This is a genomic window from Frankia umida (assembly GCF_023242945.1).
GTDB lineage: Bacteria > Actinomycetota > Actinomycetes > Frankiales > Frankiaceae > Frankia > Frankia umida.
Map to the genome: position 1 here is coordinate 114834 of NZ_JALKFT010000009.1, position 57224 is coordinate 172057.

52 protein-coding genes (1 of these 52 only partly in view) are annotated in these 57224 nt (G+C 71.7%); 29 read left to right on the plus strand and 23 right to left on the minus strand.

Annotation, left to right across the window (positions count from 1 at the left end; translation table 11 throughout):
* The 3 genes from MXD59_RS11505 to MXD59_RS11515 all read right to left on the minus strand — a co-directional run.
* Positions 1-2522, minus strand: a 2522-nt coding sequence (locus MXD59_RS11505; RefSeq protein ID WP_248824664.1) for a tetratricopeptide repeat protein, incomplete at its 3' end; no start/stop codon positions are given.
* A 25-nt stretch (positions 2523-2547) separates the two neighbouring features.
* Positions 2548-2844: a trypco2 family protein gene (locus tag MXD59_RS11510; protein WP_248824665.1), complete on the minus strand. Its 297-nt coding sequence runs from the start codon at positions 2842-2844 to the stop codon at positions 2548-2550.
* 376 nt (positions 2845-3220) lie between these two features.
* Complete coding sequence (locus MXD59_RS11515) at positions 3221-3757, minus strand: nuclear transport factor 2 family protein (protein ID WP_248824666.1); 537 nt, start codon at positions 3755-3757, stop codon at positions 3221-3223.
* Positions 3758-3816: 59 nt separating this feature from the next.
* Here MXD59_RS11515 and MXD59_RS11520 point away from each other — a divergent pair, with 59 nt between their 5' ends.
* Entirely contained in the window at positions 3817-4413 is a 597-nt protein-coding gene (locus MXD59_RS11520; protein WP_248824667.1) for a TetR/AcrR family transcriptional regulator, read from the plus strand.
* Between the two features lie 45 nt (positions 4414-4458).
* Here the strand turns inward: MXD59_RS11520 and MXD59_RS11525 are convergent, their stop codons facing one another.
* The gene (locus MXD59_RS11525; protein ID WP_248824668.1) at positions 4459-6582 is read right to left on the minus strand and encodes an MDR family MFS transporter; all 2124 of its coding nucleotides are present in this window, start codon (positions 6580-6582) and stop codon (positions 4459-4461) included.
* A gap of 211 nt (positions 6583-6793) precedes the next feature.
* On the opposite strand from MXD59_RS11525, the gene MXD59_RS11530 reads away from it, so the two are divergent.
* Complete coding sequence (locus MXD59_RS11530; RefSeq protein ID WP_248824669.1) at positions 6794-7234, plus strand: hypothetical protein; 441 nt, start codon at positions 6794-6796, stop codon at positions 7232-7234.
* Between the two features lie 132 nt (positions 7235-7366).
* Entirely contained in the window at positions 7367-7681 is a 315-nt protein-coding gene (locus MXD59_RS11535; protein ID WP_248824670.1) for a hypothetical protein, read from the plus strand.
* A gap of 284 nt (positions 7682-7965) precedes the next feature.
* Here MXD59_RS11535 and MXD59_RS11540 read toward each other — a convergent pair whose 3' ends face one another.
* From MXD59_RS11540 to MXD59_RS26945, 3 genes are all read right to left on the minus strand, one after another.
* On the minus strand, positions 7966-9465 hold the full coding sequence (locus MXD59_RS11540; protein ID WP_248810660.1) for a class I adenylate-forming enzyme family protein: 1500 nt from the start codon (positions 9463-9465) through the stop codon (positions 7966-7968).
* Between the two features lie 95 nt (positions 9466-9560).
* Entirely contained in the window at positions 9561-9875 is a 315-nt protein-coding gene (locus MXD59_RS11545) for a hypothetical protein (RefSeq protein WP_163548611.1), read from the minus strand.
* A 218-nt stretch (positions 9876-10093) separates the two neighbouring features.
* Positions 10094-12586, minus strand: a complete 2493-nt coding sequence (locus MXD59_RS26945) for a sensor domain-containing protein (RefSeq protein ID WP_308301694.1) — start codon at positions 12584-12586, stop codon at positions 10094-10096.
* A gap of 231 nt (positions 12587-12817) precedes the next feature.
* Here MXD59_RS26945 and MXD59_RS11555 point away from each other — a divergent pair, with 231 nt between their 5' ends.
* Entirely contained in the window at positions 12818-13597 is a 780-nt protein-coding gene (locus MXD59_RS11555) for an SDR family oxidoreductase (protein ID WP_248824672.1), read from the plus strand.
* On the opposite strand, the gene MXD59_RS11560 is transcribed toward MXD59_RS11555, so the two are convergent.
* Together MXD59_RS11560 and MXD59_RS11565 are read right to left on the minus strand one after the other, a co-directional pair.
* Entirely contained in the window at positions 13581-15107 is a 1527-nt protein-coding gene (locus tag MXD59_RS11560; protein WP_248824673.1) for an ATP-binding protein, read from the minus strand. The genes MXD59_RS11555 and MXD59_RS11560 overlap by 17 nt on opposite strands.
* Positions 15108-15168: 61 nt before the next feature.
* Positions 15169-16881, minus strand: a complete 1713-nt coding sequence (locus tag MXD59_RS11565; RefSeq protein ID WP_248824674.1) for an NAD(P)/FAD-dependent oxidoreductase — start codon at positions 16879-16881, stop codon at positions 15169-15171.
* 286 nt (positions 16882-17167) lie between these two features.
* On the opposite strand from MXD59_RS11565, the gene MXD59_RS11570 reads away from it, so the two are divergent.
* The 4 genes from MXD59_RS11570 to MXD59_RS11585 are packed head-to-tail and all read left to right on the plus strand — an operon-like array spanning position 17168 to position 20125.
* Complete coding sequence (locus MXD59_RS11570) at positions 17168-18181, plus strand: CE1 family esterase (protein ID WP_248824675.1); 1014 nt, start codon at positions 17168-17170, stop codon at positions 18179-18181.
* A gap of 9 nt (positions 18182-18190) precedes the next feature.
* Positions 18191-18904 (plus strand): MBL fold metallo-hydrolase, encoded by a 714-nt coding sequence (locus tag MXD59_RS11575; RefSeq protein ID WP_248810650.1) that lies wholly within the window; start codon positions 18191-18193, stop codon positions 18902-18904.
* Entirely contained in the window at positions 18894-19709 is an 816-nt protein-coding gene (locus MXD59_RS11580; RefSeq protein WP_248824676.1) for a carbon-nitrogen family hydrolase, read from the plus strand. The genes MXD59_RS11575 and MXD59_RS11580 overlap by 11 nt, the downstream gene beginning before the upstream one ends.
* The gene (locus tag MXD59_RS11585) at positions 19706-20125 is read left to right on the plus strand and encodes a pyridoxamine 5'-phosphate oxidase family protein (RefSeq protein ID WP_163548622.1); all 420 of its coding nucleotides are present in this window, start codon (positions 19706-19708) and stop codon (positions 20123-20125) included. Before MXD59_RS11580 ends, MXD59_RS11585 begins: the two co-directional genes overlap by 4 nt.
* Positions 20126-20197: 72 nt before the next feature.
* Here MXD59_RS11585 and MXD59_RS11590 read toward each other — a convergent pair whose 3' ends face one another.
* Entirely contained in the window at positions 20198-20926 is a 729-nt protein-coding gene (locus tag MXD59_RS11590) for a TetR/AcrR family transcriptional regulator (protein ID WP_248810648.1), read from the minus strand.
* A gap of 169 nt (positions 20927-21095) precedes the next feature.
* Here MXD59_RS11590 and MXD59_RS11595 point away from each other — a divergent pair, with 169 nt between their 5' ends.
* Positions 21096-22637, plus strand: coding sequence for an MDR family MFS transporter (locus MXD59_RS11595; RefSeq protein WP_248824677.1), 1542 nt, complete (start codon positions 21096-21098; stop codon positions 22635-22637).
* A gap of 13 nt (positions 22638-22650) precedes the next feature.
* On the opposite strand, the gene MXD59_RS11600 is transcribed toward MXD59_RS11595, so the two are convergent.
* The gene (locus MXD59_RS11600) at positions 22651-23823 is read right to left on the minus strand and encodes a sensor histidine kinase (protein WP_248824678.1); all 1173 of its coding nucleotides are present in this window, start codon (positions 23821-23823) and stop codon (positions 22651-22653) included.
* 204 nt (positions 23824-24027) lie between these two features.
* Between MXD59_RS11600 and MXD59_RS11605 the strand changes: the two genes are divergently transcribed.
* A complete protein-coding gene (locus tag MXD59_RS11605) occupies positions 24028-24441 on the plus strand; it encodes a DUF7715 family protein (protein ID WP_248824679.1) in 414 nt (137 codons plus the stop codon).
* A 101-nt stretch (positions 24442-24542) separates the two neighbouring features.
* Here MXD59_RS11605 and MXD59_RS11610 read toward each other — a convergent pair whose 3' ends face one another.
* Both MXD59_RS11610 and MXD59_RS11615 read right to left on the minus strand, forming a co-directional pair.
* On the minus strand, positions 24543-25355 hold the full coding sequence (locus MXD59_RS11610; RefSeq protein ID WP_248824680.1) for a hypothetical protein: 813 nt from the start codon (positions 25353-25355) through the stop codon (positions 24543-24545).
* A 500-nt stretch (positions 25356-25855) separates the two neighbouring features.
* The gene (locus MXD59_RS11615; protein WP_248824681.1) at positions 25856-26797 is read right to left on the minus strand and encodes a PAC2 family protein; all 942 of its coding nucleotides are present in this window, start codon (positions 26795-26797) and stop codon (positions 25856-25858) included.
* A 420-nt stretch (positions 26798-27217) separates the two neighbouring features.
* Between MXD59_RS11615 and MXD59_RS11620 the strand changes: the two genes are divergently transcribed.
* The 4 genes from MXD59_RS11620 (at position 27218) to MXD59_RS11635 (ending at position 32103) form a co-directional block, all read left to right on the plus strand.
* On the plus strand, positions 27218-28189 hold the full coding sequence (locus MXD59_RS11620; protein WP_248824682.1) for an NAD-dependent epimerase/dehydratase family protein: 972 nt from the start codon (positions 27218-27220) through the stop codon (positions 28187-28189).
* A 60-nt stretch (positions 28190-28249) separates the two neighbouring features.
* On the plus strand, positions 28250-29356 hold the full coding sequence (locus MXD59_RS11625) for a helix-turn-helix domain-containing protein (RefSeq protein WP_248824683.1): 1107 nt from the start codon (positions 28250-28252) through the stop codon (positions 29354-29356).
* 3 nt (positions 29357-29359) lie between these two features.
* Entirely contained in the window at positions 29360-29905 is a 546-nt protein-coding gene (locus tag MXD59_RS11630) for a hypothetical protein (RefSeq protein WP_248810639.1), read from the plus strand.
* Between the two features lie 449 nt (positions 29906-30354).
* The gene (locus MXD59_RS11635) at positions 30355-32103 is read left to right on the plus strand and encodes an LCP family protein (RefSeq protein WP_248824684.1); all 1749 of its coding nucleotides are present in this window, start codon (positions 30355-30357) and stop codon (positions 32101-32103) included.
* A gap of 55 nt (positions 32104-32158) precedes the next feature.
* Here MXD59_RS11635 and MXD59_RS11640 read toward each other — a convergent pair whose 3' ends face one another.
* The 4 genes from MXD59_RS11640 to MXD59_RS11655 all read right to left on the minus strand — a co-directional run bounded on the left by MXD59_RS11640 (position 32159) and on the right by MXD59_RS11655 (position 35707).
* Positions 32159-33322: an acyl-CoA dehydrogenase family protein gene (locus MXD59_RS11640; protein WP_248824685.1), complete on the minus strand. Its 1164-nt coding sequence runs from the start codon at positions 33320-33322 to the stop codon at positions 32159-32161.
* Between the two features lie 84 nt (positions 33323-33406).
* Positions 33407-34303: a 3-hydroxybutyryl-CoA dehydrogenase gene (locus tag MXD59_RS11645; protein WP_283096763.1), complete on the minus strand. Its 897-nt coding sequence runs from the start codon at positions 34301-34303 to the stop codon at positions 33407-33409.
* A 214-nt stretch (positions 34304-34517) separates the two neighbouring features.
* Entirely contained in the window at positions 34518-35420 is a 903-nt protein-coding gene (locus MXD59_RS11650; protein ID WP_163549845.1) for an AEC family transporter, read from the minus strand.
* Between the two features lie 68 nt (positions 35421-35488).
* The gene (locus MXD59_RS11655; RefSeq protein ID WP_248824686.1) at positions 35489-35707 is read right to left on the minus strand and encodes a hypothetical protein; all 219 of its coding nucleotides are present in this window, start codon (positions 35705-35707) and stop codon (positions 35489-35491) included.
* 204 nt (positions 35708-35911) lie between these two features.
* Between MXD59_RS11655 and MXD59_RS11660 the strand changes: the two genes are divergently transcribed.
* On the plus strand, positions 35912-37075 hold the full coding sequence (locus MXD59_RS11660) for an alkane 1-monooxygenase (RefSeq protein WP_248824687.1): 1164 nt from the start codon (positions 35912-35914) through the stop codon (positions 37073-37075).
* On the opposite strand, the gene MXD59_RS11665 is transcribed toward MXD59_RS11660, so the two are convergent.
* A complete protein-coding gene (locus tag MXD59_RS11665; protein WP_248824688.1) occupies positions 37063-37677 on the minus strand; it encodes a hypothetical protein in 615 nt (204 codons plus the stop codon). The genes MXD59_RS11660 and MXD59_RS11665 overlap by 13 nt on opposite strands.
* Before the next feature lie 113 nt (positions 37678-37790).
* Complete coding sequence (locus MXD59_RS11670; protein ID WP_248824689.1) at positions 37791-38519, minus strand: lysophospholipid acyltransferase family protein; 729 nt, start codon at positions 38517-38519, stop codon at positions 37791-37793.
* 227 nt (positions 38520-38746) lie between these two features.
* Between MXD59_RS11670 and MXD59_RS11675 the strand changes: the two genes are divergently transcribed.
* On the plus strand, positions 38747-39448 hold the full coding sequence (locus tag MXD59_RS11675; RefSeq protein ID WP_163549849.1) for a M50 family metallopeptidase: 702 nt from the start codon (positions 38747-38749) through the stop codon (positions 39446-39448).
* Between the two features lie 60 nt (positions 39449-39508).
* The gene (locus MXD59_RS11680) at positions 39509-40378 is read left to right on the plus strand and encodes an SOS response-associated peptidase (RefSeq protein WP_248824690.1); all 870 of its coding nucleotides are present in this window, start codon (positions 39509-39511) and stop codon (positions 40376-40378) included.
* 169 nt (positions 40379-40547) lie between these two features.
* Here MXD59_RS11680 and MXD59_RS11685 read toward each other — a convergent pair whose 3' ends face one another.
* Entirely contained in the window at positions 40548-40742 is a 195-nt protein-coding gene (locus tag MXD59_RS11685; RefSeq protein ID WP_248810624.1) for a ferredoxin, read from the minus strand.
* A gap of 125 nt (positions 40743-40867) precedes the next feature.
* Entirely contained in the window at positions 40868-41431 is a 564-nt protein-coding gene (locus MXD59_RS11690; protein WP_248824691.1) for a YceI family protein, read from the minus strand.
* Between the two features lie 538 nt (positions 41432-41969).
* Here MXD59_RS11690 and MXD59_RS11695 point away from each other — a divergent pair.
* From MXD59_RS11695 to MXD59_RS11710, 4 genes are read left to right on the plus strand one after another with little or no spacing between them, the layout of a single operon-like run.
* On the plus strand, positions 41970-43055 hold the full coding sequence (locus MXD59_RS11695) for a helix-hairpin-helix domain-containing protein (RefSeq protein ID WP_248824692.1): 1086 nt from the start codon (positions 41970-41972) through the stop codon (positions 43053-43055).
* Between the two features lie 4 nt (positions 43056-43059).
* On the plus strand, positions 43060-45513 hold the full coding sequence (locus MXD59_RS11700) for a ComEC/Rec2 family competence protein (RefSeq protein WP_248824693.1): 2454 nt from the start codon (positions 43060-43062) through the stop codon (positions 45511-45513).
* A 12-nt stretch (positions 45514-45525) separates the two neighbouring features.
* Positions 45526-46539 carry a DNA polymerase III subunit delta gene (holA, locus tag MXD59_RS11705; RefSeq protein WP_248824694.1) on the plus strand — a complete coding sequence of 338 codons (1014 nt, stop codon included), beginning with the start codon at positions 45526-45528 and terminating at the stop codon, positions 46537-46539.
* 2 nt (positions 46540-46541) lie between these two features.
* Positions 46542-46811: a hypothetical protein gene (locus MXD59_RS11710; RefSeq protein ID WP_248824695.1), complete on the plus strand. Its 270-nt coding sequence runs from the start codon at positions 46542-46544 to the stop codon at positions 46809-46811.
* 10 nt (positions 46812-46821) lie between these two features.
* On the opposite strand, the gene rpsT is transcribed toward MXD59_RS11710, so the two are convergent.
* Positions 46822-47091 carry a 30S ribosomal protein S20 gene (rpsT, locus tag MXD59_RS11715; RefSeq protein ID WP_163547862.1) on the minus strand — a complete coding sequence of 90 codons (270 nt, stop codon included), beginning with the start codon at positions 47089-47091 and terminating at the stop codon, positions 46822-46824.
* 257 nt (positions 47092-47348) lie between these two features.
* Between rpsT and lepA the strand changes: the two genes are divergently transcribed.
* Complete coding sequence (lepA, locus tag MXD59_RS11720; RefSeq protein WP_308222647.1) at positions 47349-49199, plus strand: translation elongation factor 4; 1851 nt, start codon at positions 47349-47351, stop codon at positions 49197-49199.
* Positions 49200-49263: 64 nt separating this feature from the next.
* Here lepA and MXD59_RS11725 read toward each other — a convergent pair whose 3' ends face one another.
* Complete coding sequence (locus MXD59_RS11725; RefSeq protein WP_248810617.1) at positions 49264-49461, minus strand: hypothetical protein; 198 nt, start codon at positions 49459-49461, stop codon at positions 49264-49266.
* 222 nt (positions 49462-49683) lie between these two features.
* Between MXD59_RS11725 and hemW the strand changes: the two genes are divergently transcribed.
* The 7 genes from hemW to MXD59_RS11760 all read left to right on the plus strand — a co-directional run.
* Positions 49684-50919, plus strand: a complete 1236-nt coding sequence (gene hemW / locus MXD59_RS11730) for a radical SAM family heme chaperone HemW (protein ID WP_248810616.1) — start codon at positions 49684-49686, stop codon at positions 50917-50919.
* 195 nt (positions 50920-51114) lie between these two features.
* On the plus strand, positions 51115-52134 hold the full coding sequence (gene hrcA / locus MXD59_RS11735; protein ID WP_248824696.1) for a heat-inducible transcriptional repressor HrcA: 1020 nt from the start codon (positions 51115-51117) through the stop codon (positions 52132-52134).
* The gene (gene dnaJ, locus MXD59_RS11740; protein WP_248810614.1) at positions 52134-53273 is read left to right on the plus strand and encodes a molecular chaperone DnaJ; all 1140 of its coding nucleotides are present in this window, start codon (positions 52134-52136) and stop codon (positions 53271-53273) included. Before hrcA ends, dnaJ begins: the two co-directional genes overlap by 1 nt.
* 28 nt (positions 53274-53301) lie before the next feature.
* Positions 53302-54084, plus strand: coding sequence for a 16S rRNA (uracil(1498)-N(3))-methyltransferase (locus MXD59_RS11745; protein ID WP_248824730.1), 783 nt, complete (start codon positions 53302-53304; stop codon positions 54082-54084).
* 78 nt (positions 54085-54162) lie between these two features.
* Positions 54163-55245, plus strand: coding sequence for a PhoH family protein (locus MXD59_RS11750; RefSeq protein ID WP_248824697.1), 1083 nt, complete (start codon positions 54163-54165; stop codon positions 55243-55245).
* A gap of 28 nt (positions 55246-55273) precedes the next feature.
* Positions 55274-55918 (plus strand): rRNA maturation RNase YbeY, encoded by a 645-nt coding sequence (ybeY, locus tag MXD59_RS11755; protein ID WP_372512041.1) that lies wholly within the window; start codon positions 55274-55276, stop codon positions 55916-55918.
* A gap of 16 nt (positions 55919-55934) precedes the next feature.
* A protein-coding gene (locus tag MXD59_RS11760; protein ID WP_248824698.1) for a hemolysin family protein crosses the window boundary here: on the plus strand, positions 55935-57224 show its 5' portion. The gene runs 108 nt beyond the window's last position; only the first 1290 of its 1398 coding nucleotides appear in the window; it begins with the start codon at positions 55935-55937; its stop codon lies off the right edge, out of view.

A 57224-nucleotide genomic window follows, 5' to 3' on the forward strand; every position in this document is an offset into this window, starting at 1 on the left:
TTCAGCGACGTGGCGAGGTCGGGGAGGTAGGTGTCGGGTCGGTCGGCGGCCAGCCGGCGGCGGATCGTGACGGCTTCCTCGATCGTGGCCAGGGCCTGTTCCGGACGCCCCACAGCCCCCAACTGCACCGACTGGTTGTTCAGCGACGTGGCGAGGTCGGGGAGGTAGGTGTCGGGTCGGTCGGCGGCCAGCCGGCGGCGGATCGTGACGGCTTCCTCGATCGTGGCCAGGGCCTGTTCCGGACGCCCCACAGCCCCCAACCGCACCGACAGGTTGTTCAGCGACGTGGCGAGGTCGGGGAGGTAGGTGTCGGGGGGGATGGTGCGTCGTCGGGGTAAGACCCAGCGGCGGGCTGGGGGCAGACCCGGGGTGTGGTCGCGTAGACGGGCGGTGTGGGCCTGCTGCACGACAGCCGCCAGGTCCAGCAGCCGGTGACTGTACTGGGGGAGACCGTCGGTCATGGTGGTGAGGGTGGGTAGATCCAGTCGCGGCGCCAGGGCGGTCAGGGCGTCGGCGGTGGGGGTGTGGTCGGCCGCTTCGACCGTGACCTGGAGTGCGACCGGGGCGCGGGCGGCAGGATCGGCGGCGAGGAGCGCGGGCAGCAGACCAGTCAGGCGGGGATGTGCGGGTGCGGCCCGGTTGAGCACGGTCAACGCCTGGTAGATCTGTGCCCGGGAAGCACCGGTGAGAACCCGGAAGGCAACACCGGGGGTGTCGGTCGGGTCGGTGAGGTGGCGGGCGAGGAAGTGTTCCGCGAGCCGGTCCGGGCTGATCCCACCCCACACCTGCCCGGCCTGCTCGGGTGGCGGCGGGTAGAGCCCGGCCAGCCACCGCACCACCCGTCCCCGTAGATCGTGGGCTTCGCCGTCGTCACCCGCGAAACCTGGAAGACGAGCGAGGGTCGCGGTGGCCTCGCCCACGTCCTGGGCGCCGCACAGGGTCGCGGTAGCGATGGCCTGTTCCAGACTGTCCGCGGACCGGGTGATGCCCCCGGTGCGGGCGGTGTCGGTCCAGTAGGTCTTCTCGTGGCGCAGAAGCCGGTCCGCGACCTCGACCGGTGATCCACCCGGGTGGGTGTCGGGCTGGTCGAGGAGCGCGGTCAACGCGGCCATGTGCACCGCCAGGACCAGCCCGAACCCGGAATCGGACAGGTCCGGTATCCCGCGGTGGACGTGTTCTGCCCGTGCGGTCCAGTCCACCGTGGGATCAAGATCTGTGAGCCGATGGGCGAACGTGCCGGCCGCGTCGGTGAACAGGCGTGTCCGGTTTGGTCCGCTGCTCTCCACCGCCGCCAGGGGGAGGGTCTGTCCGTCGGCGGCGAGGGGATGGCGGCCGGTGAGATCGTCCCACCAGTCCCCGCCCCCACGGGCGACCAGCAGCAGCCGCACCCGGATGCGGCTGGATCGTTCTTCCAGGATGCCCAGGAGGGTGCTGGTGAGATCGGTGTGGGTTTCGGCGTAGTCCACCACCAGCAGCACTGGCCGGGTCTGCCCGGCGAGTCGCCCCACCAGCCCCACACCCTCGGGGCGGACGAGTCCGGCCAGCCAGCCCGCCTCGCGCAGGCGTGCGCTCAGGGCGCGGGCGAAACGGGTCTTGCCCTGCCCACCCGGACCGACCAGCAGCCGCACCGCACTGTCCGCCGCCCCAGCACACCAGTCGGTGAACTCGCTCAGGAGCGCTTCCCGGCCGTGGAGGTCGACGATTTCCGCGTCGGCCCGCAGGAACTGCGCCGGCGTGCGGGGCACGGTGACCGTCGGCGGGCTGATCAGTCCGGCGAGTTCGACCGATTCCCAGTCGACCGGCCCACCCTCGGCCCGGATCAGGTCCCGCAACCCCGGATCGTCCAACAGCCGGCGGACCGGCACCGCACTTAACCGACCCTCACCGAACCCGGGGGTGTCCACCACGATCACGGCGGTAGCGAGCCACACCGGCGCGGGACCGGTCGGGTCAGCGCACGCGTAGAGCACTGCCCCGGACATACCCGACCAGGGCAGCGGTTCGTCGTCCGCGGTAGGTGCCAGCGGCGGATGGTCCTTGACGTTGATGTCGTAGCGGCCGGTGACCAGCCCACCCAGCGGGTTCACCTGCCCGGTCAGATGGTTCGTCTCCCGCGCCCCGCCCGCGCCACGCAGCACCCGGGGGAAACCGGCCGCCTCACCGGCGATCCCACCGGCACGGCCGGTCAGCGCACCCCAGCGCAACCGGTCCACCCGCGGCGGTATCCACCCCGGATCATCAATGCGGATCAGCGCCGCGTCGGGCGCGGTGCCGCCAGGACCGTCCCAACGCTCAGGCCACACCACCCGACCCGATGTGCCCGCCCGGCCAGTCTCACCCACCCCGACCGTCAACCCCACCCGCGACGACGCCACCGGCCCCTCGGGGAACACGACATGCGCGGCGGTCAGGACCAGCCGGCCGGTGATCAGCAGACCCGATCCCACCCGCGTGCGCCCATCGGCCCGCACCGCGCGGATCTCCACGACCTGCCCCGGCGGCACCGGACCCGCCACACCCACCCCCGACCCCACCACGCTGATCGGACTACTCGTCGTCGCCGATCAACGGCGAACGGCCCGTCACCGGATCGACAGGCTGCAGACGGACGGTCAACCGATGGGTGGAAGTCGAGGAACGTTCACCCGACGCGCCGATCGACACCACCCCGATCCGCACCCCACCCTCCGCCTTACCACCGGTATGAACCTCCACATTCAGTTCCAGCTCCACCGGCTCCACCGTGAACCGGACCGGAGCACCCACCCCCGCGGCCATCGCCGCGGTCAACTCCGCCCGCACCGCACCGATCGCGTCCGCCAACCCCACCCACGGCTCATCCACCACCACGACCCCCCGATCAGCACCACCCGGATAGTGCCCACAGTAACCGGAACATGCCACAAACCAACCAGGAGCCCTCGCCCAGACCGCCACCCGACCCTCCACCCCTCAACCGCTCAACCCCCCAGGTATGGGCCGATTACACGAAAGACCAGGTCAACGACCTACACGAACGCGGGGCTGTCAGCCCCCGAGCCCCGCGACCGCACTTCGGGCCTTGGCCGCAAGTCGGTCCCTGGAACCACGAAGAAGGCGCCCAGGGACGGGCCCGTGTGGTGGATCTTCTTCGGGGCGGTTTCGGGGATGGTGGCGCAATCGTGATGGCGCGGGTGTTGGTGAATGGCATCCGGGCGGGTCGAAACTCGTGGAGGCGAGGTTAGGACCGAGTTTCGGCGGTGGGTGGGGCATTCTCTGCGGTGAGAGCGTCGGCGAGGGCGGGGAGTTGACCCAGGGCGCGGGCGAAGGTGAGGGGGTCGGCGTAGTCGCGGGATTCGACAATGCGACCGTCGTGAACGCGGACCACGAAGATGCACGGGACCGTGAACGCCCCACGGTCAGTGCCGACGGCGTAGGCGAACTCGGCGATGACGATCTCCGGGTCGGCCGTGCGGTGCACGACCATGTCCGTGGACGCGAACGAGCGAATACCGGCCTCCTGGCTCGGCGCTGCCGCGAAGTGCGCCCGCAGTTCGGCCCGAGAACGCATCGGTTGATCACCGAGTGGGGCGAGTGGATGCCGAACGTGGGTCTGCTCCGCGTACAGGTCGGCGAGTGCGTCGAGCGTGCGCTCCCGTTCCTGGGGCGTCAGGTTCCCGGTGACCAGCCGAACCACGCCGGCGGTCACCGCCTGGACAACGCCGGCTGGATCGGCTGAATCGGCTGGACCGCGGGGATCGGCGGACTTCAGTACCATCGGACCTCCTGGCGAAGTGGCGACTCCGTTACCGTAGCGAAGTCTCGACTCCGTTTGCAATGGCGGCCGCGGAGCTGGTCGACGGCCCGGGAGAGCCGGAGATGCGGGAGGGCATGGTGCGTAGGAACGCCGCCGCGAACCGGGAGCGCATCCTGGCCGCGGCCCAGGCGGTGTTCGGTGAGCAGGGCGCGACCGGCTCGACCGAGGAGGTCGCCCGGCGGGCCGACGTGGGTATCGCCACCGTCTTTCGGCATTTTCCGACGAAGGACGCGCTGATCGAGGCGGCCCTGGTCTGTCACTTCGAGCGTCTCGCGGAGCAGGCGGCGGCTCTCGCGACCGCGATGGAACCGGGCGAGGCATTGCGGGAGCTGCTTCGGACGATGATCGAGTCGGGGGCGACCAAGCTGACCCTCGCGTCGAGGCTGCCCGCCGGCGAGATCGGCCCGGAGGTCGACGCGGCGGCGGGCCGACTGCGCGCGACGGTCGCCGACCTGCTGGACCGGGCGATATCGGCGGGTGTGGTCCGCTCGGAGGTGAGCGTCGACGAGGTGTACCTGCTGATCCGCGGGCTTTCCCAGGCCTGCGCGACGGCGCCACCCGCACCGGAGACCCTGCGGCGCGCCACGGCTGTCGTGCTGGCCGGGCTGACGGCCTGACCGGCGCGTTTCGCGACCAGCGATCGGATGCTTCCGCTGGCCCCCTCAGCTCGGGTCGGAGCCGCCGTCGCCGCTGCCAGCGGGGGTCAGGCTGGCGGGGGCGGCGGTGGTCGGGGTGAGGTCGGACTGCTGTTCGAGCAGGAGTCGGCGGGAGATCCGGGCGAGGACGGGGCGGATGCGGGGGTCGAGCTGGGCGCGGTCGGCCTCGTCGTCGGCCAGCTGCTCGAGCAGCCACTCGGTCCAGGCGTCGCCCAGGGCGGTGACGACGGTGTGCCCGCGGTCGGTCAGGTACAGACGTTCGCCGTCGCGGGCGAGATGGCCGCCGGCGATCACCTCGTCGTAGAAGGAGCGCAGCACGCCGTGCGGGAGCCGGTGGTTGTCCTCGATGGTGGCGGGGCTGGTCGGCTGGTCGAGCAGGCGGTCACGCAGGTGCACGCCCAGCAGCGCCCACAGGGTCGGGAGATCGACAGTCACGCCGGAACGGGCGATGACCTCGCGGCTGGCGGCCCGGTCCCGCTGGCGGAGCAGGGTGGCGACCCGCGTTTCCAGTTCGGCGTCGGACGTTCGGTTCGCCGGCATGGCGAAGCCCTCGCCGGTGCCGCGCACGGTGGCGCGGGCCGTCCCGCGCAGGGCCACCTGGGGGAGGGCGAGGGCGACCAGCAGACCGACGACGGCGACCGGTACCGCCCACAGGAACACCGTGTGCACCGACTGCGCGTAGGCGTCGATCACCGGTGCGCGGGCCGCGGCCGGCAGGCTGTGCACGCCGGTCGGGTTCGTCACCGCAGACGGTGACACCTTCGCCCGCGCCAGCGCCCCGGGCAGGACGTCCGCCAGTGTGTTGGTGTAGACCGCGCCCATGATGGACGCGCCGAACGAGCCACCCAGCGACCGGAAGAACGTCACACCGGACGTCGCCGCACCCAGATCGTGATAGTCCACCGTGCTCTGCACGACGATCGTCAGGATCTGCATGACCAGGCCGATACCGGCGCCGAGCAGCAGCATCGACAGGGACTGCACGAGGATCGAGGTGTGCTCGTCCATCCGGGACAGCAACCACAGCGCGACCGCCGTCACCGCCATCCCGACGATCGGGAACGGCCGGTAACGGCCGGTGGTTCCCACCACCTGGCCGGAGCCGACGGCGGTGGCCAGCAGACCGAGCACCATCGGCAGGGTCCGCACCCCGGACATCGTCGCCGACGCGCCGGTCACGTACTGCAGGTAGGACGGCAGGAAGGTCAGCGACCCGAACATCGCGAACCCGACGATGAAACTGAGCACCGACGCGGTCGAGAAGACCCGGCTGCGGAACAGGCGCAACGGCAGGATCGGCTCCGCGGCCCGGCTCTCCACCACGACGAAGGCGGCCAGCGCCACGACGGACCCGGCGAACAGTCCGATGATCGTCACGGAGCCCCAGGGGTACTGGGTCCCACCCCAGGAGGTGGCCAGCGTCAGCCCGCTGGCGCCGAGCGCGACGAACAGCACGCCCAGGTAGTCCACCCGCGCCCGGCGGCCCAGGGCCGCCGCGGCCCGACCGGGGATCGTGCGGGCGGCCAGCGCCACCACGACGATCGCCAGCGGCACGTTCACGTAGAACGCCCAACGCCACGACAGATGATCGGTGAACAGACCGCCGAGCAGCGGCCCGATCACCGTGGTGACACCGAAGACCGCGCCGAGGGCGCCCTGGTACCTGCCGCGTTCCCGCAGCGGGATCACGTCGCCGATCAGCGCGGTGGCGGTCACGGTGATGCCGCCGGCGCCCAGCCCCTGCACCGAGCGGGCCACGATCAGGACGGTCATGTTGTGCGCCAGGCCGCAGAAGAACGATCCGACGATGAAGACCACGACGCTGAGCTGGAACACCCGTTTGCGGCCGAACTGGTCCCCGAACTTGCCGGACAGGACGGTCGCGATCGTCTCGGCCAACAGGTAGGAGGTGACCACCCAGCTCATGTGGCCGGCGCCGCCGAGATCGCCCACGATCGTCGGCAGCGCCGTGGAGACGATCGTCTGGTCGAGCGCCGCCAGCAGCATCCCCAGCATGATCGTGCCGAAGATCAGGTTGATCTGGGCGCGGGGCAGGACCGGCCGCGACTCGTCCTCGCCGGCCACCGGTCCGGCCGGGTCGGCCGTTGACGCCCGCGCTCCTGCTGCCATGGCGCTGGCCTCCGTCCTGTCCACGGGGGTGTCCACAGGGATCGCGGTTCCGCGGAACCCACCGCCGGAGCATGGCGATGAACCTGTCCCGTCGCAAGCGGTGCGGTTCGGCCCGCTGGGCGCCGACCGTCGGGCGCCGACCGTCGCCGTGGGCCCCGGCCGATCCCGTGGTGACCGAATGGCCGCCGAGGGTCCTGGGTAGCCTGCAGGTATGCCCATCCGCACCGATCGGCGCCCTGGTGCGATCTGGATGGCCTTCGTTCTGCTCCTGATCGGCCTGCTGGGCGGTCCGCCTGGCACCGGCGCGCGGCAGCAGGCTCCTGGCTTCGGCGAGCGCGTCACGGCGGCGCCCGGCACGCAGCGGGGCGGTGCCGATGTGGGCGCGGTGGCCGGGGCCGTGCGGTCGGTGGAGGCGACCGCGGTGCGCCTGGACGCGCGGGGTTGCGCCGCGACCCCGTGGCCGGCGGGGCAGCCGGTCGGATACGCGCTGGCCGCCGCGGTGGCGGGGTTGGCGCTCGCGTTGTCGCGCCGGTCGCGGCGGCGGTCGTGGGTGGCGGGTCGCCGGCGTGTCGTGGTGGGCGGCTGGGCGGCCCGTGGTCCGCCGGCTGGGTACCGCGCGCGCCGGTCGGTGCTGTCGCCTTCGTTCGGCTGAGCTGACGCCGGCCGGCGCCGGCAGGTTCGATCCGCTCCGCGCGCGCCGGAGTTCCCAGGGCGCTGTGTGCGTCCCGGGCCAGTTCAGCTCCCCGTCCGCCGGACGAACCCACCCGGACCAAAGGACCAGCCCATGAACACGGAATTTGCCTGGGGCAGAATTCTTTATGCCATCCTGATTCTGGTGACGATGTTTCTGGTACCCGTCATTGTCGTCTGGCGGGATCAGCGGCGCGACCTACGCAGATTCGGACCGGACGCCACGTCCCGTCCCGTCCGTTACGCTCCGGATGGTCAGGCCTACCGAGAGGGCCTGGCCATGCCGTTCTCTGTTACCCAACCGGAGCCGCGCAAGGCGGAAAGCGCCACGGGAAAGACCGTGGAAGACGCCCCGGAGGCGCGGACGGCGCCCATCGCGCGGGTGGGGGGCGGCAGCCGGGGAAGGTAGTTCTGACAGCGGGCGCTGGCCGATGGGGGGCGTCCGCACGGGATCCGGGAGCCACTCTGGCCACGCCGCACCGCCGCGTCCGTCACCTTCCTCACCCGTGCCTGCCGTGGCCGTGCCTCACGGGTGCCAGGGGAGCGGCGGTGCACCTGCACCTGCGCCTGACGCTCGCGGTCACCGACGCTCGCCTTCGGCGCCGGCTTCGAGCCGACCAGCGCCACACGGGTCGCCGTGGGGGAGAAGAACCCGGACATCCCACGGTGACCCGTGTGGCAGCTGGCCGCGGGTCAGGCGAAGGCGTCCGACAGTTCGGTGCGCAGGACCCGGCGCAGGAGCTTGCCGCTCTCGTTGAACGGGAGTTCCTCGCGGAACTGGATGCGGTCGGGGGTCCGGCTGGAGCGCAAGCGGGCACGCACATGCGCCTTGAGTTCGTCCTCGGTGACGTCGCCGGAGACGATGACGGCGGCGGCGACCCCCTCACCCCACTCCTTGCTGGGGATGCCGACCACGGCCGCCTCCCGCACGGCGGGATGCTCGAGCAGGACGGCCTCGATCTCACCGGGGGACAGGTTCTCCCCGCCGCGCACGATCACGTCGTCGAGTCGGCCGTGGACGAACAGGTAACCGCCCTCGTCGAGGTGACCCTCGTCCCGGGTGGGGAACCAGCCCTCGGCGTCGAGGCTGGTGCCGCGGCCGAGGTACTCGCCGGAGACCTGCCCACCGCGCACGTAGATCTCACCGCGCTCACCGGGGGCCACCGCCTCGCCGACCGCGTCGCGGATCGAGACCTCCAGCGACGGCAACGGCCGGCCGACGGAGGCGAGCCGCGCCCGCACCGCCGGATCGTCGCTGGCGAAGGCGGCGGAGTGGTCGTCCGGGCCGAGCACCGCGATCGTGCTGGACGTCTCGGTCAGGCCGTAGGCGTTGACGAAACCGACGTTGGGCAGCAGGCCCACGGCCCGCTCGATCACCGGCAGCGGCATCGGCCCACCGCCGTAGGACAGGGCGCGCATCGAGGGCAGGCCCTGACCGTCCGCCTCGATGATGTCGAGGATGCGGCCGAGCATCGTCGGGACGACCATCGCGTGGGTGATCGACTCGGCGCGGACCACCTCGACCCAGGCCCGCGGCTCGAAGGCCTCGAGCTGGTAGACCCGACGCCCCGAGTAGGTCGACGACAGCACCGCGGAGATACCGGCGATGTGGTACGGCGGCACGCTGACGATCGCGGCCTCGTCCTCACCGGAACCGGAGTACTCGACCGTGGTGATGATGTACTCGGTCAGGTTGCTGTGGCGCAGGACGGCGGCCTTGGGCTCGCCGGTCGTGCCGCTGGTGAACAGCAGAACGGCGATGTCGTCGGCGTCGCCGCCCCAACCGTCGGACTCCTTGCCCTGCGGGTTCTCGGCCAGGGCCAGCGCGTCCGCCCGGTTCAGGTACTCGATGCCCTCGACCGGCCCGATCCGTTCGGCGACACCGTCACCGACGATGATCGTGGCCGGGGCGGTGCGGGCGACGATGGCCCGCAGCTGGGGGTCCGCCAGGCGGTAGTTGATCGGCACGAACGGCTTTCCCGCGATCGCCGCGCCGAACAGGGTCAGGGGAACGGCCGGGGAGTTCAGGTCGATCAGGCCGACCCGCTCGCCCGGCGCGGCCTCGAGCACGGCACCCAGGCGGCGTGCCCGGTGGGCCAGCTCGGCGAAGGTGACACCAGAGGCCTTCGGGCCGAGGGCGACCCGGTCGGCCATCCCGTCGGCGGCCATTTCGAGCAGCATCCCGAGGTGCATGCGACGACTCCGTCGGTCAGAGGTCAGGGTCGGTCAGAGGTCAGGGTCGGTCAGAGGGCAGGGCGATCCGCGTGCGGGTCGAGCGGGGATCGGGGTCAGTCCGAGGACGGAAGAGGCTTGGCGTCCTTGAGGGGCAGCGGGGTCGTCCCGATGGACAGCGAGCCCTCGCCGGCCTTGGTGCACAGCAGCTCCAGGCCCGAATCCGGGTCGGCGAACCGCTTGCCCAGCGGGGTGCCGGTCGCGAACGACGAGTCCAGGGTGAGGTCGCCGGGTACCTCGTCGCCGACCGCGACGACCGGGTGGCCACCACAGCGCAGATCGATCGGGCTCTTGGCGGCCTTCACCACGATGATCTCGGTCGCGTCGACGACCGAGCGATACCGGCCCCCCGGCTTGGTGACAAGACTCACGTTTCTCCAACCTCCTTGTTGCGCGTTCCCCGGCAGGTGCGGAGCTACGCTCCCCTGTTTCTACTGCCAGGGGCAGAGCACGTGCCACCGGCTGCGGTGGCCGCAACACGACGGCTCCCGGGCCGTGCAGGGCGGGGCGCGCTGGGTGCGCGGTGATGACCCCATCGTAGTAGATGGGCCCACTTCGGTGAAAAATGTAACCTAATGTGCCATTATTGCTACCCGGATGGGCCTGGTGGGGTGGGTGCCGGCAGCCGCGGTAATCGGACGGCGGGTGGGCCCACCGCGGGGCCGGCCATCAGATCGCAGCTCAGCGTCCGCAGCGCGGCGAGCTGCCCCGGTGTCATCACATCGGCCACCATCGCGCCGACGTCAAGCTCGTGGGCGAAATGGATGATCGCGGCGAGCGCCGCACGGCCCACCGGGCTGGTCTCGATCCCGTCCACGAAGGCCCGGCTGATCCGCAGGTAGTCGGCGGGGAACCGGGCCGCGGACAGGACGACCGCCTGGGTCATCCCACCCTCGGCGATGCTGAGCGCCACCCCGAGGCGCGCCAGCCCCTCGTGGATCGCCATCACCGCCACCCCGTCGTTGACGAGCTGTCGCTCGCACACCTCCAGACACAGGCGGTAGCGGCCCGGTGCGCCCGTGGTGGCGAGCAGCTCGGCCAGCTCCACCAGGAACTCCGGCTCCAGCAGCACCCGGGTCGACACCGCGGTGAGCAGCACGGGTGGGCCGGCGGCGCGGGACGTGGCGTCCCAGCGGGCGGCGGCCCGGCAGGCCCGGCCGATGGTCCAGCGGTCCAGCGGGACGCGCAGGCCGTGCCGCTCGGGATCAGGGCGAAAGTCCGTCGGCGCGAGCAGGCCGCGCCGGGGATGACGCCAGAACGGCAGGGCCACGGCACCCGCCACCCGTTCGTCGCGACCCTGGATCGGCTCGTAACGCAGGGTCAGCTCGTTGGCGCTCAGGGCGCGGCGCAGCTCGTCCTCCTCGTCGATCCTGGTCGTGCGCCGGGCCCGCATCGACTCGTCGAAAGTCAGCCGGCGTCCCGGACCCAGCCGCTTCGCCGTGTACATCGCGAGGTCGGCCGCGCCGAGCAGATCGTCGCCGTCCACCGTGCCCGGTCCGGACAGCGCGATCCCCACACTCGCCGACACCGTGACCATCCGGTCGTGCAGCGCGCAGGGCCGACCGAGCGCGGTCAGCAGCCGATCCCCGATCGCCTCGAGCTCCGCGGTCGATCCGACCCGTTCACACAGCACGGCGAACTCGTCGCCGGAGAGGCGACCGACGACATCGGCGGGCCGCACCGCCTGGACGAGTCGGGCGGCGGTCAGCGTCAGCAGCTCGTCACCCGCCTGATGACCCAGTGTGTCGTTGACGGCCTTGAAACCGTCCAGGTCGATGAACAGCACCCCGATGCTGGTCCCGTCGGTCTGGGCGCGGTGCAACGCGCGGCCGAGCCGGTCGAGAAGCGCGGCGCGGTTGGGCAGCCCGGTGAGCGGATCGTGCAGCGAACGCCGCCGGATCTCCGCCTCCATCCGCAGCCGCATCGCCGCGGCGCCGAGGACCGAGCCGGACGAGCGGACGAACTCCCGGTCATGGGCGGAGAACGGTGGCGCGTCCGGCCGGCGATCGATCTCGATGACCGCCAGCGGCCGATCCCCCCGCCCGACCACGACGGTCAGACTGTGCCGATGCCCGGGCAGGGGATCATCGCCGATCATGGTCGAGGGCTCGAGGCCGGCATCCGGCGCGGCCGTGGCGGTGGTCGTGGTGGTGGTCGTGGTCGTGGTCGCGGTGGCGGTGGCGGTGGCGGTGGCGGTGGCGGTGGCCAGGGGGCTCAGGCGGCGTCCGTGCTCGTCGAGTTCGTAGATGCCCACGGAGTCGGCCCGTAGATGGTCGGCGAGCATGCGCGCGGTGTGCGGCCAGATCGACGTCGCGTCCAGCGACTCCAGGGCCTGCTGGCCGAGGTCGGCGATCAGTGACTGTTCCGCCGACCGGACCCGCAACGCGGAGAGAGCCTGCTGGTGCCTGGTGACGTCGGTGGCCACACAGGTCACATAGCCGACGGCGCCGTCCGGTTCGAACACCGGCATGGCGTGCAGATCGACGACGCCCCCCGGAGCCCGCACCAGGCCGTGCGCCGGCTGACCGGCGAGGGCGGTCCGCAGCAGATCGACGGCGTCCGGCAGCTCGGCGAACAGGGCGAACGCCGACACCCCGGGGCCGTGCCGCGGATTCGGCGGCATCGCGTCGATCAGGCCCTCGCTGGCATGCACGATCCCGTCGCGGTCGACGAGCAGCAGCGACACCGGACTGTGGTCGAGGATCAGCCGTAGCCGACTGTTCGCGGCGATCTCCTGGGAGATGTCCTGGAGCTGGCTGATCAGCTCGGTCTCGCCATCCTCACCCCGGACCAGGGCGTAGGTGGCCAGCACGTGCACCACCCCGCGATCCGGGCGCACCAGCCGGCCCACCCATCGCAGGCTCAGCTCCGGCATCGGAGGCAGACGATCGCCGACGCGCCAGATCTCGTCCTGGCCGGACGCGGTCACCTCCTGCCAGTGCAGGCCGACAAGATTCGACTCGGACCGGCCGAGCAGGGCGCAGGCGGCTCGGTTGGCACGTCGGATGTGACCGGTCCGTGGATCGGTCGCCACCACTGCGATGTTCAGGCGTTCGAAGAGATCTACCCGATCCTCAGTCACATCCCGTCACCAACCCCGATCGCGGGACCGTCACATCTGCATACCCGGGCAGGCTCGGGCACATGCGGGCCGCCGCCGGTGACCAGCCGCCGAGCTGGGCATCAGCCGTTGGACTGGGCACAGGTGTGATGGGGTGGTGTCCTGGCGCGACAGCCTGCCGGTGCGGACGGCACGACGATGGTGACGGCACGACGATGGTGACGGCACGACGATGAGGGACGGCGAACAGCGATGGACCTGCAGCTGACGGGGCGCGTGGTGTTGGTGACCGGCGGTTCGGACGGACTGGGAGCGGCGCTCGTGCGCACCCTGGTCGCCGAGGGCGCCCGGGTGGCCTTCTGCGGACGTGACGAGGCGCGCCTGCACGCCGTCGCGGAGCAGGTCATCGGGGGCCCCGGGGAGGCGTTCGGGCGGGTCGCCGACGTGCGCGACCCGCAGGCACTGGCCGGGTTCGTCACCGCGGCCACCGACCGCTTCGGGGCGGTGCACGCGCTGGTCAACAACGCCGGCGCCAGCAGCACCGGACCGTTCGAGAAGCATGCGGACGAGGTGTGGCAGGCCGACCTGGACCTCAAGCTGTACGCGGCGATCCGGGCCTGCCGGCTGGTGCTGCCGCTGCTGCGCGAAGCCGGCGGCGGTGCGATCGTGAACTCACTGGCGATCGGCGCCCGGGCCCCTGGCGCCGGGTCCACACCCACGTCGGTGACCCGGGCCGCCGGCCTCGCGCTGACCAAGGCGCTGTCGAAGGAGTTCGGCCCGGACGGCGTGCGGGTCAACGCGGTGCTCGTCGGCCTGGTGCGCAGTGGCCAGTGGGAGCGGGCCGCAGCCCGGGAGAAGATCGCAGTGGAGGACCTCTACCATCGGATGGGGCACAACTCCGACATCCCGCTGGGCCGGGTGGGGCGCGCGGAGGAGTTCGCCGACCTGGTGGCCTTCCTCGTCTCCGCCCGCGCCGCCTACCTCACCGGCACGGCGATCAACTTCGACGGCGGGCTCAGCCCGGTGGCATGACCGACTCTGCCGGCGGGACGGGCCCGGTCGGCGCGATGGAGTCGGTCGGCGCGATGGAGTCGGTCGGCGGGACGGGCCCGGGGTCGGGCCGTGCGACGGTGAGCGGCAGGCCGACCTGGAACCGGGTGTCACCCGGAACCGACTCGACGGTGATGTCGCCGTGGTGCTTGTTCACCACGATCCGCCACGAGATGTCCAGGCCCAGCCCGGTGCCCTCGCCCACGGGCTTGGTGGTGAAGAACGGCTCGAAGATCCGCCCCCGGATCGCCGGGTCGATGCCGGGACCCGAGTCGCCGATCTCGACGACGAGGCGGTCGCGGTCCCGGTCGGCGAAGGTGCGCACGGTCAGGACACCCCGGTGGTCCATCGCCGACGCCGCGTTGTCGATCAGGTTCGTCCAGACCTGGTTGAGTTCGGCGGCGTAGGCGGGGAGCGGGGGCAACGAGCGGTCGTAGTCGCGGCGGATGTCCACGTCCGGGCCGATCTTGCGGCCGAGCATGACGAGTGTGCTCTCGAGCAGTTCGTGGATGTCGACGGTCTGGAACGGTGCCCGGTCCATCTGCGAGTACTGCTTGGCGGCCGTGACCAGCGAGGAGATCCGGGTGGTCGAGTCCTCGATCTCCCGCATGAGCAGTTCGCTTTCGATGGTGTAGGTCAGCCACCGCACCGCGCCGGCGACCACCCCCGGTGGCACCGAGTCCGCCACATGGTCAAGCCAGTCGGGTTCGAGTCCGGCCTGCACGAAGATCGGCGCGATGTCCCACGCGTCGTCGATGCCGTGCTCGTCCAGCCAGTCGCCGAGGATGTCCTCCCGGTCGGCGGTCTGCATCGGGGTCAGCGTCGGGGCCTTCGCGACCCGTTCGACGGCCTCCTCCTGCAACCGGATCAGCGACTCCAGCTCCGGACGTTCCCACGGTCCGGCAGCGATCATCCCCAGCTTGTGGCGCATCCCGGCGACCCGTTCACGCAGCGCCGCCGTCGCGCGCACCGCGGCCGCGGCCGGGTTGTTCAGCTCATGGGTCAGCCCCGCCGACAGCGACCCGAGCGCCAGCAGCCGCTCCCGCTGGCCGATGACCTGCTGGGTGCTCTGCATGCCGAAGAACAGCCCCTCCAGCAGATGCAGGGCCATCGGGAACCACTCCCGCATCATCGCGGCGACGTCCGCGGCATCCAGGGCGAACAGCCGGCTCGGCGTGGTGACCCGCATCGAGTTCTGGTACAGCTGCGGCATCCGGTCGCCGAGGTAGGCGTGCCAGGCACCGGCGTACACCCCCGGCTGGTCGGCGCGGACCACCTCCACGTCATCCCCGGCGACCCGGGTGGACAGCACCACCGAACCCTCGACGAGCACGTAGAAGCAGGTCGCCGGCTCACCCTCGGCGTAGACCGGGCCCGGTTCGAGCGCCTCGACCCGTCCTCGGTCGCACAGCCAGTCGAGCTGGTCATCGTCGAGCTTCTCGAACAGGAACAGTGTGCGCAGCTCGTCCTTACCGCACCGGACCTTCGTCACGACCCGTTCTCCCGTTCTCCCGAGGACCGATGTCTCCCGAGGGTCAGTGGCCGGCGAGGTATCAGTGGCCGGCGAGGTAGCGGTGCACGAGGGCGATGGCCATCGCGCCCTCGCCGACGGCGGAGGCCACCCGTTTCACCGACTCGGCCCGGGCATCACCGGCGACGAACACGCCGGGCACGGACGTCTCCAGGTGGTACGGGTCGCGCGACAGCGTCCAGCCGGCCGGACGGCTGCCGTCGACCATCAGGTCCGGACCGGTGAGCAGGAAGCCGCCCGCGTCCCGGGCGAGGACGCCGTCCAGCCAGTCGGTGCGCGGCGCGGCACCGATGAACACGAACAGCCACTGGGAGTCGACGGTCTCGGTCTCGCCGGTGGCGTTGTCGCGCAGGGTGAGCCGCTCGAGGTGGCCGTCGCCCTCGGCCGCGATCACCTCGGTACAGGGGCGCACCGTGATCGTGTCCACCGCGGCGATCTGCTGGATGAGGTAGTGCGACATCGACGCTTCCAGGGACGGGCCGCGCACCGTCAGGGTGACCCGCCGGGCGTGCCGGGCGAAGTGCATCGCCGCCTGCCCGGCCGAGTTCGCTCCGCCGACGATGTAGACGTCCTGCCCGGAACACGAGGGAGCCTCGGTCAGCGCCGAGCCGTAGAACACCCCGCGGCCGGTGAACTCCGCCAGACCCGGGGCGGTCAGCTGACGGTAGGACACCCCGGTGGCGAGCACGACCGTGTGGGCGGAGATCTCCTGCCCGTCGCCGAAGCGCACCGTGCGGGCGGGACCCTCGACGGCCAGCGCCACCGCGTCCCGCGTGGTGAGCACCTCGGCGCCGAACTTGACGGCCTGCCGGCGGGCCCGGTCGGTGAGCTGGGAGCCGGACACACCGTCCGGAAAGCCGAGGTAGTTCTCGATCCGTGAGCTCTGCCCGGCCTGACCGCCGGTGGCCATCCGCTCGACGAGCACCGTGCGCAGCCCCTCGGAGGCGGCGTACACCGCCGAGCCGAGGCCCGCCGGGCCGCCGCCGATCACGACGACGTCGTAGAAGTCCTCGGCAGGGGTGGTGCTCAGGCCCACCCGGTCGGCCAGTTCGCCGTCGCTCGGGTCGGTCAGCGCCGTGCCGTCCGGGGTGATGACGACGGGCAGCGTGTCCGTCGAGGCCCGCGCCGCGGCGAGCAGCCGGGTGGCCTCCGGCTCGTCGCACAGGTACCAGCGGTAGGGAACCTGGTTGCGGGCCAGGAAGTCACGCACCTCGTAGGAGCGCGCCGACCAGCGGTGCCCGACGACCCGGGTCTCGGCGACCGGACTGTGATCGGTGGCCGCCCAGGCCTCCAGCAGAGCGTCGACGACCGGGTACAGCTTCTCCTGCGGCGGGTCCCAGGGTTTGAGCAGGTAGTGGTCGAGATCGACGACGTTGATCGCGTCGATCGCGGCGTTCGTGTCGGCGTAGGCGGTCAGCAGCACCCGGCGGGCCGTGGGAAACAGGTCCATCGCCTGCTCGAGGAACTCCAGGCCGTTCATCCCTGGCATCCGGAAGTCGGCGAGCAGCACCGCGACCCGGTCACCGCGCAGTTTCATCTCGCGCAGCGCGTCGAGCGCCTGCTCGCCCGATTCGGCCCGCACGATCCGGTAGCGCTCGCCGTACTGGCGGCGCAGGTCGCGGGCCACGGCCCGGGAGACGCTCACGTCGTCATCGACGGTGAGGATCGCCGGGCGGCTGCGCGCTCGTTCGGCGGCGCTCGCCTCCGTCGTGCTCGTGGCCGGTGCGGTCGTCATGGGTGCCCCTCGGGATGGGTCGGACGTTCCGTACGCCTGCGCAGGGAAAGTCTAGGACGAGCCGGCCATCGTCGCGGCCCGTGCGACCTGCATGAATCGGGTTGATCGGGCGTATCGGTCGGCCTGGCCGGTGTGTGGCGACGCGACGCGGTGTCTCCGGGTCGGGGTGGGTGGGCGCCGACCGGAGCGCCGCTTCGGCGAGCGGGAACCGGCGGGGCCCGCCGGTGTCGGCCAGGTGTCCATCGAGAACCGGTTTTTATGCTTCGCCGCCTTCTAATATGAACCGGTGCGCATTCGACGGGCAGTAGCCGGCTGGAGCGTGATGGCACTTGCCGTCGCGGTCGTCCTGCTGCTGACGGTCACACTTGTTGTGCATGGCCGGGCGCGGGCGGCGCGACTGTCACCCGACAGCGGGTTGCTCCATGCCGTCAGCGCCGCGCTTCCCGGGCCGTCGGGTACGCCAGCCTGCACATCCGCGGTCGAACGAGCGCCGGTCGGCGGGTCGCGGATATTCGTGCACAACGGGGCACGGCGGCACTACGTCCTGTCGCCGCCGCATTTCTACAACGCTCGTCAGACCTATCCCGTCGTCGTTGACTTTCATGGTTTCAAAGCCGACAGCGGGTTGGAGGAACAGCGGTCGAGAATGGGTGCGATCGGCGCCGGCCGGGAGTATTTCGTGGTGACGCCGGACGCGCTGGGCGCGCCGTCGCGCTGGAACACCCCGGGGAGTCCGACCGCGGCGGACGATTTCGGCTTCGTCGATGCGCTGCTGACCGACCTCGCGGGGCACTACTGCCTGGACGCGGCGCGGATCTACGCCACCGGGCACTCCAACGGCGCCGAGTTCGCCGCGGCGCTGGTCTGCGCCTCGCCCCGGTTCGCCGCCGTGGCGATGGTGTCGTCCACCTTCGCCGTGGTCTGCCCCGACGGCCGGGCACCGGCGACGATGGCCGTACACGGAACCGCCGATCCGTCGGTTCCCTACGCCGGTGGCCGGGTGGTGGGTGCCCCCGCGCCGGTGCCCGCGGCACTGGCCGTCATCCGCGGCTACGCCGGTCGCTACCGCTGCGATCCGCGGCCCGAGTCGTCGCATCCGATCGTCGGTGTCGTCGCCCTGCGCTACACCGGCTGTGCCGGGGGCGGTGAGGTCCGGCTGGACACGGTGATCGGCGGCACCCATTTCTGGCCGTCGAGCCCCGAGGCGCGCCGCGACCGGGCGACGTCCAAGGCGGGCCGCACCTTCGACGCCACGGGCGCGATCCTGGACTTCTTCGCCGCGCACCGGCTCGCTTCGTAGGCTGAGACAATGACCGAGCGCCTGTACTTCCGCCAGTTGCTGTCCGGCCGGGATTTCGCCGTGGGCGACCCGGTCGGCACCCAGATGGTCAACTTCGTGTATCTGGTCGGTGATCGGGAGACGGGCGAGGCGATCGTCGTTGACCCGGCCTACCGGGTGAACGACCTGCTTGACGTGCTGGCCGCTGACGATATGCGGCTCACCGGGGCGCTGGTGACCCATTATCACGCCGACCATGTCGGTGGTTCCGCCTTCGGGCTGGAGATCGAGGGCATTCGGGCGCTGCTGGCCCAGCAGAACGTGCCGATCCACGTCAACCGGGCCGAGTCCGAATGGATCCGCACGTCCACCGGTGTCGCCGCGTCCGACCTCGTCGACCATGACGACTCCGACGTGGTCATGGTCGGGCGCATTCCGATCACCCTGCTGCACACCCCCGGGCACACCCCGGGCAGCCAGTGCTTCCTGGTCGACAACCGGCTCGTCGCCGGCGACACCCTGTTCCTGGAGGGCTGCGGCCGAATGGACCTGCCCGGTGGCGATGCCGGCCTGATGTACGACAGTCTGCGTCGCCTCGCGGCGCTGCCCGACGCCACCACGGTCTTTCCCGGCCACCAGTACTCGCCGAAGTCGTCCGAGGACCTGCCGGTCGTCAAGCGGATGAACCACGTGTTCCGCCCGTCCAGCGCCCAGCAGTGGAAGGCCATGCTCGGTGTCGGCTGACCCGGTGCGGGTCGTCTGCCTGCAGCTGGCCTGCCCGGACGAGGAGAGCGCCGCCGACCGGGTGCGCCGGGTGCTCGCCGAGCTGCGCCGGGTCGAGGCGGACCTGGTGGTGCTGCCCGAGCTGTGGGCCACCGGGTTCTTCCACGTCGCCGACTACGACGCGCAGGCCGAGCCGCTGACCGGCCCGACGCTGACCGCGTTGCGCGAGGTCGCCCGGGAACGCGGTTTCCACCTGGTCGCGGGCAGCCTGGTCGAACGGGCCGACGACGGTGCGCTGCACAACACCGCGGTGCTCGTCGGCCCCGGCGGGGACATCCTGCACACCTATCGCAAGATTCATCTGTTCGGCCATGACGGGGCGGAGACCCGGCTGCTGACCCCGGGCACGGACGTGCGCGCGGTGTCGACCGAGCTCGGCCGGATCGGTCTGGCCACCTGCTACGACCTGCGTTTCCCCGAACTCTTCCGGCAGCTGGCCGACGACGGTGCCGAGCTGGTCGCGGTGGTGTCCGCGTGGCCCGCGGCCCGCGTCGAACACTGGCGGGTCCTCGCCCGGGCCCGGGCGATCGAGAACCAGACGCAGCTCGTCGCCTGCAACCTGGCGGGCCGCCACGCCGGCCGGGAGCTGGCGGGTACCAGCCTGGTCATCGACGCGTGGGGAACAGTGCTCGCCGAGGGCGACGCCGCACCGGGGACGGTGGTGGCCACCCTCGACCGGGACGGTCCGGCCACGGTGCGCGCCGCGTTTCCGGTGCTCACCGACCGTCGCCTGGGCTTTGCCGCCCCGACGGTCGGCGTGCGATGACGGGCGGGTTCGACGGGCCGCGGGTGCTGGCGGACCGCGGCGCGGCGTTCGCCGAGTTCTGGCGGGAACGGCAGCTGTGCAGCCTGACGACCGTGCGTCCCGCCGGCGGGGTGCACGTGGTCGCGGTCGGCGCGACCCTTGACCTGGCCACGGCCACCGCCCGGGTGATCACCTCCGGGCGGAGCCGCAAGGCCCGGATCATCGCGGATGGTCCCGCGGCCGGCACCGTCGTGGCACTGTGCCAGATCGACGGACGACGGTGGTCGACCCTGGAGGGGCTCGCCGTCGTGCGCGACGACCCGGACAGCGTCGCCGATGCCGAACGCCGCTACGCCCAGCGTTACCGCGAGCCGCGGGTCAACCCGCTGCGGGTCGTGCTGGAGATCCGGGTCACCCGGGTACTCGGCAGCCTCTGACGGCGGGATCCGGCGCCGGAGCTCGCCGTCCGAGCCCGAGCCCGAGCCCGATGCCGGCGGGCGTGGCCCGGTTCAGGACCGGGCCACGCCGAGGCTGGCCGCGACGCCGGCCAGCAGCCAGCCCAGGCCCTCGTCGAAACTCTGCTCCGCCTGGTAGCCGAGCGCGAGGAGCTCCTGGCGAGGCAGCCGGGCCAGATGCGGATACTCCCCACTGTTGATCATGGAGTCCAGGTAGGCGGTCAGCTGGTCCTGGTCACGCTCGGTCAGCCGCTCCCGCAGTTCGATGCCGACCTGACCGAACGTGTAGGTGTCCACCGCGCACAGCAGGGCGATGCGCCGGGCCGGCGTCAGCGGCAGGCCGGCGACGGCGGCGGCGGACTGTTCGGCGTGCCGCAGCGCGTTCGGACCGAGACGGGTGGCCCCGGCCTGTGTCTGGAGCAGCCAGGGGTGCCGTAGGCAGGTCTGGCGGGTGTGGTGGGCGATGGCCCGCAGCGCCGCGCGCCAGTCCGCCGGCAGCGGCTCCGGCACCAGGACCTCGGCGGTCACCCGGTCGTGCATGAGTGCGAGCAGGTCGTCCTTGCGGTCGAAATGCGAGTACAGGCTCATCGGCCGGGCGGACAGGACGGCGGCGACCCGGCGGATCGAGACGGCCGGTAGACCTTCGGCGTCGGCGAGGCTGACAGCGGCATCGACGATCTCCTCGCGGGTGAGTGGGGGACGACCGGCGACGCGTGGGCGGGCCCACGGCGGCACGGCGGACTCACGGTCGGGCGTTGTCGCCGCCGGGTTCTGGTCGCCCATCCCCTGAGGTTACGGGCGTGACGGGGATGTCCGCGTGTCCGTCTGACGGACCATCCCGGCGTGCGCGGCTCCTGGCGCCACCCATCCTTTCGCTACGCCGTATCGTGATGCGATACGGTGTATCTTCTGGCGGGACGGCGCCCTGCGCACGACCACATCGGGAGATCTCATGGCAGTGCAGGAACCCGCTTCGCCGGGCAGGTCGGCGGCCGGAGCGGAGAAGATCGACGCCGCTCTCATCCGGCTGGCCCTGGTGCTGCTCGCCGGTGTCGTCGTGGTGCAGCTCGACGCGACGATCGTGTCCGTCGCGCTGGACCGGCTGGGCCGTGCCTTCGAGGTCGACATTCCCACGGTGCAGTGGGTCACCACGGCGTATCTGCTCGCGCTGGCCATGGTGATCCCGGTGACGGGCTGGTCGGTCGAACGGTTCGGCGGCCGCCGCATGTGGATGCTGGCACTCGCGCTGTTTCTGGCCGGCTCTGTGCTGTGCGGGATCGCCTGGTCCATCGAAAGCCTCATCGCCTTCCGGGTCATCCAGGGCCTGGGTGGCGGGCTGCTACTACCCCTCATGCAGACGATCATGGCGCAGGCGGCCGGGCCGCAACGGCTTGGCCGGCTCATGGCCGTGGTCTCCGCTCCGGCCCTGCTGACGCCGGTCCTCGGCCCGGTCCTCGGCGGCGTGATCATCGAAAGTCTCAGCTGGCGTTGGATCTTCCTGATCAACGTGCCGGTCTGCATCGTCGCACTGGTGCTGGCCTGGCGGACGATGCCGCCGCAGGAACTGTCCACCCGTGCGCCCCAGCGGTTCGACGGGATTGGTTTCGCGCTGCTCTCCCCGGGGCTCGCCGCCGTTGTCTACGGTTTCGCCGAGGCGGGCCGCCACGGCGGTTTCACCGAGGCGGCCGTGCTTGTTCCGTTGGCCATCGGAGTCGTTCTGATCCTCGTGTTCGTCGGGTACGCGTTGCGCACCCGGATCGTGCCCCTGATCGATCTGCGACTGTTCCGCTCCACGTCGTTCTGCGGTGCCGCCAGCCTGATGTTCCTGTTCGGTATCTCCCTGTTCGGGGCGCTGTTCCTGCTGCCGCTGTACGAACAGCAGGTGCGTGGACGCAGCCCGGTCGAGGCGGGTCTGCTCCTGGCTCCCCAGGGCCTGGGCATGATGATCGGAATGGTCGTGCTCAGTCGGATCGCCGACCGGGTCAGCCCGCGCGCGATGGTCCTGGGCGGGCTGACCCTCAGCGTCCTGGGCTCGGTGGCCTACACCCAGGTGACGGCACACACCAGCGAGGTGCTGCTCGGGGCGTCCCTGGTCGTGCGGGGTCTGGGTCTCGCGGCGGCGATGGTGCCGGTGATGTCCGCGGCCTACATCGGGCTTTCCGTCGCGGAGATCCCGCGGGCGACCTCCGCGGTGCGGATCTTCCAGCAGGTCGGGGCGTCCCTGGGCACCGCCGTGCTCGCCGTGGTGCTCGCCCGCCAGTTGCCCGATGCCACCGGCGGCGGCCGTCCGCCCGACGCGGCGGCCACCGCCCACGGATACGCGGTTTCCTTCTGGTGGACCCTCGGTTTCAGCATCGCCGCCGTTCCGCTCGGCTTCCTGCTGCCGAAACGTTCTGCCGTGGCGCGGGAAACGGACGGGCACGGGCACGTCGACGCCCCGGAGCCGCGCAGCGGCCCCCCGGCGCGGGTCGCCGCGGCCACCGACGGGCAGTAGTCCGGGTCGGCCCTCAGCGGGGCGGCTCCTGCGGGGCGTCCTGCCAGGGGAAACGGACCGTGACCGTTGTCGGGCCGCCGGCGGGGCTGTCGACCGTCATCGACCCGTCGATCCCGGCGATGCGCTCACCGAGGCCGGTCAGGCCGCTGCCGCCGCGCGGATCCGCGCCGCCGACGCCGTCGTCACCGATCCGCAGCCGCAGCGAGCCGTCCTCGGCGCGGTGCAGGTCGACGGTGGAGTCCGTGGCCTGGCTGTGTTTGCTGATGTTGGTCAGTAGCTCGGCGGTGGTGAAGTAGATGATGCCCTCGAGCGCGGCGGCCGGCCTCGCGGTCAGCTCCACCGTCACCAGGGTCGGGACGGTGCAGCGATCGGCGAGGGCGGCGAGCGCCGCGGGCAGGCCGCGATCGGTGAGGATCGCCGGGTTGATACCGCGGGACAGATCCCGCAGCTCGACCAGGGCGAGTTTCACCTCGCCGTGCGCCTCGGCGATCATCTCGGCCGCGGCCTGGGGATCCTCGGCGAGGATCTCCTTGGCCATGCCCAGGCCGATGGCCAGGGCGACGAGCCGGGCCTGCGCCCCGTCATGCAGGTTGCGTTCGATCCGCCGCAGGTCGGTGGCGGCGTCCCGGGCCGCCCGCTGGTTCGCCGTGGCCTCGCGCACCCGCTGTTCCACCCGCGCTGACGGGGCGAGCAGACCGGTGACCATCGCCCGGTCGACGGCCACCAGCATCCGGGTCGCCCCGGGCAGCACCACCCAGGCGACCGTGAGCAGCAGCAGCGCCGCCACGAAACTCAGGATGCCCCACGGCAGCCGGATGAACAGGAACAGCGCCTCCCGCCAGGCGGCCGGGTCACCCAGAGTGGCAAGCCCCGGCCCGCGCTGGCCGGGACGCCGGGACGGGGGGTGGGAAGGGGTAGGGACGCGCAGGCCCAGCAGACAGCGTGCCCTGGCCCGCTCCAGCGAGCCGAACGCCCGGCAGATCCGCAGCCCCGCGACCAGCACCGGAATGCCGACAACCGTGACGGCCAGGCCCACACCGAGGGAGATCACCACGGTCACGACAACGAACCCGACCAGCGACAACGGCAGGTTCAGCAGCAGGTGGAGCAGCCCACGCCAGGTCACCGCGTCGGCGACGAGCCAGGCCCGTTCACGCACTCTCGGGGCAGTGTGCGAGATGGTCACGTAAAGTGATACTCCCGTCGCTCCCGCTCAACCGGGCTATTATCCGCCCGTCCTCTGGAGGGCCGCTCACGAGGTGGCCCGAGAGTACCGCGATCGTGGGTAGTTCGAGACTTTGTCGGTGGGGGATGATTGTCTTCTCGTAGACCCGCAGGGCATCCGCTTCCCATCCGGAAGCGGTCGGGCGACCACGAGGAGCTTGCGGTCATGAAACTTCTCACGGCCACGGCGTACGGGCAGGGCCTGCGCGTCGACGATTTCCACTGGGCGGTGGAAGGCGAGCTCGTCACCCTGCGTGCATTCTGCGATCTGCATCTGGACCGTCCGCACGGGCGATGCGAGTGCGGCCGGGTCTTCGTCGGTCTTGGCTCGCACTACGGCACCACCACGGCCATGGTGCGCCATCTGCCCGGAATCACCGAAGACGACTATCGCGACGCGCTGTGCCACAGTCTCGACGCGCAGGGGTGGCCGGCCGCCGACGCGGAGGCGGAGGCCACGCGCCTGATCGCCGAGGTGGAGCGCTGGCCGGTCGGGGCGATCATCGAGCGTTTCGTCGACCGCCTCGCGATTCGGGCCCTGTCCGACGCCGACATCGGCCGCGTGCCCGGTCGGCACTGATCGTCGCCCGGCTGCCCGGCTGCCCGGCTGCCCGGCTGCCCGGCTGCCCGGCCGCTCGTTGGCCGGGGGCTGGGGTCGGTCTGGCCTGGCCGCGGCGGCCGTCAGGACGCTGCTGGCAGCACCGAGGACGCGAGCGGGGGTTCGGGCTGCGGCCGTGGCGTCGCCGTGAGAGCCCGCGCCTCGCGGCGCCCACGCGGGGTGCGGCCCCATGGCTTCGTGGTCGACAGCACGGTCGCGGTGATGAACAGCAGGTTCATCACCGTGCCGCAGACGACCAGCGCCACGGTCTGGGCCGGATAGCCGGCCGCCGCGGTGGCACTGTGCTTGGCGGAGGCGACGATCAGTGTGCGGATCACCGCCCCTCCGCTGATCACGGCCACCACGGTGATGCTCAGCTTCACCACGATCCACCAGTGCCGCAGCAGGCCCCAGCGGGTCTTCACCGACAGCACGACACCGGTGATCAGGGTGAGCAGCGCCAGCGGGATGTTGAGCGTCCGGTCGATGACGTGCATCAGTTCGTAGGCCGGGTGCCGCAGATCCGGATCGATCGCGGCGGTGCTGGCGAGGACCAGCTGGCAGAACGCGACGCCGTTCCAGCCGACACTCACGATGATGTGCAGGGTGAGCAGGGCCGTCCGCAGCGGCTTGCGCAGCTGGGGCCGCTTCGCCGGGCTACCCGCGGACTTCTTCCGGATTGGTTGCGGGGCCGGCTCGGCCTCGCCGGCGGCTTCCGGCCTGGATTCGACGGAGCTACCCGTGGGCTGGGCCGGGATGTCGGCGCCGGAGGGCGGCTCGGCGGAATCCGCCGAGCTGGGAAAGGTGGTCGCGGTCGCCTTCGGCGTGGAGCCGGCTGATGCGTCGGCTGATGCTGTGATGGCGTTCGCATCGGCGGCGACTTCTGGTGCGACCATCGTGGTTGCTGCGGCAGCGCCGCTTTCGGCAGCGCCGCTTTCGGCAGTGCCACTGTCGACGCCGCCACTTTCGGCGGCGACACCTTTGGCGGTGCCATTCTCGGCGGCGACATCTTCGGCGATGCCACTTTCGGTGGCGGCATCAATGGCGACGTCAGATCGCGGTGCGGAAACACCGGCGGGCGCGGCATCGGTCGCGGGCTTGCTCCTGCGGCGGGGCGCGCGAGGAGGCCGCCCCTGGGGCGAGGTCATTTCTGGTTCTCTCTGTCATGCGCCACCGGGTCGGGGCGATCTCCTGTGCCGCTGCGGGCCGTCAACCCACCGTGGCGAAGCGTGAGCCTACGCGAGTGCGAATCCGGATAAATGGCAACATCCGGAAGGCTCCGGGGCAGGAAAAGACAGAGAAAACCAGGACAGCTACCCCCTGGTGTGGTATCGCAATCCGGCTGGTCCGGCCGCCTGTTTCGCGCAGGGGGCCGGACCGGGGCTTTCCGGCCAGCTCAGCCCAGCGGGTTCGGACCGCCGGGCTCGGACTGCTCGGCCAGGAAGCGTTCCAGAGCCTCGCCCAGCTCGTCGGCCGTTGGCAGCTTCTGCTCACCATCAACCGTCGGCAGGCTCGGCCCGCGCCGGCCCCGCTGATAGGCGTCGTACTGCTCCTCCAACGCCCGGACCAGGGATGCGGCTTCGCCACCTTCGGCGAGCTGGCTGTTGACCTCGTCGTTCACGGCGAGCGCCGCGGAGCGCAGTCCATCCAGCGGCAGCATCAGACCGGTGGCCTTGGACACGGAGGTCAACAACACCTCGGTGGCCGCGGGATACGTCGACTGCGCCAGATAGTGCGGGACGTGGACCGCGAAACCCATCGCGTCCCGCCCGTCGCGGCCGAGTTCATATTCGAGCAGGTGACCGGCGCTGCCCGGAATCTGCAGCCGACGCAGCCAGGGTTCGTACCCGGCGATGAGCTCCTTGCGGCTGGCATGCGCGGTCACGGAGGCCGGACGGGTGTGCGGCACCGCCATGGGGACGGCGTTCAACCCGACGGTCAGCGCGACGCCGAACTGATCGACGATCTGGCGCAACGCGGCGATGAAGCGTTTCCACTGCAGGTCGGGTTCGGGTCCGGTCAGAAGCAGGAACGGCACGTCCGACTCGTCCCGAAGCTCGTAGAGCGCCAGCACCGGGTCGGCATAGCTCTCCCAGTGATCCTCCGAGAAGATCATGGGAGGGCGGCGGGAGCGGTAGTCGAGCAGCTGGTCGACATCGAACGTCGCCACGACCCGGTGCTCGAGCGCTGTGAGCAGGTGTTCGCCGGCCAGGCTGACGGCGTTTCCCGCGTCGACGACGCCGGTCATCACCTCGAGCATGATCGGCCGGTGCTGCTCACCGGACTGCTGCTCGGACCCGTCCTCGGTGAGACTGTAGAGCTCTCGTGGATCAAGCACGATCGACGTCCTCCTCTACACCACCGCTCGCTTCCGTCACCTGAAAAGAAGCGCAGCCGAGGCCGGTTGCATTCCACCGACCCGGGACCGACCGGAACCGGGCACCGCTCGCTGTGGTCAGGAGGCTGTGGTCAGGAGCTGGCCAGGCCAGGCCCATCCCTGCCTCGTCATGATTTTACCGGCTTGCAGGCCCCGGACGCGGTCGCGCGCCGCGCTGAACGTGCCGAGCATCCCCCCGGTGGTGGTCGCCGCGGGTACGGACGGATTCGGCATGTCCGTGTATTGCCGCCTTTACCTGGAAGCAGCGGTCGCGGGGTGATCGGTCGCGCTCGCTCGTGTCCGCCTCCGGCGTGAGCTCACCGGATCGGGCGGACGCGGCAGCGCTGGAGCGGTCGGACCCGCGGCCGTAGGCTGCGCCGCGTGCGCATCCTCGTCACCGGAGCGACCGGGAAGGTCGGCGGTGCCGTCGTGCGGGCGGCACTGGCCGCCGGGCACGAGGTGCGGGTGCTGGTCCGCGGCCACCCGGGCAGCGGCGCGCTCCCAGTCGCCGGGCTTGACGTGGTCGTCGGGGATGTGACGGATCCCGCGACGCTGCCCGCCGCCGTCGAGGGTGTCGAGGTCGTGTTCAACGCGATGGGCGTGCCCGAACAGTGGCTTGCCGATCCCGGCCGGTTCGACCAGGTCAACGTCGCCGGGTCGGCGCGGCTCGCCCGGGCCGCGGCGGCCGCCGGGGTGCGTCGCCTGGTGCACACCAGCACGATCGACGTGTTCGACGCGCCACCCGGCGGCCGGTTCGACGAGACGAGTCTCGCGTCCAGGCCGAAGGGCACCCCGTACGAGCGGTCGAAGCAGCGAGCCGAGCAGGCCGTGTTCGCCGCGGCGGGCGAGCTGGAGGTGGTGGTGGTGAACCCGGCGACGGTCTACGGCCTCGGCCCCTACGGGCCGGCGTCCATGGAGCTGCGGATGTTCCGGCCGGCGCTGCGTGGGCTGCTGCCGGTGGTGCCGCCAGGCGGGTTCGGTCTGGTGTTCACCGAAGGTCTGGGGCGTGGTCAGCTCGCCGCCGCTGGCCTGGGCCGGCCGGGGGCGCGGTACATCCTGTCCGACATCCACCTGAGTCTGCGTGCGCTCACCGCCGCGGTGGTGAGCGTGGGCGGGCGTGGCCGGGCCCCGGCCGTCACGCTGCCGGCAGCGCTGGCCGAGCTGCTCGCGACCGGTGGCGAGGCGGCGGCGCGGCTGACCCGGCGCCCACCGCCGCTCGCGCGTGGCCAGCTGCACTACCTGCGGTGGAACGCGGTACCCGATGCCAGCCGGGCCCGCGCCGAGCTTGGTTGGGAGCCGACGCCGCTCGAGGACGGCCTGCGGCACACCCTCGCGGCACTGCCACGGTCCTGACCGAGCGGCACGACCACACACTCGATTGGGAAAATCCCAATCCGCTGGTAGGATGATCGCATGCGCAGCATCGGCGACCGTGTGCTGGAGCGGATCAGACAGGCCCGTCCCGACGCTCGCCAGCAGGACATCGCCCGCGAGATCGACATGACGCCCGATGCGTTCTCGCGTGCGCTGAACGACCGGCGCGCCTTCTCCTCGATCGAGCTGGCCCGCCTGGCCGACCTGCTCGGCGCCGATCTGCACTGGATGATCACCGGACGGGTCGATCCCCACCGGCTGGTGGTGGCGGCCCGGCACACCTTCGATCATGCGAGCGGCCGCCGGGGCGTGCCGGCCCGCGAGGCCGACCAGCGCCTCCTGGAGGACATCGCGCTGGCCTACCGGCAGGCCTATCCCGTGCCGGGCGAGGTGGCGCGGGTGCCGGTTGCGCCGCCGCTGCCCCAGAGCCCGGGGGAGATGCGCGTGGTGTTGGGTGAGGATTTCGTCCGCCCCTTCGCGGAACGGCTGGAGGCCCACCTCGGCATCGGGGTCGTGCGCCTGCCCGGGTTGTCCACCGCGTACTCACTGGCGATCGGCGCCTACCGGGTGATCGTGCTGCCGGGTACCGGCAACTGGTTCAGGGAGAACTGGTCGCTCGCCCATGAGCTCGGTCATCTCGTCCACGGCCATCATGAGGATGGTGCCTGCGAAGCCGAATGGAATCGGCGGGAGGCCGCCGCCAACGCGTTCGCCGCCGAGTTGCTGCTGCCACGGGATCTGCTCGGGGCCGTCGAGTGGGTCAGTCTGGATTCCGCCGGCCTCGCCGATCTGGTCTGGCGGCGCGGGGTGTCCATCGACGCGCTGGCCCGCCGGTTGAACGCGGTGTGCGGCGAGTTGCCCGCCGTGGTCGACGAATGGGTCGGGCAGACGACGCAGCGACTGCTGCGGCGGCACTGGGCGTCCCGCACCGGCGATGACGAGATCACGACGCGGATGCAGGCCGCCGCCCGCCGCCGCTTTCCCCTCGAGCTCACCGAGGCGCATCTGGCGAGAATCGCCACCGGCGCGCTCGGTAAGGAGACGCTTGCCTGGATGCTGGGTGTCGATCCGGACGAGGTCGAGGTGGACACACCCTCGGTGCCCGAGGTGAACGTCGATGATCTGGTCGAGGTGCTGGGCCACTGAATCGTGACCGTCCTGCTGTTTCCCGACAACACCGTGCTCATCAATTTCGCGATCATCAACCGGATGGATCTGCTGGAACGGCTCGTCAAGGGCAACGGCCGCTGGTGCGCCACCGTCGAATCGGAATGTCGCCGCTCCGCGCGGGTGCCTGGACTCGATGTGCTCGGCAGTGCACGGCGCATCTTCGGGGCCCCATGGTTACCTGACGCCGCGGAGCTGCAGGATGCGATGATCATGCGCGACGGCCTGGCCGGCCCCGGTGACAGCCGGCATCACCATCTCGGTGAAGCCGAGACGCTCGCCATCATGACGCGGCGCCGCGTGAAAGGCCTGTTCGTCACGGACGACCGGGCAGCCACCCGACTGGCCGCCCGCAGCGGCATCACCGCGATCACCACCTGGCATCTCCTCAAGGCGTCGGTGCGCAGCGGCATGATCAAAGCGGAAACGCTCTGGCGATACACCATTACTTTGCGCGACTATCCGCGAGCTCTTCCGGTCGGCGTCGCCGAGAGCCGGGCGTCGTTCGACGCCTGGCTGGCCTCCTGACTCGACGCTTCTGACCTGGAGCTTCTGACCTGGAGCTTCTGACCTGGAGCTTCTTACCTGGCGCTCCTTCGCGGTCGGCGGTCGGCGGTCGGCGTTTCGCGTTTCGCGTTCGGCGCTGAGGCTTGGCGTCCGCGGTCGGGAGGGGGCTGGCGCGGGGGGAGTGTGGCGCAGCGTGCGGGGCTGGCGTCGATCCGGACTCGGCGGATGGTGTTCCCGTGGTCGAGACGCCGCCACCAGTGCACATTTCGGTTGTTCATCGCGGTAGTTGTCACAAACTGCCGGCTGGTGCGCGACCCGGTCGGTCCTGCTGCCTATGGTGGTAGATCTAACGGGCTAATCAGGGCCATCGGGTGGAAGAGGCGACGGGTGAACGTAATCGCGTCGCCTCACCGCATTGTCCGTGTGCCGTTTTGTCTGTTTCGTCCGATCTTCGCCGACGCACGATGAGCGTGGGGCATCCCCCGCAGCGGGGCGCTCCCGGACAGCAGGCGGTCACCGGGCAGCGCACCGGGGCAGCGGATCACGTCGGGTCCGACGGTGGCGTGGACGATCCCGCCGGCTCCGGTCCCGCCCCGACCGACCTCGGAGTGATCGACGCGGCCGGCACGGGCGGCCCCGAGCCCGTCCTGTCCGCCCCGGAGACCACGCCGATCTCGCGTGGCAGCGCCGCGGGAGCCGGGCGGGTCGAGGTGCCGACGGCGGAGCTGCCGAGGCGGGCGGGGGCCGTGGCGACGTTCGGGACGCTGCCCGAGGAGGCGCTGCCCGCCGGCGGGCTGTCGATGGTGACCATGGCCAAGGCCGGCACCCCCGACGAGCCGCCGGTCACACCGGTACGCCGACGGCTGCGGTCGCGACTGCTGATGGGGGCCGCCGGGCTGGTGAGCTTCGTCATCCTGGTCACGTCGGTCGCCGGCTGGGTGATCATCGCCGCCTACGACCGCCGGATCGACCGGGCCGACATCGCACTGCCGCACGCCGATGTCACCCGGCCGCCGTCGGTGCCGGTGGGCACCGAGAACTGGCTGCTGGTCGGCTCGGACGTGCGCACCGGCAGCGATGCCGCGAAGGTCGGCGGCGCCCGCTCCGACACGATGATGATCGCGCACCTGGACTCCGACGGCACCACCTCGATCGTGTCCATCCCCCGGGACCTGTACGTGCCGATCCCGTCCTACACCGACACCGACGGCGACGCTCACCGCGCCCGCCGCGACCGGGTCAACAGCGCCTTCAACAGCGGCGGCCCGGCCCTGCTGGTGGCCACCCTCGAACAGCTCACCGGCATCCGCATCGACCACTACGCCGAGATCGACTTCGGCGGCTTCCAGCGGATGACCACCGCGATCGGCGGGGTCGACGTCTGCCTGGTCGCCTCGCCCTACGTCGAGCCGCTCACCCTGGACAACGGCCGCCGGGTGCGCTCGACGAACCTGAACGACCCGAGTTCCGGCTTCGCCGGCGTCGCCGGCACCAACCACCTGATCGGCGAGCAGGCGCTCGCGTTCGTCCGGCAACGCCATGGCTTCCTGGACGGTGACCTGTCCCGCATCCACCGCCAGCAGGCGTTCATGGCCGCGGTGTTCCGCACGGTGGCGTCGTCCGACGTACTGCTGAGCCCCGGGAAGCTGACGTCCTTCCTGAACGCGCTGACCGACGCCGCCGTGCTCGACGGGGGCACCAGCATCACGGACCTGCGGCTGCTCGCCGAGCGTCTGCGCGGCATGAGCACCGGCTCGGTGAGCTTCGCGACCATCCCGATCACCGGCGAGGTCTCGTCCCCGGCGTTCTACTTCTACTACGACCCGAACGCCGTCCGCGCCTTCTTCGCCGAGCAGATGGGCGACGCCGCGGCGGCCGAGACGACAACAGCCCCGAGTCCGACCCCCACGGGCAGCCCGGCACCGGCCGCCGGTACGGATGCGTCCAGCGCCCCCAGCGCCACGGCCACCATCTCGGACGCGGGGGCCAGCCAGGCGACCGCGGCGGCCACCGGCCCGGTCGTCGTCGCCGGAACCGCCATCCCCGGAGCCGACCAGGCCACCCAGTTCACCGCGGTGACACCCACCGTCACCGCGAGCCCCAGGTCAGCCGCGCGCACCGGCGGCACCGCCTCAAGCCCGACCGCCCCGAACCCGACCAGCTCGGCCACCCCCACCGCGGTCACCACCACCACCGCGGCCGCGGCCTGCATCAACTAGCGACCGTCCGTCGCCGTCAGGGCGTCCGCGACCGGCCACCGTGCGACCGGTCCGGTCAGCCGCGCAGGAGCTGGCGGGACATGACGACGCGCTGGATCTGGTTGGTGCCCTCGTAGATCTGGGTGATCTTGGCGTCGCGCATCATGCGTTCGACCGGGAAGTCGCGGGTGTAGCCGGCGCCACCGAAGAGCTGGACGGCGTCGGTGGTGACCTCCATGGCGACGTCGGAGGCGAAGCACTTGGCGGCGGCGGAGACGAAGCCGAGGCCCTTCTCCCCACGCTCGGCCCGCGCCGCCGAGACGTACACCAGGTGGCGGGCCGCCTCGATCTTCATGCCCATGTCGGCGAGCATGAACTGCACACCCTGGTTGTCGGCGATGGCCCGGCCGAACTGGCGGCGTTCGCGGACGTAGGCCAGCGCCGCGTCCAGCGCGCCCTGGGCGATGCCGACGGCCTGGGCGCCGATGGTCGGGCGGGTGTGGTCGAGGGTGGCCAGCGCGGTGCGCAGGCCGGTGCCTGGTTCGCCGATGATCCGGTCCGCGGGGATGGTGCAGCCGGTGAAGTGGATCTCGGCGGTGGGGGAGCCCTTGATGCCGAGTTTGCGTTCCTTGGTGCCCACCGCGAAGCCGGGGTCGTCGCGGTGTACGACGAACGCCGAGATGCCGTCGACCCGGCGGGTGGCGTTCGGGTCGGTGACGGCCATCACCGTGTACCAGGTCGACTCGCCGGCACCGGTGATCCACGCCTTGGTGCCGTCCAGCACCCAGTGGTCACCGTCGAGGCGGGCCCGGGTGCGCATCGAGGCGTTGTCCGAACCGGCCTCCCGCTCGGACAGCGCGTAGGAGATCATCGCCTCGCCGCTGGCCAGTGACGGCAGCACGAGCCGCTTGAGCGCCTCCGACCCGGACAGGATGATCGGCAGGCTGCCGAGCTTGTTCACCGCCGGGATCAGTGAACTCGCCGCGCAGGCCCGGGCGACCTCCTCGATCAGGATGCAGGTGGCGACCGAGTCGGCCCCCTGCCCGCCGTAGGCCTCGTCGATGTGCACCGCGGCGAAGCCGGCGCGGGCGAGCGCGCCGTACGCCTCGACGGTGAAGCGTTCGTGCTCGTCGGCGTCCGCCGCGTACGGGGCGATCTCCTTGTCGGCGAGGCCACGCACCGCCTCCCGCAACGCGATGTGCTCCTCGGGAAGCTGGTAAAGGTCGAACGACGCGTTCATGGCAGCCCGCCCGCTGGTCGCAGTCAGATCCTCGATGTGACCCGGATACCCGGCGTCAGATGACCGGCACCCGGCGCCGGAGTCCTATCGGGTGTACGTGTGGAACCCGCGTCCGCTCTTACGGCCGAGCAGGCCCGCGTCGACCATCCGCAGCAGCAGCGGCGGCGCGGCGTACAGCGGCTCCTTGAACTCGGCGTACATCGAGTCGGCCACACCCTTGATCGTGTCCAGGCCGATCAGGTCGCACAGCTTGAGCGGACCCATCGGATGGGCGCAGCCGAGCACCATGCCGTTGTCGATGTCGTCGGCCGCGGCGAGGCCCGCCTCGAGCATCCGGATCGCCGAGAGCAGGAACGGCACGAGCAGCGCGTTGACCACGAAGCCGGCGCGGTCGGTGGAGCGGATGGTCTGCTTGCCCAGCGCCTCGGCGGCGAAGCTCTCGGCGGCGGCCACGGTCCGCTCGGACGTCAGCAGCGACGGGACGATCTCGACGAGCTTCTGCACCGGCACCGGGTTGAAGAAGTGGATGCCGACGACCTGCTCGGGCCGGGACGTCGCCACCCCCAGCTTCATGATCGGAATTGACGAGGTGTTGGACGCGAAGATCGCGTCGGGGCGGGTGACGACCTTGTCGAGAGTGCCGAAGATCTCGGCCTTGAGCCGCTCGTTCTCCGCGATCGCCTCGACGACGACGTCCCGGTCGGCGAACGCCTCGAGCTCGGTGGTGAACGTCAGCCGGGCCAGCGCCGCGTCCCGATCCGACTCGCTGATCTTGCCGCCGCGCAGCGCCCGGTCGAACGAGGAGGTCAGGCGCTTACGGCCGGCCTCGAGCGCACCCTCGTTGATCTCCCGGACGGCCACGTCGAGCCCCGCGCGGGCGGCCACCTCGGCGATGCCGGACCCCATCAGGCCGCAGCCGATGACCCCGAGCCGGGTGTACCCGGCCGGACCGGTCGTGGCCTCGGCCACACCGTCGGCCAACGTCGCTGTCTGCACCGCACTCACCGAAGATCCCACTCCTCTCGGACGCCAACGCCGACGCCCCGAACGCGGGTACGCAGGCGACGCCGACACCACGGATTCGTCGGCGATCGTCCTGTCATCCACCCTAGACGGTGGGCCTGTCCGACTCACCAGATTCGCCCCGATCAAGATCTTCCCTGGTGGTCGCGGGACGGCCGTCCGATCGGGTGGGTCAGGAGCCGAGCAGCAGCGCCCACAGCGGCAGGGTGAGCAGGCTCAACGGCACACCCACACCCACCAGCAGGCTGGGCAGCGGGGTGGCCAGGTCATGGCGGGTGGCGATCAGCGCACCGGCGACCATCGGCGGCATCGCCGTCTCGAACAGGGCGATGGTCACACCGTGGTTGCCCAGGCCGCCGGCCAGCGCGTAGCAGCCGACGACGAGGGCGGGCGCGACGACCAGCTTCACCCCGAGGCCAAGGACGAGCTCCCGCCAGTACCGGCGGGCCGCCGGGACCTCCAGCTGCATCCCGATCGAGAACAGCGCGAGCGGGGTGAGGGTGGCGCCGAGGGACACCAACGCCTCGTCCAGCCAGGACGGGAAGGTCACCGGGCGCAGCAGCAGCGCGCCGACCAGGGCCAGCAGCGCCGGCGAGGTCAGGACCCGGCGCGCCAGCTCCACGCGGGGCAGCGCCGCCCCGGCGACGACCGTCACCGTGACCAGAACAACGGTGTTCACCAGCAGGAACGAGCCGAGCTGGTCGACGAGCACGGCGATCGCCACATCATCGGCACCGTAGAACGCGGTCACCATCGGAAAGCCGACGAAGCTGGTGTTGGCCACCGCGGTCGCGGCGATCAGGGCGGTCACCGTCTGGCGGGGCAGGCGCAGGAGCCGGCCCGCGAACAGGTAGAGCGCGCAGGAGATCGCGAACAGCAGGTAGGGGGCTGCCACGACGAGCGCGAGATGGTCCGGGAAGTCGACGAGGTGCACCGTGTGCAGCACCAGAGCGGGCAACGCGATGTCGAGCAGCCAGGTGTTCACCACCGCCGCGGCCGCTGGCGGTGGGTGCGAGCGGCGTCGGACGCAGATTCCCGCGACCAGCCCCACCAGCAGGACGACCAGCGCGGACACCTGGTCATCGTGGCAGCTCACCGTCGGCTGGCAGCCCCATCGTGGCGCTTGTTACGCGCCCGCCGAGGTCAGCGCTGGTCGCCGCGGCGGCGTAGCCGGCGGATGCGGCGCAGCAGGCGGGGCAGGCCGACGTTCAGGACGAACAGCGCACCGGCGAGCACGTAGTTCCCGGCGCCGAACCGTACCTGGCCGGGCAGGGGAAGCAGGGTGTAGGTGATCAGGACCAGCATCGGCAGGATCAGCGTGGCCACCATCACCCCGCCGACCCAGGGCGGTGAGTCGGTCATCGACCGGGACCTGCGCGGCGGCACGGTGGTGCCACCACTGTCGGCTACCACCTGGGTGCCATGTGGTGGAGGTCCTGTTGTCGGCGCACCGATCGGGCTGGCAGATTGACCCGTCGGCGCCCCCCGGTGGTCCTGGGTCGGTCGCCGCGGCCGACTCGACGCGTCCGACTGTGGGCCGGCGCGCCCGGTGAATGGGAGGTCCCTGTGGTCGCCCCTGTGCTCACCGTCCCCGGCTGTCCCGCCTGGCGTGACGGCAAGCGGTACATGTGGCTCACCGCCACCGTCGTCCCGCTGACGGCCATCGTCGGCTACGGGTTGTGGCACCGCACCGGTGTCGGGTTGCACTGGTGGATCACCCCGCTGTTCGTGTTCGGCCTGGTCCCGCTGCTCGATCTCACGTCGCCGCCGGACGCGGTCAATCCGCCGGAGGCCGTGCGGGCACAGCTCGAGGCGGACCGGTACTACCGGCGCTGCACCTATCTGTACCTGCCGCTGGCCGGGATCGCGCTGGTTCTGGGCGCCGCCGCCTGGGGGCAGGGGCACCTGTCGGTGCTGGCGCGGGTCGGTGCGGTGCTCTCCGTCGGCAGCGTCACCGGGGTGGGCATCACCACCGCCCACGAACTGGGCCACCGGCGGAGCCGGCTCGAGCGGGTCCTGGCCCGGCTGATGCTGTCCGCCACCGGCTACGGCCATTTCCTCGTCGAACACAACCGTGGGCATCACCGGCGGGTCGCGACGCCGCGGGATCCGGCCAGCGCTCGCCTCGGTGAGGGCTTCTGGCGGTTCTGGCCGCGGACGGTGTTCGGGGGGCTGCGGTCGGCCTGGGTGCTGGAGGCCGACCGGCTGCGCCAGCGTGGCCGGCGGGTCTGGTCGCCGCGCAACGAGGTGCTGCGCGGCTGGCTGCTCACCGCGACGCTGTACGGCACCCTGAGCGCGATCTTCGGCGTCGAGGTGCTGGGTTTCCTGGTCGCCCAGGCCCTCGTCGGGGTGACCCTGCTCGAAGGGGTCAACTACATCGAGCACTACGGTCTCGCCCGGGCCCGTCTGCCGGGCGGACGATACGAACCGGTCACCCCCCGGCACAGCTGGAACAGCGACGCGGTGGTCAGCAACCTGGCTCTCTACCAGCTGCAACGACACAGTGATCATCATGCGCATCCGACCCGGCGTTACCAGGCGCTGCGTTCGTTCCCCGAGTCGCCGCAGCTGCCCGCGGGCTACGCCACCCTGCTGGTGGCCGCCTGGCTGCCACCACTGTGGTTCCACCTGATGGACGACCGGGTCCTCGCCCACTACGGCGGCGACCTGACCCTGGCCCACGTCCAACCGTCCCGCGCGCGGGCCCTCGCCGACCGTTACCGGGCCTGAGCGTCCTTCGGGCCGTCCGAACCGCTGGACGGCTTGGGTTGCCCGGGTGAGGACGCCGCCTGAGCGGCCGGGGGAGGTGTCGGGGCGGGGCCGAGCAGCCGGTGGAACAGGTCACGCAGCCGCAGCAGCGCCTGCCGCAGTTTCTCGGTGTCGGCGCCGGCCTGGGCGTCGGTGTGCGCCTGGCGGTAGGCCTGCGCCAGTTCGGGATGGTCCACGCCGAGGAGTTCGGCGCGCTCGCGGACATCGCCCTGCGGGTAGCCGCGGGCCCGCATCACCTCGCTGACCAGCTCGTCGGCCTGGCGGGTGATCCCGCCCGGGTCGTCCACGAAGCGGCTTTGGAGCCCCTGCCAGCGGCGGACGAAGGCGGTCCGCTCCGCCTCGGTGAGGGCGACCAGGGTGAGGGTGTCACGCCGTTCGGCGACGGCCAGCAGATGGCGATGCGCCGCGCGACGGCTGCCCAGTTCGGCGACCGCCCGGTCGTACTCCGGGCCGAACCGGCGGCGCAGTGCGACCCGTCCACCGCCACGGCGGTCGACCAGTGCGGCCGTGACGATCAGCGCCACGGCCACGGTCACCAGCAGGACCCAGCCCGCGACGGGCACGCTCGACCACCTCCGCCGCTCCACCTCGCAAGGCGATCACCGTGGCGGACGATACCGGCGGGCGACGGCGCCGAAGCGCCAGGCCGCCACCAGTGGGCGGCTGGTGCGACCGCTCAGCCGGCGTCGTCGGCGGGCTCGACCGGCGGCGGCGCCGATCCGCCCAGGTGCGCGGGCAGCCACCAGTCCGGCTCGCCCGCGCCGGGACGTGGGTAGCCCCGCTGGGCGGTGTCGAGCAGGTTCGTCATGACCTTGTGCAGCAGGTCTGTTCCGGCCTGCCGGTCGGCGAGCTCCGCAGCGGGCACCGGCTCACCCACGGTGATCGTGATGGGCGTGCCGATCGCCTCCCGCGGGCGCAACGGCCGGCCCTTGGTCAGGACGCGCTGACTACCCCAGATCACCATCGGGATGACCGGCACCCCCGCGCTCGCGGCCATCCGGGCCGCGCCCGACTTGAACGGGGCAAGGCAGAAACTCGGGCTGATCGTCGCCTCGGGGAAGACACCCACCAGCTCACCGGCCCGCAGCGCCTGCAACGCCTCCCGCAGCGACCCCGCCCCCGCCTTGCGGTCGACCGGGATGTGATGCATCCCCCGCATCAGCGGGCCACCGATCCGGTGATCGAACACGGCCTTCTTCGCCATGAACCGCACCGGCCGGCGTCCCGCCGCCCAGAACGGCAGGCCGGCGAGGGCGAAGTCGAGATAGGACACGTGGTTCATCAGCACGATCGCACCGCCGGACGCCGGGACGTGCTCGACACCCTGTATGTCGATCCGCAGGCGCAGGCCCGCGAACAGGCCCTTCGCCACGCCGACGACCGGCCGGTAGACGTATTCCGCCACGGACGGGTCTCTCCTTGGGTAGTCCCTGCCAGGTTTCGCCCCCCGGGCTGCGCTGCCCGCCTGCGACCCTACCGTCGTGTCCGGTCGTGGCCAGCGCGGGGAGCCAGACCGCCGCGGCCCCACCCCGGCACCGACGCGGGGCCCCCGTACCCACCGGACGATCCACCAGAGATGATGGCCTTTCGCCGGCTGTTGTGTCGTCGTTCGGGTCGGAGGGGGCGAACTGGATGGAGATCCTTCGGCGCAGCTTCGAGGCGCAGCCGAATCCACCCGGCTGGGTGCTGGTCCTGGCCGCCGTCCTCGCGGCGCTGACGGTGCTGAGCAACCGGCTGTGGCCGGTCGCCCGGCATGTCATCACGATCGCCCACGAAGGCGGGCACGCGCTGGTGGCGGTGCTCAGCGGTCGTCGCCTCGCCGGGGTACGGCTGCATTCCGACACCTCCGGCGTCACGGTCTCCTCCGGGCGGCCGACCGGGCCCGGGGTCATCGCGACGGTGGCCGCGGGTTATCCCGCGCCGTCCCTGATCGGGCTGGGCGCGGTCGGACTGTTGGCGGCCGGCCGGTCGAGCCTGGTGCTGCAGCTGTGCGTCGCGCTGCTGCTGACGATGCTGGTGGTGATCCGCAACGGGTTCGGCGTGCTGTCGCTGGTGGTCAGCACGGCGGTGATCCTGGTGATCTCCTGGTTCGCGCCGGCGACGGCCCGCGCCGGCTTCGCCACCTACATCGCCTGTTTCCTGCTGCTCGGGGCGTTGCGTCCGCTGGTCGAACTGCAGCGCCAGCGTCGGCGTCGGCGGGCACCCGACTCCGACCCCGACCAGTTGGCCCGCCTGACCAGGCTGCCCGGAGCCTTCTGGGTCGTTCTGTTCGGCCTGTGCGGGCTGGCCTGCGCCGCCGGGGGAGCCACGCTGCTGTTCGACTGGCCGTCCTGAGCGGACGGTGCGGGGCCGGCGGGCTGGAACTGTCACAGGTGCCTGGGAGACTCGGACAGCATGTGCGGTCGTTATACGCAGAAGCTGAAGTCCGACGATCTGGTCGCGGCGATGTCCGCGCGCGACGAGACCGGCGGAGCCATTCGGGAGAACACGAACGTCGCGCCCACCTCCACGATGCCGATCGTCGTCGCCGAGCAGCCCTCCGACACCGGAGCTGACACCGACACCGACACCGGAGCTGACACCGACGCCGACACCGGAGCTGACACCGACGCCGGAGCCGACGCCGCTGCGGTCGGTGAGCGGGTGCTGCGGCTGGCCACCTGGGGGCTGGTCCCGTCCTGGGCGAAGGACCGTTCGATCGGTGCCCGGATGATCAATGCCCGCGCGGAGACGGTGGCCGTCAAACCCGCGTTCCGCTCGGCGTACGCCGCCCGGCGCTGCCTGGTGCCCGCCACCGGCTTCTACGAGTGGTTCCGGCCAGGTGGGGGAGCCCGCCGGGGTCAGCCGTTCTACATGTACCCGGCCGGCCATCCGGCCACCGGCGACATCCTCGCCTTCGCCGGGCTCTACGAGGTGTGGCGCAAGGGTGACGAACCCCTGGCGACGTTCACGATCCTGACCACCACCGCGGCCGAGGGGCTTTCGTTCCTGCACGACCGGTCCCCGGTGATCCTGCCCGTCGCCGCCTGGGATCGCTGGATCGACCCGGCCACCGACCCGGCGGACCTCACCGCGCTGCTGCGTCCCGCGCCGGCCGGCGTGCTGCTCGCGCATCCCGTCGGTACGGCGGTCGGCAACGTGCGCAACAAGGGCGCCGAACTGACCGACCAGGTGGAACTCGACGAGGCCGTCACCGAGGCGATCGAGGAGTCCGGCGGCCCCCGCGCCACAGCGCTGTCGGCCGGTGTCGTGATCGGAGGCTGATCGCTGTTCCGTCGGCGGACCGGTCCGCTCCGGCCTGGTTTGTCCGCTGTCTTCTCGCTTCGCCTGCTCCGGTGGCGAGGCGGGTGGACGCGAAGGGCGGTACTCGCCCGAAGCGGTTCGGGCGAGTACCGCCCTTCGTCACACCACAGGCGTCACGATCGCTGGGCGGTCAGCTTGCGGAGATGCTGATGGCCTCGGTCGGGCAGCACTCGACCGCCTCCTGAAGGTCGTCCGCCCGCGAGTCGTCCGGCTCCTCGTTCAGCAGGTAAAGGTAGCCATCATCGCGGATCTCGAAGATGTCCGGCACGAGCCGGACACACGTGCCGCTGCTTGCACAGCGGTCGAAATCGACGTTCACGCGCATCGGCGAACCTCCCGTACTGCTTCCAGAATGTCGTGGTCGTGTGGACCATACCGCTGAGGTGCGCCACGCAACAGCGACGTGCCTGCTCTGGACTCGGCAGCCGGACGGCGGCTTCGCCGCGCAGGTCAGGAGCTCTTGATCGCCGAGATGTCCAGCTCGATCTTGATCTTGTCGCTGAGCAGGACGCCACCGGTCTCCAGGGCCGCGTTGAAGGAGATACCGAACTCCTTGCGACTGATCGACGTGGTCGCGGTGAAGCCCGCGCGGGTGTTGCCGAACGGGTCCCTGGAGCTGCCCTCGAACGTCACGGCGAGGTCGACCGAGCTGGTGACGCCGTGGATCGTGAGCTGGCCGGTCAGGACGTACTCGTCGTCGCCCTTGCCAGCGGTCGCGCCGGTGCTGACGAAGGTGATCGTCGGGTAGGTGGCCACGTCGAGCAGATCCGCCGACTTCACGTGACCGTCCCGGTCCGGCACGCCGGTGTCGAACGAGGCGGTCTGGATCGTCACGGACGCGCTGGAGGCGGTCGGGTTGACCGCGTCGAGCTGCAGGATGCCCTCGACCTCCTTGAACTGCCCGCGCACGGTGGTGACCATCGCATGGCGGGCGGAGAACCCGATGCGGGTGTGGGCCGGGTCGAGCGTCCAGGTGCCGGTCAGGTCGATCACGGTGGGAGCTGGGGCGGTCATCGCGTCCTCCTGGATGTGCCGTCAACGGACTGACCTTCCGCAGGTGGGTCGGTCACCGTGATCTGGCGGTCGCTGTGGGCCAAATTTGATTGCGTATGCAACTTATAGCCTGGGTCAACGCGTGTTCCCGGCGCATATTCCGTCGGGCGGATGAACACCGCAAGACAAGAGGTACGGCCTGTGGACGACGTTGGACCGTCCACAGATCGAGGTCGGGGACTGCCGGCCGGGCGCCGTGCGATCTACGGTTTCGCCCATGGTCACCACCACCCCTGGCCCCGGGTGCCCAGCCGCTGCTCGCCCCCCGGCCCGGTCCGGGCCCAGGCCCCAGTCCGTAGCCGCCCGGGCTGCGCCCACCGCGCCGGTGCCCCCGGCCGCTCCGCTCCCGCCTGATCCGCGTCCGCTCGGTCCGCCTCCGCCTCCGCCCGGTCCGCGTCCGCCTGATCCCTTTCCGCCGCCGCCCGCCGTATCCGTGCCGTCCGCCGCTGCGACGCTGCCTCCCACGCCGGTCCCACCGCCCCCTGAGCCCGGGGCGTTCGTGCCCACGTGCCGGGTGCGGGCGGGCAGGTTCGCCGGCGAGCCGGAGCGGGACGCCTGGGCGGGCGATGATCTGCTTCTTGACTGGTCCACCGACTGGGACGAGGCCGAGGCCGAGGGCGCGTCCGGCGCCGGACGGCGGCCCCCCGCGTTCGGGGGACAGCGTCCACGGGGCCGAGGCGACCTGGCCGCCGGCCGCGCTGACCTCGAGGAGGATTTCGATCCCGATGATGTCGGCGATCCGGCTGGTTTCGGCGGTCCGGCTGACCCCGAGGATCGGCCTGGCGCGGCGTCCGGTGCGCCCCCGGCGGGTCGTGCGCGGCTGATACGGGCTCGGGTCGCCGACCGGCTTCCGCTGGCGCTGCGCTCGGCGGTGGTGGCACCGGCGGCGAGTGCCGCGCTCGTGCTGGCGCTGGTCGCGCTCGGGGCGGCGGCCGTGGCGACCTGGCTCGCCTGGCAGCATCGGCCGGTGCCGGTGAGCGCACCCCCGGCCAGCTCCTCGGCGGTGATCGCGGCCCTCTCGCCCGGAGCCACCGCCCCCGAGAGCTCGACGGACTCGGGCGGCGCCACCACCGGCGTCGCCGGATCCGCCGCGGCCCGCCCGGCTGGCGGCACCGGCGCGCCGCCCGGTGAGGTGGTGGTCGATGTCGCGGGCCGGGTGCGCGATCCAGGAGTCGTCCGGCTGCCGGCGGGCTCACGTGTCGTCGACGCGCTCGAGCGGGCCGGCGGGGCGCTGCCCGGCGTCGACACCACCGGCGTCGCGCTCGCCCGGCTGCTGGTCGACGGCGAGCAGGTGCTGGTGGACGGCCAGCCCGGGCCGCCACCGCAGGCGCCGCCCGCCGGTACCGGCGCTGCCCCCGGCACCGCGGCGGGGGCAGGCGGCGGTGCCGGGGGCAGCCCGCTGGATCTCAACAGCGCCTCCGCCGAGCAGCTGGACGCGCTGCCCGGGGTCGGTCCGGTGCTCGCGCAGCGGATCGTGCAGTGGCGGGTCGAACACGGCCACTTCGGCTCACCCCAGCAACTGGGGGAGGTCACCGGGGTCGGCGACAAGCGACTCGCGGATCTGCTTCCCCTGATCAGGGTCTGAGCGCGTGGTCTCCGTCGGCCTGGAGACGGGACTCACGCTGGCACAGCGGCCGTCCTCGACGCCACCGCTCCTTGACGCGCGCCTGATCACGCCGGCTGTGGCCGCCTGGGGCGGTGCCGCTCTGGCGGTGGGAACGACCCTGCCGGACGCGGTCCTGCTGGCCGCCGCCGCGGTCGTGCTCACCGTGCCGCTCGCGCTGGCCGCCCGGCGCCGGCGCTGCCGGCGCCGTCGAAGCCCGGTGCGCCTGGCCGCGGGTCCGGCGCTCGCCGCGGTGGCGGTGTCGTTCCTGGCCGCGGGCCTGCTCGCCGGCGGTCTTGCGACCCGGCCGGGTGACCGAGGGCCCCTGGCCGATCTGGTGGACCGGCAGGCGACGGTCACCGCACGGGTCGTCGTCACCGACGATCCACGGCGGCTCGCCGCCGCGACGGGCGGCCCGGGTGACCGAGGCGGGCCGTCCTTCACCGTGCCGGCCCGGCTGGAACGGGTGGATGCCGGCCTCGTCCACCTGCGTGGGCAGGCCCGGGTGGTGCTGCTGGTGCGTGGCGCGCACTGGGGCGACCTGCTGCCCAGCCAGCACCTCGACGTGCGGGGCCGGCTCTCCCCACCGCGGCGCGATCCCACCGTCGCCGCGGCGATGCTGGTCCGCGATGCCTCCCCCCGACCGCGGGGCGAGCCGAGCTGGCCGCAACGGACGGCCGGTCGGCTGCGCTCGGGCCTGCGCGCGGCGGCCTCGGGCCTGCCACAGCCACGCCGCGGCCTGCTGCCGGCCCTCGTCGACGGTGATGTCAGCGCCCTCGACGAAGGCCTGCGCGACGACTTCCGGGCCGCCGGTCTGACCCATCTGACAGCCGTCAGTGGCGGCAACGTGGCCGTCGTGACCGCCGCGGCGCTGCTGGTCGCCGGGCGGGCCGGGCGCGGGGCGCGGGGCCGGGCGGTGCTCGCCGCCGGCGCCCTGCTCGCCTTCGTGGTGCTGGCGCGACCGTCGCCCAGTGTCCTGCGCGCCGGGGTGATGGGCCTGATCGGCCTGGCCGCGTTCGCCGGCGGGCGGCCCAGGTCGGCGTTGGCCGCCCTCGCGGCGAGCGTGACGGTGCTCGTGCTCGTCTGGCCGATGCTCGCCGTCTCCGTCGGGTTCGCGCTGTCCGTCCAGGCCACCGCTGGAATGATCATTCTGGCGCCTGGGTGGCATGCCGGTCTCGCCCGCCGTCTGCACCCGCGGCTCGCGGAGCCGCTCGCGGTCGCGGCCGCCGCGCAGATCGCCTGCACCCCGGTGATCGCCTGGATCGGTGGTGGCATCAGCCTGATCGCCATCCCGGCGAACCTGGTGGCCGCCCCGGCCGTCCCGGCGGCGACGGTGCTGGGGGTGCTGACCCTGCTGGTCGCCGCGGTGGCACCGGCCCCGGCCCGCCTGCTTGCCCACGCCGCCGATCTGCCCTGCTGGTGGCTGGTGACGGTGGCCCGCACCGCCGCGAGGCTGCCCGCCGCCACGGTGCGCTGGCCCGAAGGGCTGCTCGGCGCTGGCCTGGCGCTCGTCGTCGCCGTGGCCGCGCTGGCCCTGCTGCGTCGTCGGGCCGCCCGCCGGATCGTGGCCGCGGCACTGGCGGGGCTGCTGGCGGCCCGGTGCACGGTGATCGAGCGCGTCGCGGCCTGGCCGCCGCCGGACTGGCAGGTGGTGGCCTGCGAGGTCGGGCAGGGCGACGCGCTGGTCCTGCGGACCGGGCCGGGGCAGGCGGTCCTGGTCGACGCCGGGCCCGACCCGGCCCGGCTGACCCGCTGCCTGGACGACCTCGGCGTACGGGAGCTACCGGCGATCATTCTCAGTCACCTGCACGCCGATCATGTGAACGGTCTGCCCGGGGTGCTGGGCCGGCGGCGGGTGGGTGAGGTGCTCGTCGGGGCGTTGCGGGAACCGGCCGGCCAGTGGCGGCTGGTGCGCCGGTGGGCGGATCAGGCCGCCGTGCCCGTTCGCACCATCACGGCCGACAGCCAGGGCCACGTCGGCGCCCTGCGCTGGACGGTGCTCGCCCCGCGCACGCTGCTGCACGGTACGGACAGCGACGCCAACAACGACAGCCTGGTCATCCTCGCGCTGGTCCACGGCGTGCGGGTGCTGCTCACCGGTGATGTCGAGGCCGTCGGCCAACAGGCGGCGCTGGGGGCGCCGGGCGCGGCGACGGCCCTGCGCGCCGACGTGCTCAAGGTGGCGCACCACGGCTCCGCCGACCAGGACCCGGATTTCCTACGGGCGGTGCGGGCCCGCTACGCCCTGATCAGCGTGGGCGTGGGCAACGACTACGGCCATCCCGCGGCCGCCACCCTGCGGGCACTGCGCGCCGCCGGAGCCGCCGTCGGTCGCACCGACCGCGACGGCGCGCTGGCCGTCACGGCACCCGCCGGCTCGGACGGGGGACCCTCGGTGGCGGCCTCGGTGGTGCGCCGCGGCCCGCGGGACGGACCGTGACATGCTGGCCGCGTGACCCCCGCAGCCGGCTCCGCGGACGCCGCCACGTCGGTGTCCCTCGTCCTCGTCCAGGGCGATGAGGATCTCCTGGTCGGGCGGGCGGTGCGCACCGTGGTCGACGCCGCGCGGGCGCGGGACCCCGAGGTGGAGATCGTCGACCGGGCCGCGGGGGAGCTGACCGAGGCGGATCTGGTCGATCTGAGCGCCACGTCGATGTTCGGCGGTGGTCGGGTGGTGGTGGTCCGCGGCGGGCAGGACCTCGGCGACGAACTGCGCGACGCCCTGCTCGTCCACATCGGCCGGATGCCGTCCGACGTCGTGCTCGTCCTGGTGCACTCGGGCGGGGTACGTAACCGCAGACTGGCCGACGCGATGAAGGCCGCCGGTGCGCGGGTCATGCCCGCGGCGAAGATCACCCGGCCGCGGGATCGGCATGACTTCGTGGTCGCGGAGGTACGCCGGCTCGGCGGGCGGATCAGTGAGGGCGCCGCCCGGGCCCTGCTCGACGCCGTCGGCGGTGACCTGCGTGAGCTGGCCGCGGTGTGCGACCAGCTGGTGGCCGACACCGAGGGTGGCCTGCTCGACGAGGTCGCGGTGGCCCGCTTCCACCGGGGTCGGGCGGAGGCGTCCGGCTTCGCGGTCGCCGACGCGATCATCGGTGGTGACCTGCCGCGGGCGCTGACACTGCTGCGTCAGGCGATGGAGGGCGGGACCGCACCGGTGCTGATCTCAAGCGCGATCACCGGCGGGTTGCGGGAACTCGCTCGGGTCTCCGCCGCCGGCGGGGGTAACAAGGCCGACCTCGCCCGGGTGCTGAAGATGCCGGACTGGAAGGTCGAGAAGGCGGCCCGGGCCGCCCGGGCCTGGTCCGATCCGGGGCTCGGGCACGCCCTGCGCGCGGCCGCACGGGCCGATGCCGGTGTCAAGGGGGCGTCCGTCGACGCGGGCTACGCCCTGGAGAAGCTGCTGCGTGAGGTGGCCGTGGCCCGCGCGCACGCGCGGGACCGATCCCACCGAGGAGGGTGAGAATGACGGAGTTGCGGGTGCTGCCGGCCGGCTGGGCCCGGGGCACACTGGTCACGATCACCGGGCTGCTGACCGTGGTCGTCGCACTCGGGGATCTGGCCAGCGCCTGGGTCGTGCTGGTGCTGCCCCTGGCCGTCGCCGCTGTCGTCGGCTACCACGAGGTACTCGAACGGCTGGTGCGCCCGCGGCCGCCGACGGTGGGCGCGGGTGACGATGGTGCGGGTGCGACCGGGTACGCAGAAAAGCCGGGGGCCGACGGCACCCCGGCCTGACCGGACGACGTCAGCTGGCGGTCAGCTTCGCGTGGGCGCGGGCCAGCGCCGACTTGCGGTTCGCGGCCTGGTTGAGGTGGATGACACCCTTGCTCGCGGCCTTGTCGAGCTTGCGGTTGGCGGCACGCAGCGTGGTCTCGGCACGCTCGACGTCGCCGGCGTCCACAGCCTCACGGAAGCGCCGGACGTGCGTCTTGAGCTCGGACTTGACCGCCTTGTTGCGCAGCCGCCGCTTCTCGTTGGTGAGGTTGCGCTTGATCTGCGACTTGATGTTGGCCACGCGGAGGAACCTCTGAATGTCGAGTCGGGATGGTGCCCGGCCGCGAGGGTGCCCGGCCGGGATCGTGCGGAAGTCATCGTACGGCCACCGGCCGCGTGCGCAGATTATCAAACCGGATGTCGCCCGGTGCGCGGCGGCGTCGGCTCCTGGCACGATGCAGGTCGCCGGCTCCTGGCACGATGAACAGTGAGGCCGTCCAGAATCCCGGCACGGGAGGCGCTCCCGTGACCCTCGCGAGCGAAACGAGAACCTTCCGCGTGTCCGCAGCCCCGCACCTGTCACCCGGCGCCGATCCGGCGATGATTCGCAACTTCTGCATCATCGCGCACATCGACCATGGCAAGTCGACCCTTGCCGACCGCATGCTCGGTGTGACCGGCGTCGTGGATGCGCGCAACATGCGTGCGCAGTACCTCGACCGGATGGACATCGAGCGTGAGCGCGGAATCACGATCAAGGCGCAGAACGTGCGGCTGCCCTGGCGGGCCGACGACGACCGTGACTACATCCTGCATCTCATCGACACGCCCGGGCATGTGGACTTCAGCTACGAGGTCAGCCGCTCGCTCGCCGCCTGCGAGGGTGCAGTGCTGCTGGTCGACGCGGCGCAGGGCATCGAGGCGCAGACGCTGGCCAACCTGTACCTGGCGATCGAGAACGACCTGACGATCATCCCGGTGCTGAACAAGATCGACCTGCCGGCGGCGCAGCCGGAGAAGGTCGGTGCCGAGATCGCGGCCATCATCGGCTGCGACCCGGACGACGTGCTGCGGGTCTCGGGCAAGACCGGCCAGGGCGTCCCCGAACTGCTCAACGAGATCGTCCGCCAGATCCCGGCCCCGGTCGGCGACCCGGACGGCCCGGCCCGAGCGATGATCTTCGACAGCGTGTACGACATCTACCGTGGAGTGATCACCTACGTCCGGGTGATGGACGGGACCCTGACCACCCGGGACCGCTGCCTGATGATGTCGACGGGCGCGAGCCACGAGACGCTCGAGGTCGGCGTGATCTCCCCGGACCCGCACCCCACCGGGTCGCTGTCGGTCGGTGAGGTCGGGTACGTCATCCCGGGGGTGAAGGACGTCCGCCAGGCCCGCGTCGGCGACACGATCACCACCTCCCGTCGGCCGGCCACGCAGATGCTCGGCGGCTACCGCGACCCGCTGCCGATGGTCTACTCGGGGCTGTATCCCATCGATGGCAGCGAGTACCCGGCGCTGCGGGAGGCCCTCGACAAGCTGCAGCTCAACGACGCCGCCCTGACCTACGAGCCGGAGACGTCCGCGGCGCTGGGCTTCGGTTTCCGCTGCGGTTTCCTCGGCCTGCTGCACCTGGAGATCGTCCGGGAGCGACTGGAGCGCGAGTTCAACCTCACGCTCATCTCCACCGCGCCGAACGTCGTCTACCGGGTGGTGATGGAGGACCGCTCCGAGCTGACCGTCACCAACCCGAGCGACTGGCCCGGTGGCAAGATCGCCGAGGTGTACGAGCCGATCGTGCAGGCGATGCTGCTGCTGCCGACCGACTTCGTCGGCGCGGTCATGGAGCTGTGCCAGGGCCGGCGCGGCGTGCTGGGCGGGATGGACTACCTGTCCGCCGACCGGGTGGAGCTGAAGTACACGCTGCCGCTTGGCGAGATCATCTTCGACTTCTTCGACTCGTTGAAGTCCCGGACCCGCGGGTACGCGAGCCTGGACTACGAGCCGGCCGGAGAGCAGCTCGCGGATCTGGTCAAGGTGGACATTCTGCTGCAGGGGGAGGCGGTTGACGCCTTCTCCGCGATCGTGCATCGGGAGAAGGCCTACGCCTACGGCGTGTCGATGACCTCCCGGCTGCGCGAACTCATCCCACGTCAGCAGTTCGAGGTGCCGATCCAGGCGGCGATCGGCAGCCGGATCATCGCCCGGGAGAACATCCGGGCGATCCGCAAGGATGTGTTGGCCAAGTGCTATGGCGGTGACATCACCCGCAAACGCAAACTGCTGGAGAAGCAGAAGGAGGGCAAGAAGCGGATGAAGACCATCGGACGGGTCGAGGTGCCGCAGGAGGCCTTCATCGCGGCGCTGTCCACCGATGCGGGAAAGGCCAGCCCCACCGGCAGGTAGTGGCGCGGCCGCGGGGACTTTCGGTGGACGGTGCCGGCTGCGGCGCCGTCCACCGGCCCGCGGATCACCCGGCGGGCAGTGGCGCGGCGCGCAGGGGAATCGGTTCGGTCACCGGCTCGACGAACGGGTGTGCCAGCGCCGGGACGAGCGGGACGTGGGGTTGGCCCATGACGCTCGCGGCGGCGCTGGAGCGATACACGGTGGTGCGGGGTGGGAGCAGCGCGGAGATCTCCGACAGCACAGGCCTGGTGTCCTCGTCCATGACTGGATCTTTTCGTATCGGGTGCCACTGATCCACGACCCGCCGCCCATAATCCTCCGTTCTGCCCACAACAACGGCAAAACGTGACCCCCCGCCGAGCGTGCGCGGGCGCGCGTTCCGGGGTATCCGCGCGTGGTCCCCCCGTAGCTCTCCCGGGCGGTCCGGCACATCGGACGAACATTGCGTTGCCGTAAACCCACCTGTCGGGGGCACACTGGGGGCATGCCACAAAAGCCTCCCGACGGGGCAGCTCCCCCCGACGACGGCGTGCTGCCCGCGGCCGCGCTGACCGAACTGGCCGAGCGTCCGTTCGGGGTCTACATACACGTGCCGTACTGCGCGGCCCGCTGCGGCTATTGTGACTTCAACACCTACACGGCGGCCGATCTCGGCGGCGCCCTGGTCTCGTCGGTGGGTCTGACGACCTTCGTCGACATCGCCGGTGCCGAGATCCGCCTGGCCCGCCGGGTGCTGGGTGAGGTCGGGCGCCCGGTTTCGACGATCTTCCTGGGTGGCGGCACGCCCACGCTGCTGTCACCCGCTGATCTCGCCCGCCTGCCGCGGCTGATCGCCGACGAGTTCGGGCTCGCCGCGGACGCGGAGGTCACCACCGAGGCGAACCCGGAGTCGGTCGATCCCGCCCAGCTCGAGCAGCTGCGGGCCGCCGGCTACACCCGGATCTCGTTCGGCATGCAGAGTGATCGTCCGCATGTGCTCGCCGCGCTCGACCGCCGGCACACCCCGGGTCGGGTGTCCGAGGTGATGCGGTGGGCCCGCAAGGCCGGTTTCGAGCAGGTCAGCCTCGACCTGATCTACGGTGCGCCGGGGGAGTCGGATGCCGACTGGCTGGCCAGCCTGCGGGCCGCCGTCGACCTCGGCCCGGATCATGTCAGCGCCTACGCGCTCACCGTCGAGGACGGCACGAAGCTCGCCCGCCGGGTGCGCCGAGGTGAACTGCTCGAACCCGACGACGACCTGCTCGCCGACCGGTACGTGCTGGCCGACGAGGTGCTCGGCGCGGCGGGCCTGGCCAACTACGAGGTCAGCAACTGGGCGCGTGACCCCGCCGCCCGCTGCCAGCACAACCTCGGCTACTGGCGTGGGGACAACTGGTGGGGGTTCGGCCCCGGCGCCCACAGCCACGTCGGCGGCGTGCGCTGGTGGAACGTGCGCCATCCGGCGGAGTACGCCGCCCGGCTCGGCGCGGGGCGCAGTCCGGCGGCCGCCCGCGAGGAGCTTGACCCCGACACCCGAAGGGTCGAGCGGATCATGCTCGGTGTGCGTCTCGCCGAGGGGCTCGCCTTCGACGAGCTGGACGAGCCTGGCCGGGCCGCGGCGCGGGACCTGGCCCGCTCGGGTCTGGTCGAACCCGGCGGGCTGGAGTCGGACGTCGTGCGTCTTACCCGCCGTGGCCGGCTGCTCACCGACACGGTGGTACGCGCCCTGCTTGCCGACTGAGCCGTCCCGCCACATCCGGCGGGAACCTTGCCAGGAACCTCGTCGGTCTGTTGTGTGACGGCTTATGTTGGGTGCCTCGAGTCGGGGCGGCGGGCTACACTTGGCACTCGCAGTAGCCGAGTGCCAGGCCCGGTACCGGTCGGTGCAGGTCCGGCCAACCGGTCACGTCACGCCTGCCGAAGGGGGTGCGACCGCGTGCTGGAGGATCGGCGTCTGGAAGTCCTTCGTGCCATTGTGGAGGACTTCGTCCTGAGCAATGAGCCGGTGGGTTCCAGGGCGCTGGCGGAGCGGCACGGCCTCGGCGTCTCGCCCGCCACCGTGCGCAACGACATGTCCGCGTTGGAGGAAGAGGGCTACATCACGCAGCCCCACACCAGCGCCGGGCGGATTCCCACCGACAAGGGCTACCGGCTGTTCGTCGACCGGCTCTCCGGCGTCAAGCCGTTGTCGCGGGCCGAGCGGCGGGCGATCCAGAGCTTCCTGGAGGGCGCGGTCGACCTCGACGACGTGGTCAACCGCTCGGTGCGGCTGCTCGCCCAGCTCACCCGGCAGGTCGCCGTCGTGCAGTACCCGACGATGTCCAGCAGCAGCCTGCGCCACATCGAGGTCGTGCTGCTCAGTCCACGGCGGCTGCTCATGGTGATCATCACGGACACGGGTCGGGTCGAGCAGCGGATCATCGAGAGCCTGACCCCGGTGGACGAGGAGATCGTCGGCGAGCTGCGCCACACGCTCAACTGCGCGCTCGCCGGGCAGCGCCTGACCGACGCCCCCGAGGCCGTCTCGGTCCTGCCGGACCTGACCCGACCCGAGCTGCGGCCGTGTGTCGCGACGATGGCCGGGGCGGTGCTGGAGACCCTGGTGGAGCCGCAGGAGGAGCGGATCGCCATGGCCGGCACGGCCAACCTCACCCGCGCGACCGTCGACTTCGCCGACTCGCTGCGCTCGATCCTCGAGGCGCTCGAGGAACAGGTCGTGTTGATGAAGCTCATCGGGTCGGCGCGGGAGACCGGTACTGTAACAGTACGCATTGGCCGAGAAACGGACGTGGACGCCCTGCGGTCGACGGCGGTCGTGGCCACCGGCTACGGTCGTGGACCTTTCGCGCTGGGCGGCATGGGCGTGGTCGGGCCGATGCGGATGGACTATCCGTGGACGATGGCGGCCGTGCGGGCCGTCGCCAAATACGTGGGTGAACTCTTGGGTGCCGACTGATGGCCGTGGACTACTACGCTGTTCTCGGCGTGCGTCGAGACGCGTCGAACGACGAGATCAAGCGGGCCTACCGCAAACTGGCCAGGGAACTGCATCCCGACGTCAACCCCGACCAGGAGGCGCAGCAGCGTTTCCGGAGCGTGACCGCCGCCTACGAGGTGCTGTCCGACCCGGAGAAGCGGCAGATCGTCGACCTCGGGGGTGACCCGCTGGCCCCCGGTGGGGGCGGCGGTGCCTCGCCGTTCGGCGCCGGTTTCGGTGGCCTCGGCGACATCATGGACGCGTTCTTCGGTGGTGGTTCCAGCCGTGGCCCGCGTTCGCGGGTGCGCCGCGGCAACGACGCGCTGCTGCGTATCGAACTCGACCTCGCCGAGACGGCCTTCGGTGCCACTCGTGAGATCACCGTCGACACCGCCTCGGTCTGCACGACCTGCACCGGTGCCGGCGCGATGCCGGGCACCCACCCGTCCACCTGCTCCACCTGCGCCGGTCGCGGTGAGGTCCAGCAGGTCACCCGCTCCTTCCTCGGGCAGATGGTCACCTCGCGGCCGTGCCCGCGCTGTTCGGGTACCGGCACGGTGATCGAGCACCCGTGTCGGGACTGCGGCGGTGACGGCCGGGTCCGCAAGCGCCGCACCCTCACCGTCAAGATCCCCTCCGGGGTGGAGGACGGGATGCGCATCCGGCTCTCCGGGGAGGGCGAGGTCGGCCCTGGCGGTGGGCCCTCCGGTGACCTGTACGTCGAGGTGTCCGAGCGGCAGCACGCGGTGTTCACCCGGGAGGGCGACGACCTGCACTGCGAGCTCCCACTGCCGATGACCTCGGCGGCGCTGGGCACGTCCGCCACTTTGGAGACGCTCGACGGCACCGAGACGATCGCCGTCAAGCCCGGCACCCAGCCGGGCGAGGTCATCCGCCTCGCCGGCCGTGGGGTGCCGCACCTGCGCGCCGCCGGCCGTGGCCACCTGCACATCCACATCAACGTGGAGACGCCGACGAAGCTCGACGCCGAGCAGGAGCGGTTGCTGCGCGAGCTCGCCAAGCTGCGCGACGAGGAGGCCCCGGTGATCGTCGGCGGGGCGACCGGTGGTGGCGCCAGCGGGCTGTTCCGCCGCCGAGGTTCACGGCGCGGGCGCTGAGGACCGAGGACCCCCGCTGACCAACGCCCTGTTCCATCTGCGCCCGCTGCCCGCGGGCGAGGTCGTCACCCTGGCCGGCCCCGAGGGCCGGCACGCGGCCACGGTGCGCCGGTTGCGCCCCGGTGAGCCGGTTGATCTCACCGACGGCGCCGGCCGGGCGCTGGAATGCGAGGTCGTCGCCGTCCGCCGGGACGAGATCGACTGCGCCGTGCGACGGCGGGTCGAGGCGGCGGCGCCCGGCGTGCGCCTGGTCGTCGCCCAGGCGCTGGTCAAGGGGGATCGCGGGGAACGCGCCGTGGAGATGCTCACCGAGGTCGGCGTCGACGAGATCGTGCCGTTCGCGGCGGCCCGCTCGGTGGTCCGCTGGGAGGGTGAACGCGGTGCCCGGGCGCGGGAACGCTGGGTCCGCACCGCGCAGGAGGCGGCCAAACAGTCCCACCGCCTGCACTGGCCGACGGTCGCGCCGCTGGCGAGCCTCGCCGAACTCGCCCGCCGGGCCGCCACCGCGACCACCGTCGCCGTCACCCTGCACGAGCAGGCCACGCACGGGCTGGTCGGACTGCTGCGCGACCGACCGGGCAGCGACGAGCGGTCGGGCAGCGACGAGCGGTCGGGCGACGGTGGGATGGGGGAGATCCTGCTCGTCGTCGGGCCCGAGGGCGGCCTCACCGACACCGAGGTGGACGACCTGCGCACGGCGGGTGCGGCGGTGGCCCGGCTCGGGCCGACCGTGCTGCGGACGTCGACCGCCGGAGTGGTCGCCGCGTCGATCGTGCTGGCCGAACTCGGTCGTTGGGACGGGTCGGGCTGAGGTTGGCTAGACTGGATATTCGACACTGCAGGTAACCCCACAGCCGAGAGGTGCCGCGGCCGTCACCGGCCGCTCTCTATGCCCGAATCCGCCACGCCTTCCGTCGCGTCGCCCGCCCCGGTCACGACGCGCATCGTCGTTCCCGGACCGCACAGCATGGTGAGCCTGCTCGGCCATCAGGACGAGCTGCTGCGCACCATCGAAGGGGCCGTCGCCGCCGACATCCACGTCCGCGGCAACGAGATCACCATCACTGGTGCGCCGGCCGACAACGAGCTCGCCAGGAAACTGTTCGTCGAGCTCATCGCACTGCTCGACGCCGGTACGGAACTCACCCCGCAGCACGTCGACCATTGCCTGGCGATGCTGCGCAGCGGAGCGCAGGAGCGCCCCGCCGAGGTCCTCACCCTCAACATCCTGTCGAACCGTGGTCGCACGATCCGGCCGAAGACGCTCAACCAGAAGCGTTACGTCGACGCGATCGACGCCCACACCATCGTGTTCGGTATCGGTCCCGCCGGCACTGGCAAGACCTATCTGGCGATGGCGAAGGCCGTGCAGGCGCTGCAGGCGAAGAAGGTCAACCGGATCATCCTGACCCGTCCGGCGGTGGAGGCCGGGGAGCGGCTCGGCTTCCTGCCCGGCACCCTGTACGAGAAGATCGACCCGTATCTGCGGCCGCTGTACGACGCGCTGCACGACATGATCGATCCGGATTCGATTCCCCGGCTGATGCAGAGCGGCACGATCGAGGTCGCGCCACTGGCCTACATGCGTGGCCGGACCCTCAACGACGCGTTCATCATCCTGGACGAGGCGCAGAACACCTCGCCCGAGCAGATGAAGATGTTCCTGACCCGACTCGGCTTCGGAGCCAAGATCGTCGTCACGGGCGACATCACCCAGGTTGACCTGCCCAGCGGCACCCGCAGTGGCCTGCGGGTGGTCCGCGAGATTCTCGACGGGCTGGACGACGTCCACTTCGCGTCGCTGACCAGCGCCGATGTGGTTCGTCACCGGCTGGTCGGCGAGATCGTCGACGCCTACGCCCGCTGGGACGCCGCCGAGGACGCGGGTGCGGCGGGCGCGGGCTCGGGTGCTGCTGCTGGCGCGGGTGCGTCGTCGGCGTCGGGTCGATCCGCCCGTCGGGACCGACGGTGACCGTTCCGGCGGTCGGAGAGGACCGCTGATGGCCGTGTTCGTCGCGAACGAGTCCGGCGCCACCGACGTCGACGAGGTGCTGCTGACGGCGCTCGCCCGGTTCGTCCTGGACGCGATGAAGGTCAGCCCGCTCGCGGAGCTGTCCGTCCTGCTCGTCGAGGAAAAGGCCATGACCGACCTGCACGTGCGGTACATGGGCGAGGAGGGTCCCACCGACGTCCTGTCGTTCGCGCAGGACGAGGCCTTCGACGCCTCCTGGTCGGAGTCCGGCGACGATGATCCGACGCTGCTGCTCGGCGATGTCGTGCTCTGCCCGTCGGTCGCGCATCGCCAGGCCGAGCAGGCCGGGCACGCGTTCGAACGTGAGCTGCACCTGCTGTGCACCCACGGCATCCTGCACCTGCTCGGGTTCGACCACGCCGAGCCGGACGAGGAACGCGAGATGTGGAAGATCCAGAATCGGCTGCTGTCCGCCTGGGACACCGCGGTGAAGGCCACCCCCACCCGGTCTGCCACGACCGCCGGCGAGGCCACCCGCGGGGGCACGTCCACGGTGGACGGGCCGGTGGACGCGGCGGGCGCGTCCGGTGCCGCGGGCGGAACATCCGACGCGGGTGAGGGCACGGGTGCGGCGGGCGGGACTGGCGAGACCGGTCCGGCCGACGAACGCTGACCGGAGATCGTCGACGATGAGCTCCGGCACTCTGGTACTGCTCTTCCTGACCGTGGTCGGTTCCCTGGCCGCCGCCGGCTTCGGCTGCGTGGACGCGGCCCTGACCCGGGTCTCGCGGGTCGCCGTCGACACGTTCGCCCGGGCGGGTCGGGCCGGCGCGGTGAGCCTGTCACTGATCGTCACCGACCCTGGCCGCTACCTGGCGCCGCTGCTGTTGCTGCGGATCGCCGCCGAGATGCTGGCGGCGGCCTGTCTGACCGTGCTGTTCGTCCATGCCTACGGCTCCGGCTTCGCCGCGGTCGGACTGGGCGCGCTGGTGGCGACACTGATCGCCTACATCCTCGTCGGCGTGATGTTTCGGACCGTCGGCCGCCAGCACGCACCCGGGGTGGCCCTGGCCACCGCCGGGATCACGGTGCGGCTGGCCCGCATCCTCGGCCCGCTGCCCCGGCTGCTCATCGCGTTCGGTAACGCGGTGACCCCCGGCCCCGGCTACCGCGACGGGCCGTTCGCCTCCGAGGCGGAACTGCGTGACCTGGTCGACCTCGCGCAGGAGAACGAGGTCATCGAACGCGAGGAACGCGACATGATCGCGTCCGTGTTCGAGCTCGGCGACACCGTGGTACGCGAGGTGATGGTGCCTCGCCCGGACATGGTGTTCATCGAGTCGACCAAGTCGGTGCGCCAGGCCCTCTCACTGGCGCTGCGCAGCGGGTTCTCCCGCGTCCCGGTCATCGGCGACAGCGTGGACGACGTGGTCGGGATCGCGTTCCTCAAGGACATGGTCCGCCACGAGCGCGCCGAGGACGCCCCGACGCACGACACCGCCGGCGCGGGACGCGACACGGTCGTGTCGGAACACGAGGTCGCCGTCGCGGAGATCATGCGGGCACCGGCCCTGGTGCCCGAGAGCAAGCCCGCCGACGACCTGCTGCGTGAGATGCAGGCCTCCCGTACCCACATGGCGATCGTCATCGACGAGTACGGTGGAACAGCCGGCCTGGTGACCATCGAGGACATCCTCGAGGAGATCGTCGGTGAGATCACCGACGAGTACGACAACGAGGTGGCCCCGGTGGAGTGGCTCGACGCCGACACCGCTCGGGTAACCGCCCGCCTCGACGTGGACGATCTCGGTGAGATGTTCGATCTGGACGTCGACGAACTTCCCCGGGCGGACGACTCGGTCACCGTCGGCGGCCTGCTGGCGACCGCCCTTGGTCGGGTCCCGATCCCGGGTGCCAGCGCGACCGTCGCCGGCCTGCGGCTGACGGCCGAGCGGGCGGCGGGTCGCCGCAACCAGATC

What these genes read in the sequence shown, in the direction of transcription:
- MXD59_RS11515 (WP_248824666.1), bottom strand. Translation starts at nt 3,757, where the DNA reads ATGGTACTGAAGTCCGCCGATCCCCGCGGTCCAGCCGATTCAGCCGAT.
- MXD59_RS11520 (WP_248824667.1), top strand. Translation starts at nt 3,817, where the DNA reads ATGGCGGCCGCGGAGCTGGTCGACGGCCCGGGAGAGCCGGAGATGCGG.
- MXD59_RS11525 (WP_248824668.1), bottom strand. Translation starts at nt 6,582, where the DNA reads ATGGCAGCAGGAGCGCGGGCGTCAACGGCCGACCCGGCCGGACCGGTG.
- MXD59_RS11530 (WP_248824669.1), top strand. Translation starts at nt 6,794, where the DNA reads ATGCCCATCCGCACCGATCGGCGCCCTGGTGCGATCTGGATGGCCTTC.
- MXD59_RS11535 (WP_248824670.1), top strand. Translation starts at nt 7,367, where the DNA reads ATGAACACGGAATTTGCCTGGGGCAGAATTCTTTATGCCATCCTGATT.
- MXD59_RS11540 (WP_248810660.1), bottom strand. Translation starts at nt 9,465, where the DNA reads ATGCACCTCGGGATGCTGCTCGAAATGGCCGCCGACGGGATGGCCGAC.
- MXD59_RS11555 (WP_248824672.1), top strand. Translation starts at nt 12,818, where the DNA reads ATGGACCTGCAGCTGACGGGGCGCGTGGTGTTGGTGACCGGCGGTTCG.
- MXD59_RS11565 (WP_248824674.1), bottom strand. Translation starts at nt 16,881, where the DNA reads ATGACGACCGCACCGGCCACGAGCACGACGGAGGCGAGCGCCGCCGAA.
- MXD59_RS11575 (WP_248810650.1), top strand. Translation starts at nt 18,191, where the DNA reads ATGACCGAGCGCCTGTACTTCCGCCAGTTGCTGTCCGGCCGGGATTTC.
- MXD59_RS11585 (WP_163548622.1), top strand. Translation starts at nt 19,706, where the DNA reads ATGACGGGCGGGTTCGACGGGCCGCGGGTGCTGGCGGACCGCGGCGCG.
- MXD59_RS11590 (WP_248810648.1), bottom strand. Translation starts at nt 20,926, where the DNA reads ATGGGCGACCAGAACCCGGCGGCGACAACGCCCGACCGTGAGTCCGCC.
- MXD59_RS11595 (WP_248824677.1), top strand. Translation starts at nt 21,096, where the DNA reads ATGGCAGTGCAGGAACCCGCTTCGCCGGGCAGGTCGGCGGCCGGAGCG.
- MXD59_RS11605 (WP_248824679.1), top strand. Translation starts at nt 24,028, where the DNA reads ATGAAACTTCTCACGGCCACGGCGTACGGGCAGGGCCTGCGCGTCGAC.
- MXD59_RS11610 (WP_248824680.1), bottom strand. Translation starts at nt 25,355, where the DNA reads ATGGTCGCACCAGAAGTCGCCGCCGATGCGAACGCCATCACAGCATCA.
- MXD59_RS11625 (WP_248824683.1), top strand. Translation starts at nt 28,250, where the DNA reads ATGCGCAGCATCGGCGACCGTGTGCTGGAGCGGATCAGACAGGCCCGT.
- MXD59_RS11640 (WP_248824685.1), bottom strand. Translation starts at nt 33,322, where the DNA reads ATGAACGCGTCGTTCGACCTTTACCAGCTTCCCGAGGAGCACATCGCG.
- MXD59_RS11655 (WP_248824686.1), bottom strand. Translation starts at nt 35,707, where the DNA reads ATGACCGACTCACCGCCCTGGGTCGGCGGGGTGATGGTGGCCACGCTG.
- MXD59_RS11675 (WP_163549849.1), top strand. Translation starts at nt 38,747, where the DNA reads ATGGAGATCCTTCGGCGCAGCTTCGAGGCGCAGCCGAATCCACCCGGC.
- MXD59_RS11680 (WP_248824690.1), top strand. Translation starts at nt 39,509, where the DNA reads ATGTGCGGTCGTTATACGCAGAAGCTGAAGTCCGACGATCTGGTCGCG.
- MXD59_RS11685 (WP_248810624.1), bottom strand. Translation starts at nt 40,742, where the DNA reads ATGCGCGTGAACGTCGATTTCGACCGCTGTGCAAGCAGCGGCACGTGT.
- MXD59_RS11690 (WP_248824691.1), bottom strand. Translation starts at nt 41,431, where the DNA reads ATGACCGCCCCAGCTCCCACCGTGATCGACCTGACCGGCACCTGGACG.
- MXD59_RS11710 (WP_248824695.1), top strand. Translation starts at nt 46,542, where the DNA reads ATGACGGAGTTGCGGGTGCTGCCGGCCGGCTGGGCCCGGGGCACACTG.
- MXD59_RS11725 (WP_248810617.1), bottom strand. Translation starts at nt 49,461, where the DNA reads ATGGACGAGGACACCAGGCCTGTGCTGTCGGAGATCTCCGCGCTGCTC.
- hemW (WP_248810616.1), top strand. Translation starts at nt 49,684, where the DNA reads ATGCCACAAAAGCCTCCCGACGGGGCAGCTCCCCCCGACGACGGCGTG.
- dnaJ (WP_248810614.1), top strand. Translation starts at nt 52,134, where the DNA reads ATGGCCGTGGACTACTACGCTGTTCTCGGCGTGCGTCGAGACGCGTCG.
- MXD59_RS11750 (WP_248824697.1), top strand. Translation starts at nt 54,163, where the DNA reads ATGCCCGAATCCGCCACGCCTTCCGTCGCGTCGCCCGCCCCGGTCACG.
- ybeY (WP_372512041.1), top strand. Translation starts at nt 55,274, where the DNA reads ATGGCCGTGTTCGTCGCGAACGAGTCCGGCGCCACCGACGTCGACGAG.